A 56,431-nucleotide genomic window follows, 5' to 3' on the forward strand; every position below is an offset into this window, starting at 1 on the left:
GCACTTCCCATCATACCTTGCCGCCACCAGTTGTTGATGACGCCCTGTGAAACCTGCGCGCCAGAGCGGTTGAAGCCATAGAACGGGCCTGCCGCCACGTCGAGATAGAATTGCGCACGATTAGCGGCAAGAGCTTCACGAAATCCATTGAACACGTCGATCGGCGTTCCCTCCGGATTGCTAGGCGTCTTAAGCATGAGAGGTGGAACGGCGCTTACCAGGATCGCCTTTGCCACCCGCCCTTGCGGCTGTCCATGCTTTGCCACATAACGGGCAACTTCGCCGCCCCCCGTCGAGTGACCAATGTGGATCGCATTCTTGAGGTCCAGATGCTCAACTACAGCCGAGGCATCTGAAGCATAGTGATCCATATCGTTGCCATAAACGACCTGCGTCGAGCGACCGTGACCACGGCGGTCGTGAGCAACGACGCGATAACCCTTGCTAAGGAAGTACAGCATTTGGTTATCCCAATCATCCGCCGAAAGCGGCCAGCCGTGATGGAAGTGGATAGGTTGGGCGTCCTTTGGGCCCCAATCCTTGTAGAAGATTTCGACGCCATCTTTGGTTCTGACGAATTCACCGCCTAAGAAGGGGGCCTCAGAAGGTTTGCTGTGCTGACGCGTCTTTTCGCCAGCTAAGGCAGGAGCCGCTACCGCGGCGATCGAAGCAGTGGCCCCAGCAAATAGCGCTTGGCGGCGAGAAAGAGGCAGTTCGGTTTCGGTATGCATCCATATAACTCCATTTCCAAGTTTGGAGCTGTTACGATATGGTCGTTGCCGAAACCGGTATTGTTCATTTCTTGGATTTACGAGCGAGACAAGTCGCTTCGACAGGCAGGAGTGCCAACCTCAAAGACATCCACGCTCAGTTTCATTCCGATCGGCCAGGATATCGAGCGCCGCCCTTGGGGGGTATATTGGCTGGGGATTGATAGGGTTTGTCGCACCACGTCCAACGAACCCAAAACTGACCTACCGACAAGTCATCGTTGGGCCGAGGCAAATTGCCATCCTTGTCGAAAACGCTGACTGCAGCTCAGTGCGCCTCGAATGGCGCTTCGCCAAAGAGCTATAAACACCAACTCAAATGTCGCTCGTTGTACCGGAAAATCAGATCCGAGAGGTCGACCTTCGAGCCGCGTTGGAATATTTCGCTTGCTGGCCTGCCAAACGCTTGCGGTAGCGTTCCTGTGCCGACTGCAGGTGTGCGCGCATCGCCTCTCGCGCCGCCAACGGATCCCCCGCCGAAATGGCCTGTAGAATCTTTAGATGCTCGCTCTGCAAGCCACGGAGGTACTCATCGGACAGCACTTCCACCGAATACCAGGGCGAATTTGTGTCACATGGGATGGTGCGGTCCCCGAGCGCGTCGAGAATCTCAACGTAGAACGGATTGTTGGTGGCTGCTGCGATTTCCCGATGAAACTGGAAATCGGCCTTCCCCGTTGGTTCACCAAGCTCCAGAAGACGCTCAAACTCGAAGAACGCCTCCTGGATCCGCGCCTCCTGGGCCACGTTCCTACGCTGCGCGGCCAGACCTGCGCTTTCGATTTCAATCCCTGTGCGCACCTCGAGCATGTTGATGGCTTGGCTGATCTTGTTGCCAATGTCTGCGCTGATGGCGCTGATCTTGCCGGTAGGGTGATCGAGCACAAAGACCCCAGCGCCATGACGCGATTCGACGAGCCCGTCAGCGGCCAGCGCGGCAATCGCCTCGCGAACGACGGTACGGCTGACACCGAACATCTCCGTCATTCGGCTTTCAGTCGGCAGCTTTTCGCCGACGGTGAAGTCGCCGGAAATGATCTGGCTTCGCAGCGTATGGACGACGTTCTCGGAGAGCTTTGGCCGCCTCTCCACCCTCACATCTGTCCGAACAGCGCTCATCTTGGTCGACCTATCTAAATACCGAAGGGAGCCAGAGCGACAGCGCCGGAATGTAGGTGACGAGCAAGAGGACGACCACACCGGCCCCATAGAAGGGCCAAATGGAACGCATCGCCTCCCAAACGGTGATTTTGCCGACAGCACAGGCCACAAACTGGACGCCACCGACCGGCGGAGTGTTGAGGCCAATACCATAGTTGAGGATCATGATCACTCCAAAATGAACCGGATCAATACCATACGCCTGTACGATTGGCAGGAAGATCGGTGTGGTGATGATGATCGTCGGCCCCATATCCATAAATGTGCCGAGCAAGAGCATAATCACGTTCAGCAAGAGCAGGATAATGATCGGATTGTCCGAAATGGTCTGCATCCATGCAACCAGCGTAGCCGGCACGCGCAGGAACGCCATCAGCCACGAGAATGCTGCGGCCGTTCCAATGATCAACAGTACCATAGCGGTTGTGCGTACCGCACCCATCGTGGCATGGACGAAATCAGCCCAGGACATCTGGCGATAGACGAGAACGGTGACCAGCAATGCGTAGACAACGGCGATACAAGAGCTCTCCGTCGCTGTGAAAACGCCGGAGCGAACGCCGCCGAAGATAATCGCGATGAGCAGAAGGCCGGGAATGGCGATTGCAAACAGTTGTCCAACCATCGCAAAGCCCGGGAACCGCTCCGTGGGGTAGCCGCGTTTGCGCGCCACCAGGTAGGCGGTAACCATTAAGGCCCCAGCCAGCAGCAGGCCGGGAACGACGCCTGCGGTAAACAGGTCGGCTATCGAGATCTTTCCGCCCGCAGAAATCGAGTAGATGATCATATTGTGCGACGGCGGAAGCAGCAGCGCAATAAGGGCGGCCATCGACGTGACGTTAACGGCATAGTCTGCTCCGTAGCCACGAGCTTTCATCTGCGGGATCATCAACCCACCCACGGCAGCAGCCTCCGCCACTGCGGAGCCTGAAATTCCGCCGAAAAGTGTCGCGGTCACGATGTTGACCTGACCAAGTCCACCGCGCACATGACCGACGAGCGAAGCAGCAAATGCGACGATTCTTTGGGCGATGCCGCCCCGCACCATAAGGTCTCCCGAATAAATGAAAAACGGAATGGCCAATAGCGAGAAGACGCTCATTCCCGAGTTGAGCCGCTGAAACACAACCATCGGCGGCAGACCCATATAGAGCACGGTCGCAAAACTGGCGACGCCGAGACAGAAGGCAATCGGAGTACCAATCAACATCAGCAGGGTAAAGGCAGCGAAGAGTATCCAAAGTTCCATTGCTCAACCCTTTGCTGCGCCAGTCTTGGCGCCTTCACTCATTTCGGCATTTCCGAGTTCGATCGCGATTTCGGCCGGGGCGAGTTCATCGAGTTCCATATCGATTGGCGCACCCGAAAGGCGCAGCACGATCCGCTCAAGTGAGAAAAGAATGACCAGTATTCCGCCAGCGACGATCGGCATGTAGTCCCAACCGCCAGAAATGCCGAGCGATGGCAGGACTGTATTCCACGTCAGGCTGACGAGACTGCCTCCATAGACAACCATGCCCAGCCCAAAGGCAAAGATGACGCAATCGGAGATCATGCGAAGCCACTTTTTCGCTGAGGGCGGCAGCACATAGAGCAAGACATCGAAACCCATGTGATTGTTTTCGCGCACGCCAACAGCAGCGCCGAGGAAGATAAACCAGCTCATGATCATGACCGCGCCCGGTTCGGTCCAGCTGGGAGAATCATTCAATACGTATCGGCAGAAGACCTGCCAGGCGACGATGACGGTCATCAACACGAGACCGATGCCAGCCAACCACAAGGCCGCAGTATTGATCCGCGACAGGATCGACAACCCACTTTTCAATTCAACGTGCATGCCTTGTTCTCCGGGACCATGTGAGCGCCCATGCAAGGACGCCCACATCCATTGGTCTGCAGTTCAGGAATCACTGTACCGCCTGGACGTCCGCCACCATCTTCTTCAGCACGTCGTCGGTGACGTGCTTGTCGTAGACCGGCTTCATTGCATCCATGAAGCCCTGCTTCTCGACCTCGTTGACCTCAGAACCGACCTTCGCCACGTTTGCACGCGACTCCTCGGATTTCGCAGCCCAGAGCTCACGCTGCTTTGCCACGCTGTCCTTGGCGGCCTGCTTGAAGATTGCCTGATCCTCTGGCGTCAGCTTGTCGAAGGCGACCTTGTTCATAACGAACACCTCCGGAAGGATCGTATGTTGATCGAGCGAGTAGAATTTGGCGACTTCGGCGTGCTTGGCCGTATCGTAGCTCGGGAAATTGTTTTCCGCGCCGTCGATGACGCCGGTCTCTATCGATGAATAGACCTCACCGTAAGGCATTGGCGTGGCGTTGGCGCCGAGTGCCGCGACCATGTCGACGAAGATGTCAGACTGGATAACGCGGAACTTCATGCCTTTCATGTCCGCCACGGACTTGATCGCCTTCTGCTTGTTGTAGAACGAGCGGCTACCGGCGTCGTAAAAGGCCAGCGCCACCAGACCAGCTGGTTCAAATGCGGCCTTGATCTGGTCTCCGATCGGTCCGTCCATGACCTTGTGCATATGCTCCTCTGAACGGAAGATATATGGCAGTGCAGGCACGATTGTTTCCTTCACAGTGCCATTGAATGGCGCCATGGAAACCCGGTTCAATTCGATCACGCCGGATCGAACCTGCTCGATCGTGTCCTTCTCTTCGCCGAGTTGAGCGGAGTGATACACTTCGACGGCATAGCGGCCTCCCGTCCGCTCCTTTACCAGCTCACCGAAATACTTCACGCCCTCCACTGTCGGATAACCATCGGGATGCGTATCCGATGACTTCAAAACGGTCTGCGCATTCGCCACGCCAAGCGTCAGCAGCGACACTACGACAACACTGCCAAAGAGCTTTGAAACATTCCTCATTTGCTTCCTCCCAGTTGTGGGCTCCTCGCCCCTCTTGCCTAAAATCGACGAGCCTCCTCCGCGAGCGTGTAGGCCGGTTCGCATGCAAGCTCGTAAACCTCGCCCTCAGTCAGCGAGTCTTCGGCGACAACGCTGGCGAAACGCGCGCAGCCGATGCGGCGCCCCATGTTCTGATGTGGGCGCCCAAGGCAAAGGCAGCGATCCAAACTGATTGCAGTGAAGCCTCCAACCTGACTGATCTCGCGCGTTCGATCGGCTCAACGGATACGAGCGGAGATCGGCACGATGGCTGAGCAGTGCTACCGTCGCTTCATCAAGAGCGCGCGCAACCAAGCGCTTGTCCGTATCGGACGACAACGAGTCATCGAAGAAGATAAGTGCAGTCATCTCCAGTCGCTCCCCCAAACGACATCAATATCGCTAGAAGTGAAATCAGATTATGTCAACATACAAAAATTCCAATGTTGTATGATGACTATATTGCTGCCCATCGACGCTTGGTGTAGCCATTAATCACCAGCCAAGGAGGAGTGGCAGGATCATGACTGTTGAAAAGCAGCTCCCACCAGCGCCGCACGAGACCGGTGTCGCCGCCCGATTGCCATGTTGTGGTCCGGTCAGGAGAAGGTTGCTTTCAGGCGGTTTTGCTCGGGCGCCTGCTTGGTGCGCCAGCTCTGGAGCTGCGCCCCGCAGCCGATCATCTGTCAACCATTCCAACCAAGAGCCCACACGCCGGCTGTTGACCCAAGAAAGAAAAAGCCCATGAAACAGACCTGGCGATGGTTTGGTCCTGACGACCCCGTCCCGCTTGCACATGTCCGCCAGGCCGGAGCAAGTGGGGTGGTAACCGCACTCCATCATCTCAATGACGGACGAGCATGGCCGGCCGCCGAGGTGGCGCGCCGCAAGGCCGAGATCGAGGCCGCCGGCCTTGAATGGAGCGTTGTCGAAAGCATAATCGTGCATGAGGACGTGAAGACCCGGTCCGGGCGCTTCCGCGAGCTTATCGATAACTACAAAAGCTCCATTCGCGCTGTTGCCGCTGCGGGCGTGCGCACAGTTTGTTACAATTTCATGGCGATTACGGACTGGACGCGGACCGATCTAGAGTATCGCATGCCGCATGGTGGCACTGCGTTGCGCTTCGACGTTGTCGAATTCTGTGCCTATGACGTCCTAGTCCTGCAACGACCGGGTGCTGAAGCAGACCATCCGCCTGAGAGGATCAAAGCCGCGCGCGAGCGACTGGCGGGCATGGGTGAAGGAGACCTTGCCCGGCTGGAAAGAAATCTGATTGCGTGGGTGCCGGCTCGCGAATTCGTCTATGATCGCGCCAGCTTCCGCAACATGCTCGATCGCTACCGCGAGATTACTGCTGACGCGTTGCGCGCAAATCTTATCGAGTTCCTTCGAGAGATCGTCCCCGTTGCAGAAGAAGTGGGCGTGAAGCTTGCCATCCATCCCGACGATCCTCCCTTCCCCATTTTTGGCCTGCCACGCGTAGTCTCCAACGCCAGCGATGCGCGCGCGATCATCGATGGCGTCAAGTCTCCGTCAAATGGGATCACACTTTGTACCGGTTCCTATGGGGCAAATCGAAACAATGATCTCGTTGAGATGGCGCGCGAGTTCGGACCGGATATTCATTTTGCCCACCTTCGAAATGTCGCCCATGAGCCTGACGGTTCGTTTCATGAATCGGAGCATCTTGATGGGTATGTCGATATGGTCGGCGTGGTGAGAGCCTTGCTAACAGAAGAAAAACGTCGCGCTGACAGTGGACGCGCCGATGCGGTGATACCCATGCGGCCAGACCATGGCCATCAGATCCTCGACGACATTGGCAAGACGGTAAACCCCGGTTACTCGGCGATCGGCCGGCTTAAGGGGCTCGCTGAACTGCGCGGCATAATGCGCACTCTCGAATACAGCGCATGAGATAAGTAAGTTGCGACTTGGCGTAATCGGTCTTGGCCTGGCTTCTGCACTGCAACCTTGGCAGACCTTGCAGCACAGACACCAGGCAATTCCTTAGGAGGACGGTCGGTCAAAAAGCCCTTAGTGTCCCAGCCACTCGTACTCGGAGATGGAAGCCTTGCCTGATTTTTTGTCGTAAAGGCAGATAAGGTTAGTCATCTTCCTCGCTTTGCCACTTTTCTCGCGAAGAAGGATCGCGATCTTTCCTGTCGCATCGTCGAAGACCACCGGCGCAGTCGCTTCGGGGGAAACCATGCGGGACTGACCGATGCATGTGCCATTGGCCTTTGCAAAAAGCGCGTTCCAAGCCCCTTCGCTGGAGGCGCTAGCCAACCGTGTCAGGGAAAGAAGGCTCGCTGCTACAACGAGAGTGGTCTTCAGCATATCTGATTCCTCATGTCATTTCGAATCGCGCACACGGGTGGCGGCGCGTTGATTGCAAGAAACGATGGCACGATCACGACGACAGTTCGTGCGCCCGGCCAAAATAAACGTTTGTTGCAGCCCATCTACGTTACGTTGCGATCGCGCTGTGGACTTTTCTCTCCAGTCTCGGACTCGCTCGTAGGCGATGCTTCAGCGGCAGCTTCGAAGCGCTCATTCCATCAAACGGGCCCTTGTCAGATAAGAGCCGCGTACTCATCCAAGCGCTCAACTGGCCTCGAACCTGTCAAGCATCCTTCGCAATTGTGCATTTTGCTCAATCAGCTTTCTCGCTAATTGACGCCGCAACTGCTCGACCTCCGCATCAAGTTCAGCCATTTCGTCGATGAACGTGCCGGGGATGGACAAGTTTGCCGTCGCGCTGGTGGTGGACAAGGCTCCCTTGGCTGCAGGCACAACGCCGTTGGCGAGTCCTCTCGAGCCTCTGTGAGCTGTTACGACAGTGGTCTTGAGTGGCACAGGCTCCTCGACGGTAGCAGCATTGTTAGATTCCGAGGGCGCTTCTTCAACCGCGGGCTCAGCCGCAACATTCGAGACGGGTTTGTTCGAATTTAATGCCGTATCTTCCCTCGTGTCGACTTCGGAAGACGGATCAAGCGCCTCAGCGACGACGTCTTGAAGTGGAGTTTCATTCGCCGGAGATTGCTCGATTGCCGTTGCCTCTGTCACATCCGAATGTAATTCGTCAGATACTTCCGCATTCGGCTTGCGCGACACCAGATCGGCAACAAATCTCCATGGTGTTCTCATCGACCCTGAACCTTGGCATGTCGGCAGCATTGTGCCCAGCAATCTAAATGGACCAGGCCCAGTTATGGGCCTGGCGAACTCGATATCCTATTGACGATGGCGCGATGTCAAAAGTTGACTGCGCCTCTTTACTCCAGGGTTAGCCCTGGCCGAGACGCTTGCGCAGATCTGCATTTTCCGCGCGCAGCTTTTCGGAAAGCTGTTTGCGCAGCTGCTTGTTCTCTTCTTCAAGCTTGATGAGATCAGGCAAATCGTCAATGGACCCAACACGAGCAACGGCCTTCGGCGAAACTCCCTTTGATCGGGGAGCGCGACCAACCGTCTTCTTCGGTTCAGCGACTGCCTTCTCATCCTTGGCTGCAGCGAGCTTTGAACCGCGCTTCGCGCGCGTCTTCTTTGCGGGCTTCTCCGAAGGCATGGCCGATACCTCAGGGGTGATTGTTTCGGCTGCAACTCTCGGCCGCCGGGGCGCACGTGTCTTCTTTACGGCCGGCGCTGCGACCTGAGCCGCGGTCGCAACATCGTTACCAGCATTTTCATTCGTCGTCTCATCAGCCATCTGTGTTCTCCTCTGTCAGGCGCATAAGCATTCGTTTCGCCTTTACTTGATGTCAATCAATAGGACCAGCATAAACACAAAACAAGGAACGCAAAACCAGCCATGTGCCATTTCCTTACATGAAACGAAGCGGATCAGCCTATCGCTGCCACGATGAACCAGGTCCGATCGGGAAAGCGGTTTGGCCCCGATCTCCCTTGTGAATTGAAAGCTCCAAATTTCTTGGGCCCAGCGCCTCCACCCTAGCACTTCTGCGACTTGCCGCCTGCCATTACATTCCTGCCTTATCAGCTGCGGTCCCATCGTCTCCGATGTTGCGATCGCCATCTAGGCCGCGATGAGCGCGGCCAACAACGGAAAGGAATAATTAAATGGCTACCATCGGCACATTCACCTCATCCGAAAACGGGTTCACCGGAACGATCCGTACTCTCGCCCTCAACGTTAAGGCCCGCATTGCACGGGTCGAAAACGGCTCTGACAAAGGCCCCCAATTCCGTATTTACAACGGGGGCCGTGGAATTCGGAGCGGCATGGCAAAAGCGCTTTCCGGAGAGCGATCGCGACTACCTCTCCGTCAAGCTCGACGATCCAAGCTTCCCGGCACCGATTTACGCAACTCTTGCCGAGGTGGAAGGCACCGAAGGCTTCCAGTTGATCTGGTCCCGTCAGAACCGAGACTAATAAATCCACCCTCTGGTCTGTAAAGACGCCCCTTCCCAATCAATACAGAAAATCCGGAACGGCATTAGGCCCTCCGGCTTTTCCTGTTGTGAAATGGAACCGCAAATTGCCGTCCTTGACTCTTTCACGAGTGGAACGTCGATACGGTCGATGAGGAAGACCGCGGGCAGCTGTCGAAAGGTTGAGCGAGTTGCCTCGAAAGCCATTATTGGGGGCGGACCGTCCGGTATCCGCGGGTGCGCTTTTGCCTGAGGATTTTTAAGAAGCGTTCCACTGCATCGCACTCCTTGGCGAAGTACTGGACCATTGTCTGGCCGCGCGCGCCGATCCGCCCCCAGCGCCGTGTGAGGCAAACCTCGCCGAACAGATTGGCTTCGATGTTCATCACGTAGAAGCGCGCCATGTTTTTCGCCGGGTCCGTGCGTTCGATGTAAAGCTGGTAGGGCTGTGTGAGCATGCAAGCATGATCGCCCGACCAGTGGTTTACGTCCAACGAGAGATATGAATCGATCGTGGCCGACCGATTCATTTCCGTGAAGTCAGGATGACGAGATAACCATGGCGAGCCGCAGCCGGTAAACAACGACGGTCGCAAGCGGCACGAAGTTCGGTTTGAGGTTCCCAACCGCGTTCATTAGTGCTGAACGCTTTCGGGTAGGCCACTTCAACCGAGTGCTTTGGAGATTGTCCCCTGCCGCCGCACCGCTCTCGAAGTCGCTCTAATGGCCAGTTAATCGTCGATCGTGCCTTGCGGGTTGCGAGGTGCATGAAACCGATTGTTGACAACGCACGATGTCATGTCGGCGCGACGAAACCAGAGCGCACGTCCGCATCTGAGCGGCGCGTTGCCCGCGGTGAACACAATCTGCTCATCCGCGCGCATGCGTAGAACCTCGTAAGGCTGTATCAGCGGTCTCGAGGCAAGTTGCTTGGACCGCGTCCGCGACGATCCACGTGACTGGAAACTGCGGCTGACCTGGTCGATCTCGACCGTCGTCGTACCGCACCGCCCTGAGATATAATCGGCTGTCTCCGGATCATTGATTGCCGCAAAAGAAATCCAGCTTGCACTCTCGAACCATTTGCTGGACGCGTCGCGCCCGCCATAGGTTTCGCGCAGCTGCCCAATGGACTGGTAAATCATTGTCAGCGTGATGCCGTATTTTCGGCCGGCGTCGCGCGCCGTTTCAAGAATACGCATGTAACCAAGCCGTGCCGCTTCATCGAGGAGGAAGAGCGACCGTCCCTCAACTGCCCCATCTCGATTATAGATCGCATTGAGGAATGAGCCGATAATAACCCGTGCGAGGCCGGAATGGATTTCCAGCGTCTTCAGGTCGATGTTGATGAAGATGTCCGTTTGCCCGGTCGCGACGACATCGGTCTTGAAGGTCGAACCAGACACCAGCGCCGCATAGTTAGGATAGGACAGCCAGTGCGTTTCCTTGATGGCATTTGCATAGACGCCACTAAATGTTTCCGGCGTCATGTTCACGAACGCCGCGACATTCTTCTTCACAAAGTCCGACCCGGAATTTTCGTAGATTTCTTGTAGCCGCTTACGCAGCACCTTTTCAGGCTCTGACAGATTGGCGCGAACCTGTCGAAGCGTCTGGTTCTCCTCCGTAGTGTGGCCAGACAGGCAAACATCATCGATCATCACCGTTAGAAGCTGGAGCCCCGAGGCGCGGAAGAAGTCGTCACGCAAGCCGTCTGCCCTGCCGCTGTCGCTCATGATCCAGGATGCCACGGATGCACTGTCCTCCTCCTTCGTTGTGCCGTGCTTGCCAATCAGTCGAGGACATTGACCCCGATCTCCGACCGTTTCGGATCGAGCATCCACGCGTCGCGCCCGGCGCTTTTTCGATGCTCAATGACCATCGGTGCAATTTCGTGGACGCATCGAGCACAACCAGCGATCCGCCCCACTTTAGTGCTGTCGGGATCGACACAGAGGTCGGCTGAAACCTCCGGAACCGGGAAAGACAATTCCGTGCGAGGAACCAAAGTCGCAGTTGAAGCATAGGAGCGGAGACTTGCCGCCAGCACCTCACGTCGTCCGATCATCAGCGCGAAAGGATTTCATCGCACAGTTATCACGATCAACCCGTAGCGCTCGCCGATAACAATCCCGCCAGTTGCTGGGAAAAGCGCCTCAGCCTCGGTCAGGCTCATCCAGTCGGCCGCGCCGTGCAACGCGCGCTTACCCCTGACCCGCTTTGGTTCAGATCGGGCAAGCGCGGCATTGCCCATCAGCGCGACCCGAAGGGCAAAGCCAGTCGCAACAAGCACTGCTGCCGCCTCGGCAATTGTCGATGGATCAACATAGGATAGGGCTGTCTTGCCCGCGGGCACATAAGTGGACAGGGCAGAAAGTCTATGTGCTTCACGGGAGAACGCTATCCCGATTATCGTCATCCCGCCAACCATTGTGCCGCGCCCTGCCACCTTGATGTTTGCCGAACCGGCATTGGCAAACAGGAAAAGGATTCCGCTGATGGCGGCCAGCACGTAGGGCGCGGCGATGCCCACGTGACCGAGGATCACCCTTGCCTTGTCCGATGACGAAAGCCAGTGTTCTACGCCCGACAATCCATTCACCAACGCAATCATAAAGGCGGTCGGTGCCAGGAAGAGGGGAAGCCTACTCAAGGTCATCACTGAAGGCCTGAGCTCCGATGGACGTAAGCCGCGCACGTTCGGTATCGTCGCCGGTAATGCGTTGTCTTATGTCAACCAATGCGCCCAGAAGGAGCGCCCGTTTCTCATATCGAAGGCCAGCCTTCACCATGAGGCCACCGAGTTCGATTTTCTCGCGGGTGTCCTTCTTCCGCGCTTCCGATATTGCTGATCTCGCCATCCGCTCAACCCTCGACAACGCCGCCCGCAACCGCACCAGGGTCCCCCGTCTGGGGACTTGGTGCCTTCTTGTCCCCCGCGCCCTCCCCTTTTCCACCGCGAAAGCGTTTCGCCACAGTCTCGAAGGCCGCTTGAAGCTCTGCCTCGTTGATCTCCATGTCACCAAGGCCAGCTTTGAGCGCAATCCGCCCAATGCGCTCGGCCTCTCTCGCTTCGGCATGACGTAGCTGGTCCTGGAGTCTGGCAATCTCGTCGCGGATCTTCGAAGATGGCTTCTTCATCACTTCTCGTCCTTGTCTGGTTTTCGAGTTTGAGCGTGGTCAGATTCCAACAGATCGTGGTGTCGATCTACTAGCAAAAATGCGAGTTGGCGCAGCCAACGCTTTTAAGCATCATCCCGGCCGTTCGACAGGACGGCATCCAAGGGCGCAATTATACGTCGCTGCCGCGACGTGTTGCTAACCTCCTGGCGGGGCCGCCGCTCCTGACGCGCACATCGGATCTGTTCAACTTCAGGAGCGCATTGCCGCCGTGGCCGTCCCCCATTTCTCCGTCACCATCCTCGCGCGCGGCGCCGGCCGCAGCGCTGTCATGTCGGCGGCCTACAGGCATTGCGCCAGGATGGAATTCGAGCGCGAGGCCCGGACGGCCGACTATACGCGTAAGCAGGGACTTCTTCATGAGGAATTCCTTATTCCTGAGGATGCGCCGGAATGGCTTCGGGTGATGACCGCGAACCAATCGGCTTCTTCTGCCTCCGAAGCATTCTGGAATGCGGTCGAAACCTTCGAGAAGCGGGCCGATGCTCAGCTCGCCAAGGACATGACCCTGGCCCTGCCGATCGAGCTGTCGGCCGAGCAGAACATTGCCTTGGTTCGGGACTTTGTCGAACGGCATATCACCGTCAACGGCATGGTGGCTGACTGGGTTTATCACGATGCTCCGGGCAATCCGCATATTCATTTGATGACGACGCTGCGTCCGCTTGCGGAGAATGGCTTCGGGGCTAAAAAGGTCGCCTTGACTGGTCCGGACGGTAACCCGCTGCGCAACGACGCTGGTAAAATCGTCTACGAGCTTTGGGCAGGTGACGTCGATCAATTTAATGCCCTACGGGATGGATGGTTTGCCTGTCAAAACCGGCAGCTTGCACTTGCAGGGTTCGCCATTCACGTCGACGGCCGCTCTTATGAGAAACAGGGCATCGAGCTGACACCGACTATTCATCTTGGTGTCGGCACAAAGGCAATCGAGCGGAAAGCGGCCGGATCAGACCACGAGGTAGCGCTTGAAAGGCTCAAGCTGCAGGAAGTGCTTCGTGCCGATAATGCCAGACGTATCCAGAACAATCCAGATATCGTTCTCGATCAGATTGCGCGCGAGAAGAGCGTCTTCGACGAGCGTGATATCGCCAGGATCTTGCATCGCTATATCGATGACGACTGCCTGTTCCAAAGCCTGATGGCGCGGATCCTTCAACGCCCGCAAACTGTGCGGCTCGACCGCGAACGGATCGAGTTTGCGACAGGGCTCAGGTCGCCGGCCAAATACACAACGCGGGAATTGATCCGGCTGGAGGCGGAGATGGCCAGTCGGGCAATCTGGTTATCACGACGGTCATCGCATGGTGTCCACACCCGTATTCTCGCGGCGACTTTCAGAAGCCATTTGCGCTTGTCGGAAGAGCAAAAGACGGCAATTGAGCACGTTGCTGGATCAAAGAGGATCGCGGCTGTCATTGGCCGTGCCGGCGCCGGTAAGACGACGATGATGAAGGCGGCACACGAAGCCTGGGAAAAGGCGGGCTACCGCGTTGTCGGTGGAGCGCTTGCCGGCAAGGCCGCTGAGGGTCTGGAAAAGGAAGCGGGTATCCTCTCCCGCACGCTGTCATCGTGGGAACTACGCTGGAGAAAAGGTCGCAACCAGCTCGACGAGAAGACTGTTTTTGTTCTTGATGAAGCCGGAATGGTTTCGTCAAGGCAGATGGCTCTTCTTACCGAAGCGGTGACGAAGTGTGGTTCGAAGCTGGTCCTGGTCGGAGATCCCGAACAACTGCAACCGATCGAGGCGGGGGCTGCCTTTCGCGCCATTACCGATCGTATTGGCTATGCCGAACTCGAAACAATTTACCGTCAGAAAGAGCAATGGATGCGGGACGCATCGCTTGACCTCGCACGTGGCAAAGTCGCGGACGCGCTCGCTGCCTACCGGGCAAAGGGCAGAATGATAAGCTCGGAGTTGAAAGCGGAGGCTGCCGACAGACTGATCGCAGATTGGAGCCGTGACTACGATCCGGCGAAGTCTTCTCTTATCCTGACCCATCTGCGTCGCGACGTTCGGATGCTGAACGAGCTTTCTCGCTCAAAGTTGTTTGAGCGAGGGATTATCGACGGGGGAGCAGCCTTCAGGACCGATGACGGCAAGCGCATGTTCGCCGCCGGCGAACAGATCATTTTCCTCAGGAACGAGAGCTCGCTCGGCGTCAAGAATGGCATGCTTGCCAAGGTCGTCGAGGCTACTACAGGGCGGATGATCGTGGCGGTCGGCGAGGGTAACGATCGCCGTCAGATTACAATCGAGCAACGCTTCTACGACAATGTGGATCACGGTTACGCGACGACGATCCACAAGAGCCAGGGTGCGACCGTCGATCGCGTCAAAGTACTCGCTTCACTGTCGCTCGACAGGCACCTCACATATGTCGCGATGACCCGTCATCGCGAGGATCTCGAGGTCTACTACGGCCGCCGTTCCTTTGCCAAAGCTGGAGGCATGGTTACGCTCCTTTCGCGCCAAAACGCGAAGGAGACGACCCTCGACTACGCCGGCGGCCCCTTCTACCGGCAGGCGCTCCGCTTCGCCGAGGCCCGTGGTCTGCATCTCGTCAACGTCGCCCGCACCTTGCTCCGCGACCAGCTCGAATGGACCGTAAGGCAGCGCGCGAGGGTGGCTGACTTCGGTGCGCGGCTGGCGGCGATCAGCGTCAGAATCGGCCTTCTTTCATCAAATGCACAACCATCGCCACACAATGTTGCCAAGGAGCTAAAGCCCATGGTCTCTGGTATCACGACGTTCCCGAATTCGATCGATCAGGCGGTGGAGGAAAAGCTCGCTGCCGACCCCAGTCTAAAGAAGCGGTGGGACGATGTCGCGACCCGCTTCGCCCTCGTCTATAACAAGCCTCAGACGGCATTTAGGGCCGTTGATGTCGATAGATTCTTTGCCGACAAGGCTTCGGCGACGACAACGCTTTTTAAAATAGCCAATGAGCCGGAGAGCTTCGGTACGCTGAAGGGCAAGACTGGTCTCCTTGCCAGCAAGGGCGACAGGCAGGATCGCTCTACAGCCCTCCTTAATGCTCCAGCACTTGCGCGGAACCTCGAGCACTACATGACAGCTCGCGGGAACGCAGAGCACAGGCATAGAGTCGAAGAGCTCAGCGTTCGCGCCAGAGCGTCAATCGACATCCCCGCCCTGTCACCTGACGCGAAACTGGTTCTTGAGCGAGCTCGCGATGCGTTCGATCGGAACGACCTCCAGTCGGGTCTGGAGTTTGCCCTTGTCGACAAACAAGTAAAGGCGGAGCTGGACAGTTTTGCAAACGCCGTTTGCGTGCGTTTCGGCGAGCGCACTTTTCTCGGAATCGCATCAAAGAGCCCGGACGGCGCGACGTATCGGTTGGTCACGTCGGGCATGACACCCTCACAGAAGTCCGAGATCAGGAGCGCCTGGGAGTGCATGCGAGCGGTTCAGCAACTCTCCGCTCACGAACGGACCGTGACTGCGATCAAAGAGGTGGAAGCGCTTAGGCAGACAAAGAGTAACGGACTTTCCCTCAAATGATTTCCGTGCGCGCCAGCTCAGCTATCTGGGCCCCGCTTCGTCGGCCTCTCCTCCTTCTACCGACCGTTATTATCTTGACGGTTCCGGTGGGCCTGCTAGCGGGTGGTCTCGTCGGCTTCAGGGTCAATCTGACGCCGAGCGAACCGCTAGGTCTATGGTATGTCCAGCCGCTCAAGCGCCCCGTGGCGGTAGGAGATCGTGTGTTTGTCTGCCCTCCGCAGAGCAAGGCAATGCACCTTGCCCGGGAACGCGGATACCTGCGTGGAGGTCTTTGCCCGAGCGGCTATGCCCCGCTCATTAAAACAATCGTTGCAACCGCAGGACATCGGGTTGACGTCGACCGTGTGGTCGCGATCGACGGAGTGACACTGGCCCATTCTACGCTATTGCGGCGGGACGGGAAGGGTCGAACGCTGACTGCATATACCGGAGGAATGATCTCGGCGGGCGAGGTCTTTGTGCATTCGAGCTTCGCGGGTTCCTACGATTCTCGCTATTTCGGTCCGGTGCCGGCCCCCGGCATTCTCGGTCTTGCTGAGGAAGTCCTTACCTATGCGCCGTGAATACGCTTGTGATGGAGTGCTTGCTGTCGCAGCCTTGGCGACCGGGTGTCTTGCGTGGAGCGGTCATGTGCTCCTGCTTCCCGCTTCAATGTTGTTTCCGTTCCTGTGGTCGATGACGTCACATAGGAGCGCCGCCGCGGTCGTTTCGGCCGTTTATTTTCTTGCCGCATCGCGTGGCTTGCCACAAGGCGTTGTCACCTACTACGGGTCGGACCTGTGGCCTGGCCTGCAACTATGCCTTCTTGCCTCTAGTTCGTTCGTTGTCGTCCATACCGTTTTATGGGAGAGGCAACGCGGACTGCGAAAGGGCTGGCGCTACCTCGTCGTCTGTATCTTGATGGCAACTCCGCCATTTGGCATCCTGGGATGGGCTCATCCCATCACGTCTGCCGGCGTCCTTTTTCCGGGTTGGGGATGGATGGGACTTGCCGCGACCCTCGCAGCACTCGCGTTCATGACGACGCTGGCATCTCCAGTCGTCGCTATCGTCCTTTCAGGTTTCTGGATCTGGTCTGCAACTCACTGGACCTCGCCTCCTGTCCCGCCGCACTGGAAAGGTGCAGATTTGACTCTAGGCGCCAGCCTGGGGCGAGACGCCAGTCTGATACGACAGCAACAACTGGCTACAAGGCTTAAAGGCGAGATCGAAGGTGCGGCTGTCGTGGTCCTACCAGAGAGTGCGCTCGGTCTCTGGACCCCAACCGTTGAACGGTTCTGGACGCGGCAGCTCAAAGGCTCGGATCTGACCATGATCGCCGGCGCAGCGATTGTGAATGGCTTCGGCTACGACAACGTTCTTGTTGACGTCGATCGGAAGGGAGCCCGCATCGCTTATCGCGAACGGATGCCCGTTCCCGGATCGATGTGGCAACCGTGGTTGGCATGGTTCCACGGCAGCGGTGGAGCCCGCGCGCATTTCTTTGCCAACCCCGTCATCGACATCGGTGCAGCAAGGGCTGCACCGTTGATCTGCTACGAACAGCTCATCATTTGGCCCGTGCTCCAATCGATGCTCTACGAGCCGCACGTCATTGTCGCGGTCGCAAACAGCTGGTGGACCGTCGGAACTTCAATCGGCGACGTCCAGCGCGCGAGTGCCCAAGCGTGGGCGCGCCTCTTTGGCACATACCTCGTTGTTTCCTTCAACACGTGAGTGGACAGACGTTATGCTTGATGTTGCATTTATCAAAGAATGTGCCGACCCGTCACTGAAGCCTGCTGTCGTGGAACAGTTCGTCTCCGCAGTCGGCTCACCGAACCCGCTGGCAATCACCGTGCGATCGGGAGGGCGACTGGTCCTCATTCCGGTTGCGAAAACACCCACAGAGGCGATGAAACTCATTCGGGAAAATGTCGGGCGGGCCGTAGTTCGTGTTGGGCTGACACAGCTTCCAGCCGGCGTCAGCGTAAACGACCCTTCGGATCTGAACGAGGATCTTGTCGATCCCTGCAAGAACCTGCGTTTGGGCACAAAGTTGTTTGGCAAGGTCGTGCGCATTGTCGCAAAATGGTATGGCAATCCGAAAGGCCAGGACGCTTTCCCACAAATATTCGAGGACGCCGTCTATGCCTGGAAAACCGGTGAGTTCGATGGCCAGGATGTATTTCGGGAGGCGGACCCAGGTGAGGCAGCCGAGCAAAACCAATCAGTCGATTGGCGTGACGAGAAACCTCTGCAATCGGAAGCGCAACCGGAAATCGCGAGCGATGCGGCCAACCAAGCGGCAATTGACTCGGCCGGGATGCGGATCGACCTATCAAGGATTGGCGGCAAGTAGTGCCTCAGGTCAGACCAAGGAAGGACAAGCGCGCTTGAAGACCCCCTGTGCACCCGTCGAGGCCAAAAATTGGTGTTATAGGAGAGCGCCTTTTCCGTACATAGGGGGCTCGATCGCAACTAGGCCAAATAATGTGTCGCCCTAGGGAAATAGAATACCGCGGTAAGTACGAGTTTGATGGATGTCAAAGACATGCTTTTGGATCACGTTACGCTTCCCTTATCCAAAAGGGAGATCGTGACATGAGCATCAAAACCGTAATGTGCGTCCTGAGCGTCGATCGCTGGGACCAAGATATCAAGTCAGGCATCGAGTTCTGCGAAACCCAGGGTGCACATATGACCGCGCTCGTCATCTGTATGGGCGGTGTCCCTGCCATCGCCACTTACGAGGCGATATCCACAGCCTGGCTCGATGAACAGCGAAGGGAAATCGATCGGCTCAGAGAAGAGACCAAGGCGGTCAAGGAGGTGCTGGACAGAACGGAGCTCTCCTTTGACGTTCAGGAAATCTACACTGAGTTTGCATGGGCGGAAGAGGACATCGCCAAGCACGCGCTCTACGCCGACCTTGTGCTGGTCGGCGCACAAGCCGCTGGAAATGACGATCTTCAACGTCGGATCGTAGACGGAGCGCTTTTTGAATCCCCAACGCCGATCCTTCTAAATCCTCGCATGCAGGCAGTGACATCCTTTCCGAAGTCCATCCTGCTTGCCTGGGACTCCAGCGACGAGGCGGCTAGGGCCGCTCGACAATCGATAGAATTCCTCAAAAGCTGCGATGCCGTTCATGTCACGCTTGTTGACCCAGTAGCACGGAGCTACGAAAACGGTGAAGAGCCGGGAGCAGATATCGCCTTGTTCCTCAGCCGCCACGGCATCAGAGCGGAGGTAGACTGCGTTTCCAGCGGCGGGCGCCGCGTGGACGAGACCTTGCGCCAGCATGCCACTGACGTCGCAGCCGACTTGGTTGTCATGGGCGCTTACAATCATCCGCGGATACAGCAGCGCCTGTTCGGCGGCGTCACCCGCTCAATGCTGAAAGATAGCCGCGTCCCCCTGTTCCTATCGCGCTAACCCACATTCTTGGCCGGGCGAATGCTCGGCTGAGTTGTGCACCACTTTTCGTGAAGAGGGTACGATGAGGTTGCAGTTTCACCTACCGTTGACGACGCATCCGGAAGCGAGCTCATTCGCTATCATCGAGAACGCCATCCAATTCGCGTTGCACCAAGACGCCGATCTCGTTGCAAGCTTGTCGGCGGTGCGCCACCGTGGTCATGAAGGGATCCGGACGCATTCAGATGACGACGAGTTCCAGGCGGACCGCTTCGACCGTGACGTGGCAGCTCAACTCGTCCGACATTTGAAGGAGCGCGCCGCCCGCGTCTCGCTCAACATACGACTTGCTTCGCTGGAGGCAGAGGAAATGTCGGGGATCGTAAGACTGTCAGAATTCGCGCGAGCGTACGATGTCACGATTCTTGAAAATACGGAGCTGGCGAGACCGATCATCGAGGACCTCTTTTTCGACAGCGGCCGCCCATTGCTCCTATTGCCTCAAGAAGACTACTATGGCCGGATTGACAACGTTGCAATCTGCTGGGACGGGAGTGCCACTGCCGCAAGAGCCGTCGCTAACGCCTATCCAATGTTGCAATCTGCTACCAGGGCGACCGTTATCCACGTTCGCGACGCAGACCTGCGGAACGACGATCTTCTCAACCGTTATATCGAAACGCTGCGACATGCCGGCCTTAACGCCGCATTGAATGAGGTGCGTTGCGATGGCGACGGAACGCCGAGTGTCATCCAGGATGCCGCTCTGGAAGCTCACGCCGACCTTTTGATCGCTGGAGCGTACGGCCATTCGAGGTTTCGCGAAGCTCTCTTCGGAGGCGTGACTCGCGGCCTGCTAGCGAACCTGCGCGTTCCCACGTTGCTGTCGCACTAGCGCAAGGCACGAAGGGCATTTAGCACGACCGCTATATCTATCGCCTCCTGCAGCAAGGCGCCTTGGACCGGCGGCAGCAGGCCGGCTCCCGCGAATGCCATTGCTACCAGGGAAAGTCCGATACCTACAACGACACTCTGGATGGCAATCTCCATTGATCGGCGGCTGACTTCGACAGCCTTCACGAGGCCGATCAGACCACCTCGAAGCAGTACTACGTCGGCGGCTTCCGCCGCAGCGGCGAGGTTTCCTCGCACGACGGCCAGTCCGACATCCGCGGCAGCGAGCGCAGGCGCGTCATTTACACCGTCACCGACCATTAACACTTGGCCACCTCTCGCCTTTTCCTTTTGAACGACGTTGACCTTGTCTGCAGCGCCTAAGTCCGCCTCGACGTCATCGATACGAAGGCGACTGGCGATCGTCTTGGCGACGGCCATGCGGTCGCCGCTAGCAAGCAAAATGCGTTTGACGCCAAGATCGCGGAGCCCCTCTACGGCAGCGGCAGCTTCTTCTCTCAGACTGTCCTCAAAGCGGATCGCCCCAAAGACTTGATCATCGACACACACTAGCGCAGTGGCGGAAGCGTCCACTGTAGGCAGCCCTGAAGACACACCTTGCAACCGTAAAAACGCAGGGCTCCCAACCAACACACGCCGCCGATCGACAGTTGCCACCACTCCCTCTCCAGCCACTTCGGCCGCCTGCTCTGGTCCGCTTAGTGGAAGGCAACGCTCTCGCGCTTCGCGCACTATTGCTCGACCTAAGGGATGAGCCGATGCAAGTTCTGCGGATGCGGCCAACCGGAGCAGTTCGTTGGGAGCGCCCGTGCCCGACACCGCCGCGACAGTGGGTTCGCCGATGGTCAGCGTTCCTGTCTTGTCGAAGATGACAGTATCGCATTTCGATAGCGCTTCGAGCACACCTGCCCCTTTCACGAGAACGCCCTTACGCGCTGCATTCGACATGCCCGCCACGAGCGCAACCGGGACCGCCAGAATAAGAGGACAGGGCGTCGCTACGACCAGAACCGCAAGCAGCCTTACAGGATCTCCCGATGCGGCGACGGATATCGATGCGATCGCGAGTGTCAGCACCAAAAACCAGATCCCAATTTTGTCTGCGAGCCGGTAGATCGGCGCCTTGGCGTTCCGTGCCCTTTGCACAAGCCGCAGAATGTGCGCGTACGTGCTGTCCCCGGCCGTATTTGAGACGACGAGCTCGAAGGCTTCTCCTGCGTTTGACGCACCACTCGCAATGGAGTGTCCATGCTCGAGGCGGACTGGGAGCGGCTCGCCAGTCAACGCAGACTGATCGACAAGCGCTGAACGTCCATCCACGGTTCCATCCACGGGGACGACATCGCCCCGCCGAATGAGTAGTCGGTCTCCTGGTTCGATAACCTGGATCGGTACCTCGATAAAGCCGCCGACCGACAAGCGCATTGCACTTCGGGGCACGCGCGAAAGTAGCTCAGTCATTCCGCTCTCGGCACGATGGTGCGCATAAAACTCAAGAAAATGCCCCCCGGCGTACATCACCGAAACGATCGCCCCGGCGAGATACTCTTCGAACCAAAGCGCGCTGCACATGGCAAGACCGGCAATTAGGTCAAGCCCGAAATCTCCTTTGCGAACCTTCCACGCTATCTCAGCGACCAGACCACCGAGCACCAGTACAATACTGGAGATGAAGAACGTGCTTGCAACGTTGTATCCCCCCAATACCGCCAGGAACAAACCGATCAAAAGGAAACCAAGGGCAGAGCCAAAAAGGACGACGGGCCAATGCCGCTTTACGGCATCGACCAGCGAAAGTCTGGCCTCGGATCGGGCCGATACTGCATCTATAGATTGCATACCTGACCTCCACTACCCGCTTTCTTGAGGGATGACATTGACAGAAGCGTCCCAGGTTTCATTGATCTATGACAATGACAGGGCACTCTCGTAGCGCGACAAAGGCGCCCCTGGCAGTCAAACCGAGGAAGAGGCCATGCATTGCGATTATGTTGTCGGCGAATTGGCAAGCAATCAACGACAAGCCGCCTATGCGTTGGTCTGTAGCGTCGCACCCACCTTTGCGGAAAGCGACTGGGATGCCCTCTTCGACAGCGCACGAAAGTGGAATTGCACAGGCGCGAGCGATCTTGCGGGTCGCGTCAGGGGGTTAGCGGTGTTCAGGTTCCTTATGCACCCGGATGCAGGTTTCCTGATGGACGTTCCGATCTTTATCGCCCTGAGCTCTGCCAATCATCAGGCGGTGGCCGAAGCGTTGTTTTCCCGGCTGTCGGGATACGCGGCCGCTTGCCGTTTTATGCGCGTCTGGAGCAACCTGCCAGGCAGCCTTGAACAACTGGAGGATATCCATCTATTCCGGCGGTGGGATCATGGGCTCATCTACCCGATACTTCCTGGGATTGCAGGTTCGGCTTTGCAGTGAAAACGTAGCCCACCGAGCGCACCGACTTTATAAGTATCGGATGGGTGGGATCGACCTCCATCTTGCGCCTCAGGCGCGAGATCTGGGTATCTATCGACCTATCGAATACATCTCGTCCACGGTGTCGAGTGAGATCCATCAACATATCCCGCGTCAACACACGGCCCGCGTTTCTAACCAGCGCATCAAGCATGTCGAACTCGCCAGTCGAGAGCTCGACCTCCTCGTTATGTGGATTCACAAGCTTGCGTTTTCCTCGATCAAATCTCCAGCCGTCGAAGACGACTACGTCGTCCATCTCAGGCGGCCGCACTTTACCGCTCTGGTAGCGGCGGAGGATCGACTTGAGTCGCGCATGGACCTCGCGAAGGTGGAATGGTTTGACGACGTAGTCGTCGGCACCGACTTCCAGGCCCACAACGCAGTCCACGACGTCCTCCCGCCCTGTAAGGATCATTATCGGTATGTTCGAGGTAGTTCGTATCTCCCGTGCCAGATCTATGCCGTCCTGGTCGGGGAGCACCAGGTCAAGCAATATGATATCGAAAGCCCTTCCGCTAAGCGATATTTTCATTTCCTTGCCATTTGCGACGCACGTGACGTTATAGCCTTCCTGTTCAAAGTAGCGCTGCAGCATCTGGCGGACGCGCGGGTCATCGTCGACGACAAGAATTCGCGTTGCTGCGGGGGAGCCCAAGCTCATGTCGGCACCACTCGTGAGAAATACGATAGAGAAACCTGAAAGTCTGAACCAAACGCAGAATACGTCCCGGACCACGGCGGTCAACCGGGCTCGTGGGCCTCTATCGGCACAACGTGCCACTCGCACCCTACTTTATCACGGGCAATCGAGCGATGCTTATCTTTGCTCCGAGATATCATGTTGACGCTTCAATCAAGAAGCTGCCGCAGCCGGATTTCGAGCTCGTGAGCTGTATATGGCTTTCTCAACCAATTGACAGTTGGAATTGCACGGTTTGCTATGCTTGGTTCGGTATAACCCGACGTGTACAGCACCTTGAGGCCGGGCCTCAACAGCAAGGAACTCCTTGCCAATTCGTCGCCGGTCATGCCACCGGGCATTATGATATCCGTGAACAGGAGATCTATCGGTTCTCCGCTCGATAACATTTCCAGCGCCCCTGCCGCGTCTGAGGCCTCGAACACACAATAGCCCGCGTTGGTCAGCCTCGCTACCACCACTCGCCTCACACGATCGTCATCCTCCACGACTAGGATGCGTTCGGTGCCACGACTAAGCGCCTTGATCGCCCCCCGACGGCTCTCGCTGCCCACCTCGGCCACGGAGGGAAGATAGATCCGGATCGTCGTTCCCTTGCCCTCCTCGCTATATAACTGAATGTGGCCGCCGATCTGCTTGACGAAACCATACACCATACTGAGACCAAGGCCCGTACCCGCTCCGACACCCTTGGTCGTAAAGAACGGCTCGAAGGCCCGCGCCTTCACCTCTTCTGACATCCCCTTACCCGTGTCAGTCACCGAGATGAGCACATAGTCGCCCGGAAGCAACTCTGGATACATCTGGGCATAGTCTCTGTCGAGAGACACACGCGAGATGTCGAGCGTCAAGCTTCCGCCCGCCGGCATGGCGTCGCGAGCATTCAAAGCAAGATTAAGCAGCGCATTCTGAAGCAGGGTCTTGTCTACGAGCGCGATGTGATTGCTGCCCTTAATGGTCGTCCGAAGTTCGACGGCCTCACCCAACGACCGACGCAGTAGTTCGGAGAAGCCTGACACCAGGGAGCCGACGTCGATGCTCTCGGGCTTTAGAGGTTGGCGCCTTCCAAACGCGAGAAGCTGTCCTGTGAGCTTGGCTCCGTCATCCGTCGCCTCCATGGCTTCGTGGAGGAGCTCGAGCTGGCGGCTATCGTGGAGTAGGCCCTCTAGCATCTCGAGATTTCCGCTTATGACTGTCAGCAGGTTGTTGAAGTCGTGGGCGAGACCTCCCGTTAACTGACCGACAGCCTCCATCTTCTGTGCCTGCCGCAGCTCGTCTTCAATGCGCTGTCGGCTCGTTAGGTCGCGGATAAATCCGGTGAATATTCGGCTATCATCCCACTGGGTCTCTCCGACCGATAATTCTATCGGAAAAATCGCACCATCCTTCTTACGACCCTTCACGACGCGTCCAAAGCCGATGATTTTTGCCTTGCCCGTGCGCACGTACTCGGCAAGGTATCTGTCGTGCTCCTCGCGATACGGTGACGGCATCAGCATTCGGACATTGCGGCCTATCACCTCCCGCGACGAATATCCGAACAACTTTTCAGCAGCGGAGCTGAAAGAGATGACGTTGCCCGTTTCATCGATCACCACCATCGAATCCGGAACGGTGGCGAGAATTGACGTGAGGTGTGCTTCGCGTCCAGCGAGGTCTTCCTGAACCTTCCGCGTTTCCGTCACATCGGTGTTCGTCTGTATGACCACCGGTGTTGCAGAGGCCGCATCGAAAATGACCCAACGCGTCGCGATCGTCATCGGACGACCACTCTTGTGATGGTGAACTATGTCGCCTTCCCAAGTACGCCCGGCATATACTTCCTTACGAATATCGTCGATTGCACGCGGAAACTTTGTGCGGAGGAGTTTGTGGACCACCTTGCCCACGGCTTCGGCACGGTTCCAACCATACAAGCGCTCAGAACCATGGGTCCAATGGCTTATGATACCATCCACACTGTGAATGATGACGCTTGCGTCATCGAAAACACGGGCGATGACGTCGAGGTCCTGCGAGGGAACAGAAGGTTTCGTGACATCATCAGGCATCGCCATTACTCTCTAAAGACGAACGTGTCGCACCGTCCCATCTAGACTGTCGTCGGCCTCAGCACTTCCCTCCCCGGCTCGTTGTTGAAGCGCCGCCTTCCGGAGCACGAGTATTTCATGACGACGATCGGCCGACAGGATACCCTGTCCGGCAAGTTTTGTAATCGTGCGAGATACCGTTTCAATAGTTAGGCCCAGGTAGTGCGCTATGTCGAGGCGCGTCATCGGAAGCCAGATGACATTGGGTTCGCCGCCTTGGGAGACACTGGACTGAAGACGGGCCAAAAGGAATGCGCACAGCCGTTCCTCTGCACTCTTGCACGACAGCAGGACCATTTGATCCTGGGCTACAGCGACCTCGTCGCAAAGCTTCGATAAGAGCGCATGTCGCAAATCGGGACGAGCTATGAGCTCCTTGTCGAAAGAGACCTTCGTCAACCGTTGGAAGGCAACATTATCCAAGGCTTCAACGCTATGCAGATAGCGGTTTTGAAACGAGACGCCGACGATATCGCCACTGGACAGAAACCCTGTAATCACGCGCCGTCCGTCGTGCAATTGTCGACAGATTCGCAAATTGCCCTCGCGGACCGCGAATACATGCTCGGCTCGATCTCCCTCGAAAAAAATGTTCCTGCCCGCGCTTAAGTGCTCTATCGGGCTGCGGTCGAAAAGCCCAAGCAAGCCGCTGCAATCGCTAAGCGCGGGCGCCTCTTCAAACAGGGGCCGGACATTGGTAGCCAACATGATGCATCCCTCCTTCGATGAGGGAGATAGTAGACGATGGCAACGTCACATACCGATGCCGCTTTGGTACCGTTTGGTCGAGTTTTGTGACACTTTGTGACCGTCATTCCCGCAGGAGATCTGGAAACTTGCTAACGCGCACCCGGCCTTGTTAGCGGCGATTGCTCAACGCCCCGCGGGCGCCGGCCTTCGCATCTTCCGCTCGCGCATTTTCGACCCCTCGAGCGGCAAGCCCCATCAGCGGGAAGCCTCTGGAAGTATCGCAGTGGTTTGTGGCGCCCCCAAGGACCCTCCTCGCCCTCGAATTGCACGTCGAACAGGTAACCATTCGAGCGCATCAAACCTTGGAGAGCGGCCTCCGCGACAAACTGCCAAACAGAGTGACACCCGCAGTCATCCTTTGATTTTGTCAATGTATTAAACACCGGCACCGGAGATGTTGAAACAAACGATCTCTCGAAGTGAGGACAGCGGGATGCAACCGTCGTCGCTAACCCCATCGGATTTGAGGACACTGTCTGTCGCAGTACAAATCTGGTACCGACACTATGGAATCCCCTTGAACGCCAACGTATCCTGCCTAAATTAGTTTGCGCAGCCGCCATGGACATTTTTCGACATGGTGTTGTCTCTGTAGACCAGATCGCTCAAATGCTGATCGATCGCTTCCCACCGGAGCAACCGTCCAACAGAAAATTCGCTCACACAATTCACTAGGCATTCGTCTGAACCTTGGGGTCGCTTCACCGATCGGTGCCACATCCGCCATTGCTACGAGGTGACTAATCAGTCTGTGTAGCCTTCCGACCCGATATGTCGCTCACGTAGATTCCATAAAAGAGGTGGTTCGACGTGGGCGCAGGTGGGAGGGGATCAGGCGTGAGTGAACCTATCTCCCACCAGTTCAGCTGCTTTTCGAGCAACGACCACGCGTGGATCCGTTCCTCGTGCCAAACCTGGTCATCGGGGAATTCCTGGAATTTTCCTGTGAGCACGACACTGCGCCAACTCGATTTAGATGGGGTCTCCTCGATCTGAAGACAGACTTTCGGATTTCGACGCATCCACTCGACCTTTTTTCCCTGCATCGAAAAGCTGTATGCCACTCGTGCTTGGAACGCAAAGTAGATGGGAACGACATAAGGCTGTCCCTCGTTGCTGCATGCCAGGTGACCGTAGTGTGCGCCTCCAAGCATCTCCAAACATTCGTCCAGCTTCATAGTTCTGAGTGCCATTGACATGTCTACCCCCTCGCAGTCTTCAAAGGTGGTCCTCGACGGACCGTTGCAGATGCAAATTTCTTTGTGTGACATCGTTGCCCGCTCGGTACAGCAGGACACTAATAATGGTCATAACCAAAACAATGAGGATCAGTAACAGCGCATGATCGAGCACGAACCAGCGCAGCCATTTGTAACCGGCTTGAGCAAGCATTGTCGTCTCCCACATCAGTCCTGAACCCGTAAGAGCACGGTCGCGCGTCAAAGAGCCGATCTGCTCAACCATTGATCAAGATATTGTTGGTGACACTGACCACACCAGGGATCGACCAGGCCGCCTGTTCCGCCACGGCACGCTCACGCCAACCCGTTACTCCACCTTGCAGTGTCACGTTGCCACCTGAAACAGCGACCTCGATGTTTTCGGCTTCGACCTCTGCATTTCGTTTCAACGCAACTTCAATGCGGTTCTTGACGTCGGGTATGGATGACATCGGTTTAATGGACAGAACGTTGGTAACGCCCACGACGCCACCAAGCTTCATGACCGCCTTCTCGGCGGCCAAGCGTTGGAAATGCCACGGCACCTCTCCCGAAAGTGTTACCCAGCCTCTCTGAACCTTCACATCGATCGCTCCGTTTGGGAGGAGAGCGTCCCACTCGATGATATCCAAGGCGCGGGCGGCGATCTCGTCGTCCGCATGTCTCTTGCGGCCTGCAAAGCGGACCTCCAGCGTCTCGGCAAGCGCGCGCACGCCCTTGACACGCTTCACCGCCATCTCGGCGGCGATCTTCTCAGCATAGCTGCCGACGTGACCCGAAAGAGTAACAACCCCGTTCTCTACGGCGACACCGATATTGGCGGCGTCTACACTCGGATCAAAACCGAGTTCGTCGACGATGTTCTGACGTAGCATGAGATCGTTCATCACATTCCTCCGTTGTGGAACCTTTCAAGCAAGGGCGCTCCCGATGATCGGCCCCTTTACCCAGGGGTGCATTGCGCTTGATCAAACGAGCCCAAAAACGGTATCCTGTTGGGGCAAACAATGTGCGCGCACCCATTTTTCCAAAGGCTTCGGATGTCGCGGAGGGGCTGACGGCACTAGAAGCCCGCCAGCGCATTTGCCGGCGCTCGGAGGGGTCGACATCACCTGGGTAATATCGCCCCTCCAATCTTAAGCTATCGCCCAACCTCGCTAGGCAAAGAGCCGCTCCTTGCGCCGAGTAATGTAAGTTTGTATCCCAACATTCCTGCCAGCATTGCCGTTGCAAAAAGGACAACCTCCCACCGACCAGTCGCAAGACCTGCCAGAGCCGGCCCAGGACAAAGCCCGACAAGTCCCCAGCCCGTTCCAAACATCGCCGCCCCTAAGACAAGCCTTGCGTCGACAGAAGCGCTGGTTGGAATGTGAAATCGATCGTCGAAAACGGGTCGTGATTGGTGTCGCCTGAACCTGTAGGCCAGGGCGGACGGTACCAGAGCGGCTAACATGACAAAGGCAAGCGATGCATCCCAGCTACCGGTGACATCGAGAAACGCAAGTACCCGCTCGGGATTGACCATGTCCGATACGACCAATCCAATACCGAACAGTATCCCGCAGATTATCGAGACAATCAGTCGGGCAATCATCATAGACCTCCGACTAGATGCCGACCGACATAGACGGTCACTGCCGCGACCGTCATAAAGGTCAATGTTGCAGCGATGGAGCGCCGCGCCCCGCGAGCGAGGCCGCACACGCCGTGGCCGCTGGTACACTCAGATCCAAGCCGGGTCCCAAAGCCCACCATTAGACCGCCCGCTACAAGCAACATCGGCTGCGAAGAGATGGTTACGTCTGCCTGCCGGACAAGGACAAAGGCTGACGCTGCGCCACAGAAAATTCCTGCGAGAAATCCGACAGCCGGCAAGCTGACTTTTTCCCCTGTCAATCCGAAGGTCGATGCAGTCATTCCGGAGATCCCGGCAATTCGCCCGTTAAGAAGCAGGTAGAGCGCTGCCGAGAGTCCAATCAGAAGTCCGCCGGAAATCGGCCATATGACATTAAGGTGAGACATGCCGTTGCCTTTCGTCGCGCGTGGCTGTTGCTTTTGCCTTCAGGCACAAAGCCGGATGAAGCAGACCGATAATGACCCACTTGCAAGGGCATACTTTGATGGGGATCAAAGTACGATGTCCATAGGCATGCTTTCATGGCCTCACTCGATTTGGAACGAGCGATGTAAGTGTTCCGGCATCCGGAACCAATTGATAGAGGAGATGAGCAGTGCCAGACACATTCCCCGTCAAGACGGAGCAGAAAGCCACGCCGCCTGCAACAGGAGACTTCTGGTCGCCGTTTGATTCACTCAGGACAGAAATCGATCGGCTCTTCGATGACTTCGGCCCCGCTTCCTGGCGCCCCTTGTCCCGCCCACTTTTCGGGCGCGCCATGAGTAGAGCGAGCGGCTGGTTGGTATCTCCTGCGGTTGACATCATCGAGAAAGATGATGCTTTCGAAATCACCGCTGAGGTTCCGGGCCTAGACGAGAAGAACATTGACGTGAAGCTTGCGAACGACCTTCTGACCATAAGCGGCGAAAAATCCGAGGAGCGGGAGGAAAAGGACAAGTCCTATCACGTATCTGAACGTCACTACGGCGCCTTCCAGAGAGCTTTCCAGCTTCCGGAATACGTCGATGTGGAAAACGTGAGCGCATCCTTTGCCAAGGGCGTGTTGAAAGTCACGCTACCGAAGACTCACAATGCCAAGAGAAGTGATCGAAAGATCGAAATTACTGCCGGTTGATTGTCAGCCTCGTTATGCACAGTGCCACCGGCCAGTTGAGTACGCCTGCCCTTAGAGGGCTCGAGGGCGGGCGAATATGGAGACGGGATCGTTGGCCAGCCTAATGGTCCTCGGGATTAAAGTTTGCCCATCAGTCTCGGACACGTCTAACAGGGCGATTTGCAGGATTAAGCACCGGCTCAAAAGAGCGGCCATAGTCGCAACTTTATGGCCGCTCCCTTTACGTCCAGGAATTGCCAAGGTGGATGCAACGTGATGAGGCAAGCCGAAGCTCCGGTCGACCTCACGCCGGGCGGTTAGCTCATGGACAGCTTAATGAGCACAGCCCTCGCCTAACTGGCGTTGCCAGCACCAGTCCCCGAAGAACCCAGGAGTGGCCAATGACGCATCGTGCATCGTGAACGACAGAAGCCCTACTTCCGCAGCAGGTTGCTGCTTTGATCCGCCATTGCGAGCAAACGGTCGAATGAGTGTCAAAATCATCGCGAAGTCCGACTGGGCTAGCTACTTTTCCCGGCTCCACAAGGAGGTCGCAGGAAAGGAAATCAAGATTGAAGTCATTGGAGTAACACTTGGCGATCAAGTGCTCGTCAAATCAGCACCGTTGCTCGGCGCCGCCTATGAAGCAAAGCACGACACGCTCGAGTTTTTGGTGAAGGGGATGACGCATGTCGTTGAAAAGCCACAGAAGGTCTCGGTGCAGGAAGACAATGGAAAGATGTTCGCAATCGAAGTGGTCGATTGCGACGAAAGACACCAACTTCTGACATTTGCCTAAAGCTGCCGACGGGCCAGGAGCGATCCATATGGAGTGTTTCGAAGGGACCAGGGGACCATAACAGTTGCGTTCCCTAGGCTTGAATGCGGAGTCACCGGACTTGATTAGCGTGATCTCGAAAGAGATGTCCGAACGTCGGCGCAAGCGCGATGCTCCACTAAATCCAATTCGGGATCTTTCCGACTCCGTTGCTCAATAACCCACGCCCACTTGGCTAGACCTGGTCTATTCAGTGGAGGAGTTCGTAGCTCCTCCCCACTCATTGCGCCAACAGCCGATGGATTGCGATGTGTCAATGAACGTGACGCTTTGGTCGCGTTGAATGTCCACAGAGTGGAGGACATTTGCATGAAACGGGAAAGCACAAGGCACCAGTTACCCGTCGAAAAGACGTCGGATCTTTACCTGCGCAAGGCAGACAGCATGCCGCAGCGGCTTTCCGGCTTCATCGCTATGATGGGTCGGGGCCATCAGGCAGCGCTTGTTGTTCTCTCGGTCTTTTTATTTGCCGTCGGGATTCTTCCGCTGGAGGTGCAAAGGCGCATCGTCAACGGCGCGACGTATGGCGCCAACCTTAACACGATCCTCGGCCTGGTACTGACCTACCTGACTCTTGTTCTCAGCGAAGGAGTTATCAAGCTCATTCTAAACATCTACCGCGGCTGGATCGGGGAGCGAGCGATCCGCTGGCTTCGCATGACAGTCATCGATGCCGGAGAACGTCACTCGGAAGAGCGTGCGACCCTGGCCGAAGGCGTCGAAATGTCCATCGTTCTTGCGGAGGCCGAACCGGTGGGTGGGTTTGTCGGCACTAGCATCTCAGAGCCTATACTTCAGGCGGGCATACTCCTGGCAGTGGGCGGTTACATGATTTACCTCCAGCCGCTACTCGCCTTCGCTGTCCTTGCAGTGTTTATTCCTCAATCGATTCTGGTACCCATTCTTCAAGGTCTAATTAACCAGCGTGTGAAAACGAAGATCACGGTGATAAGACACCTTAGTGAGGAGATGGTCGACCATACTTCAGCAAATTCGCCTCGACACCAGGCCGCACGTGTCCAGCGCCTGTTTTCGACGAACATGAGTATCTACAAGCTGAAATATGCGCTCAATTTTCTGATGAACCTCATGTTTCAACTCGGCTATGCAGGAATTTTCGCACTCGGCGGCTACTATGTCATAACTGGAAGAATAGAAATCGGTACGGTGGTTGCGTTCATCGCCGGACTCAGCAAGGTCTCGGATCCGTGGGGTGCGCTTGTGGATTGGTATCGCGACCTGAGAGTAACGCAGGTCAAATACGAGCTCATCTGCGACGCGAGTACCCTCGACCTGCCCCGGTTGCCTGAAGGATCAGAGTAGGCGAGCGCTACGCGACAGTCCGAGCCGCCATGCCATTAAATACCGCGTTGGCCTCCTCACGTGCGCGATAGGCAACCTGGGAGGCTAGTTCCGAACCAATGGTCAGTAACTTGCTCGTCTCATTGGCGTAGTCGATTTTGGCGGTTCGCACGAAGTCCCCGACGACATCAAGGGCGTCGTTGCTTCCCACACTGCCAACGAGATCACCCATCAGAGCAACTTGTTGCTGCCAGCGTCGGATGACAAAGTCGATGGCTTCAGTCTGAATGCGTGCAGCCACACTAAGCGTTTGAACGTGGATGTCGATGCTCGCCTCAATGACATTCTCCACAGCGTCGAAGGTCGGCAAAGTCGCCACGTGGCGATAAACTCGATAAGCGTTCCGTGTCATACGCTTTCCCCTGAACAAAGGCGCCTGCCATCATCGAAAGACTAGCACTGGTATACGCGAGTTGCTGAGAATCTTGTTCGTGACGCTGCCAATGATCAGCCCCGCCACACCTGTGCGCCCATGTGATCCAATCGCGATCAGATCGCATCCGTTCAAAACGGCCGTTTCAATGATGGCTTCGTGGATTTGGTCACTCCTAAGCCTCACGCTATCGCTAGCAACCATTTGGTGGCGCGCCCGCAATTCAACATCGGCGAGGAACTGAACGGCCTGCGCCTCGGATAGCCGCTCGTAGTCCTCCCGGCAAGCCGTGAGCTTGTCGCTATCCATTGTAAAGATACGGAACGGCTCCAGCACATGCACGAACACAACGCAAGCGTTTACTTCACGGGCAAACGCGATCGCATTTTCTGCAGCCGAAACCGCACGTCTGGATCCGTCGGTTGGTATGAGAACCTTCGCAAACATGACACTCTCCTCATTCGACACTACGACAGGTTCTTCGGATGTCTTTGATCCTGGTCAATGTCGTAGAGCAGTTCCTGATAAAGACTAAGCCGAAGCAAACGCCCGCCAGATCGACGTCGCGCTTGGCAAATGCTCGAAGTGGGCTTGAGGATGCGCACTCGGTGCCGTCTTTGTCGAGCACGAGCAATCTCACTTCCAAGGTCAACCCGGCTCGCGGGCTGGTCGACGATATCGTCGGGTCAAAGGAGAATGAAGATGCTGTCCACTGACCGGGATTGTAAGCCTGGTGGCGAACACTTTGCCGTTCCCACGCTAGGAGAAGTTGAAGGTAAACTTATGCTCTCGGAGTTGGTCGCCGTCGCCTGCCTTCAAGAACTGCTTACGAAAGAACATGCGCCGATCGTGGAAAAGGTGAGGCGCCGCATCCTTCGGGATCTCAAGCATCGTTGCCGGTTGCTAAAGCTGTGTGCAGCCGACGAGAAAGCGACTACGGACTATGCGTTCCAGGTTTTAGAAGCCGCGGTAAGAGAGGCCGGCTCAAAAACTGGCCACGGGCTGGCGAGGTCACCATGAGTAGGGAGATTGGAATTGCCTTCAATGCCGGTTCGGCGAGTGTCAAAATCGGCATCTTCGACATAGGATCCGGCGTCGCTAGGCGCATCAGCCGGGCTATCGTTTCTTTAGGTGAGCACCCGACCCTCAGATATGACGGCGTTGAAGGTATGCAGGTGGTCGATCTGCCGATTGCTACAGATGGCATTCCAATCAATGTAATCTCAACCGTCCTAGAACGGCTGTTGCAGGGTGATTGCCATATTGGCGTTGTTGGCCACAGAGTCGTCCACGGGGGAATGTTGTTCAAGGGACCGACGCTTGTTGACGATGCAGTGATTTCGGAAATTGAAAGCCTAATGCCGATGGTCCTGCATCATAAGCCTCAGGCGATAAGCTTGATCGATGCGGTCTCCTCCCTCTATCCCAATGCCCTGCAGACGGTATCCTTTGATACTGCTTTCCATAGCTCTCAGTGCACTCTCGCGACGAGGCTCGCAATTCCTGTCGCAATGCACGACGCGGGCATACGCCGATATGGTTTCCACGGACTCTCATACAAGTATATAGCTAACTACCTTCAAAAATTTGCACCCTATATCGGCGGTGCTAGGGTCATTTGCGCTCACCTCGGATGCAGCGCAAGTCTCTGTGGTATGGTCGACGGCGTCAGTATCGACACTAGCATGGGATTTAGCGCCCTCGATGGTGTTCCAATGGCAACGCGGCCTGGTTCGTTGGATCCGGGTGTGCTGCTATATTTGCTCCGAACGGTATTCGCAGATGCCGGGGAATTGGAGAGCTTCCTTTATCACCGGTGTGGCCTTCTGGGAGTTTCGGGAATAAGTGGCGACACCCAAGCACTGCTTGAAGACTTCCGCCCGGCAGCGAAGGAAGCGCTCGATCTTTTCTGTTTCCGGATTGCCGGCGAGGTCGGGCGTCTCGCCGTTTCAACAGGCGGGATTGACGCGCTCGTCTTCACAGGAGGCATTGGCGAACACCAACCAGAGATTCGAAAAGGCATCGAACGGCACCTTTCCTGGATGGGCCTATCCCTGAACGAAGCAGCCAACAAGACGAATGCCACCGTGCTGAATGCAAAGGGAAGTGCCATCGAAGCGTTCGTCATTCCCACAGACGAAGAACAGGTGATTGCCGATGAGGCACTCGCCGTCATCCACTGGCATGGACGCCATCAAGGGGAGCGACGGCAGGCAAGTTGACCGGGCCGAACTACGAATTCAGGTTGATCGACCACTATTGGCGAGCGGCCAACGATGCGTCCGGGAGAGCCCAGAGCCTCGCCACGAAGGGTCTGGAGCGGATTGACTGCTCAACAAGAACTGACTCAATGTATATGGCAAGGACTACCAAATTATGAACCGGAGGCCCGTTCGCGACCTGGAAGTTGAAGATTTTCGCCTGAGGTCTTTCGCGATAGAGTAGCCTGAACGTCGACCATCGGGGGTATCGCAGTGGTGGCCTCGTGAAATATTGGGTTGCTTATTGTCTCCGCGCCAAGCTGCTTGCCGCGCAGGTGGTTGCCTGGGGCAGTATTCCGCTCGCTTCTGCGTCCTCTCAGTGAAGCAATCAGACGCAGTGCCTCGCGGCGCGTAAGCAGGATCGCCGTGACACCCACGTCAGCTGGCCGTCCGGTTGTCCTATCCACAACGTTAAAGAGGCCGTATTGGGTGGGGATACAGATGTACTGTGCGTTGCTCGGCGGCGTCATAAGTGGGATCTCCAAACTACTTCATAGAAAGACCAGGGCGTTCATTGGTCCCTGCCCGTTGCTCTAGATGCGCAACATCATGCAGGTTAAACGCTGGTCAACACTGGGCATTGAGTTAGATCAAAGAGGCCTAGGGGGCATGGCTCGATTAGCGTCGATGCTCTCACAAGGACGCGATTTCGCTCGGAGGGCGCTGACATTTTGCGACCTCCCGGGCTACCCGCTAGTCAGATTACTTTCGGCAACCGGACCATGGATCCCGGTATGAATGGCCTTGCCCGCATCGGGAATAGTGATGTGCTTTTCAATTGCCTTCGTGTCGTGGACTGCTGGCGAGGCGTTGTGTCCGGACTGCGCCCTAGTAATAGCGCCGCTGCCATTCAGTCACGTCGGCTTTGCTGATCCGGATTGATTGACCAGCACTAGTAGGGCGAAGAAGCTTCACCTCCGCTATCGCGCAAAGTGTCTGCACGTTTTCCTGGAGACGGGTTTCATCCGCACGTGGTGGGGATCCAAGCGCCATCAAAGCCTCCCGATCAATCAGTACCGTTCTTTGTTCGCCGCTGCTTTCGAGCATCATGACGCCGCTTTCACCGGCAGACTTGAGAAACGCGGTGAGAAATCTGACGGACATGTAACAAAACTCCTCCCTGCGAGCCCTGGCCCGCCTGACGTGGGCGAGCCAAACGCTCTTGTGAAATCCGACAACGGGGCTGGTGCCGAACGGTTCTAGTCTAAAGCGCGAATGACAGACTTCTTTGATCAGGATCAAAGCCGCGGATCGACAGCATCTGATCGTGCGGGAGGGTCATATGGTACAGACCATCTATCGGGCTATCGGTTGGCCTGATTGTCGCCCATGCTTGCCTCAGATGGTGCTAACCTTTTGATCCCATCGGTCTTTCAAAGCCGCATTCGATGCTACTGCAGCGATCCGTGTCGCCGCTTCTGCCGATAAATGCTGATGGTCGATGAAGGCTGGCGTATCGTCACGGCTACGCAGGGGTCAGCCAAGGTTTCGCTCTCCTTCTCGACACTCGATGCTGTGCTCCATGAAATTCCTCACTGCCCAAGAGTTGCGGTCCAGAACGTTTGGTTGTAAACATAGGACATTAGGAATGTTTAACCTGTGTTTGAGGGACCATGGGATCTACAGACCTACCTTGCGCTGGATGCGACCAACCAACCGAGACTGAAATTTATCAACAGTTGGAGCGGATGTTTGGGAGTCCTGAGTTTCACTCAACTCCGCGAAGCCGAGCCTTCTTGCAGTTCATTGTGGACGAAGCGCTGGCAGGGCGCTCGGATTTCCTGAAGGCGTTCACGATCGCAAACAGTGTTTTCGACCGAAGTACCTCACTTGATGCGCAAAATGACCCGGTTGTGCGCATTGAGGCTGGGCGTTTGCGCCGAGCACTGGAACTCTACTACCTTGTCATCGCGGGCGCCGACCGTGTGGTTGTCACGATCCCAAAGGGCGGCTATGTGCCGTCATTCAACTATGCTGACAAAATAGCGCCCACAAGCCAGGGATCGACGGTCGAACCAACTTCGAAAACCGAATTTGGCCCGCACGTTCCGACTTCACCGGCACACACTGTGCTCAACCCGTCCAGGCTGTCCTGGATCAGATACGTATTGCTGTCGGGTATTGTGTTGCTTGCGATAGCAGCTTTCGTCCAAACCCCGCACGAGTTCGCCCTCGCCCCACCAGCTATCCCTCACGCTGCCCCTGCAAGTATCCTCGTCGAGCAGTTCCGGGATGGTGCGGGATTGCAGAGTCGTTCGAAGGTCGCGGATGGCCTGAGAGACGAGATCATCGTGCAACTCGTAAAGTTCAGGGACATCGCGGTCATTGCGAGCCTGGCAACGACAGGGGAAGCCTCAACCGAAGCGCCCCGATATGCGTTGCAAGGAAGCGTCACAAGAGTGGGAGACAGGCTCCGCTCTCGTTTACGTCTGATCCAGAGGACGGATGGAGCAGCGATCTGGGCGAGCACCTATGATGGTGATTTACGATCACGGGGGCTGTTTCAAATCCAAGACCAAGCCGCACGGTGCATAGCAAATTCACTCGCCTCGCCTTACGGCGCAACGTTTCATACAAACGCGGGGAGCCTGACCAAAGAACGCATCAACGTCACCACTGATGGTAATGCTTGCGTGCTCGAAGATAGCAGCACCCCCCTGACAGTGAGATCGATGGGTCGAGATGGTGCCAAGAGCTACTCTGAAACGACAGTGAGGAAGTGCCGATTGATCCGGCAACAGTCCTGTATGTTACCGCCCTGTTCGCCTGCAAAAGCAGAGTTGGGTGGGTTCTTGACTTAGAGATATGGTTTGTATTGGGGGACAATGATGCAACGACCATTTAAAGCTGCGCATGCGCCGTTCTGCTTTCTTCTTGTATCGTTGGCACAGGTTGGGTCTTTGTTTGCGCAAGAGGTGCCGAAATCGGTTGAAAAGCCGGCCGGGGCCAGCAAGCCGAGGAACGCTGGATTCCGAAACTAAGGCGCGGAGACGATACCGCTTATCTGGAATTCTACGGCCAGATCAACAAAGGTCTCCTGACTTTCGATGACGGCGGTTCAACCGAGAACTACTTCCCCGTCGACAACGCCAGCTCCTCATCGCGCATTGGCCTCCGCTTTTATGCCCTGAGAGAGGATAACTGGGGAGTGGGAGGGAATCTCGAATGGGAGTGGACAGCCTATTCGACGACAAACGTAAATCAGCTCAACAAGGATGATTTCGACTGGGAGAGCAACCTTCTGCGAAAAGCAGAAGTCTACATGGACTCGAAGGAGTACGGGAAGTTCTGGTTCGGCCAAGGTAGCATGGCCTCTGATAGCAGCGCCGAAGTCGATTTGTCCGGTACCAGCGTCGTGGGCTATTCCCTTATTTCAGACATGGCCGGCGGCCCATTTCTGAGACTGGACGATGGGTCGCTTTCCAACGTGCGCGTCAAGGACGCTTTTACCAACTACGATGGGCTCGGTCGTAAACTGCGCATCCGTTATGACACGCCCTCCTACAGTGGATTCAGCCTGACTTCGTCCTTTGGGACGCAGGTAGTGCCCGATCCGACCCACATCGCCGTCTGGGACCTCGCCTTGCGATACGATGAAACGATCAACGACGTTAAGGTCAGCGGGGCATTGGCTTTTTCACGACCGGGAGAAGGCGACTCAATTTACGATGCTTCGATCTCACTGTTGCATCAGCCGACAGGCTTGAGCCTCACGCTTGCCGCAGGCTATTCCGACAAGGATGCCATCGATGGGCGGTACGGCTATGCCAAGCTTGGCTACCAGACGGATATCTTCGACGTCGGCAAGACGGCATTTTCGATCGATGCCTATTTTGGGCGGGACATCAAAGGCAAAGGTACGGATAGCGAGTCATTCGGCGTACAGGCTGTCCAAAATCTCGACTACTATCAGGCCGAGCTTTATGTTGGCGCACGTTCCTATTCCTATGACGACGACGTTGCCAGTGTCCAAGACAGCTATGCAGTGTTGGCAGGCGCAAGGCTGAAATTTTAGGGAAGGTATGTCTGGCCCGGGTATTCGAAACGGTGGGCCACTGGCGATAGGCGCGCGCAACTCACTCGCCTGCAAAGGCAGACGATATCCGGGCCGCAGCCGCTCTATCAAGCCATGAAAACGACGACTGCGTTTCCCCAAGTGGTGAGCAAGCCGATTGGGACTGTCGGTGTGTAGCCAGGAACTGCAACCTTGCTTCCTCAACGGCCCTGCACTGCTGTCATTCCCGCGGTCATGGTCTGCGCACCGGCAAGCGCCCTGGCGGCAAGCCGAGCGCGGTCATCAGAGACACAGCTGCGTCCGGTATTTGGCCAAAAAAGGGGAAAGGCCATGCGCAGCAGCCCAGCAAGCAGCGTGCCCCCGTTTAGAGGCCGCTCCCAGCCCGCCATGGGAGATACCTATGGAAAATGGCTTGGCACTGGGCGCCGTCACATCCGGAAACGGTCAAAGGCTGTCAGGAGCCTGATGGGCGGGTCAGCTTCAGGATATCGATAGATTTCGTTGCGAAGAAAATGACGTTCGCTCTCCAGGTCCTGTTCATCCACTTCGATCCACCAGGACTTCGGTCGACCCTCGCTCCCGTCCGACCAGCGATAGCCGCGCGCTTTCAGGTGGTCCTTCAGGTCGAAGGGGCTGTTCTCAGCGAAGATCCGAACACGGGATCTCTGGCTCGCCTTATAGAGTTCGGCAAAGGGTGTGGAGGCGTCCCCGTCCGGCCGCCGATCGAGCACCTCCAACAGTGCGAAGCAGTCGTCAACCGCCCTATGACCTTCGTGGAAGAAGCCAGCCTGGCCGATCAGATAGCCAAGTTTGGTACCCTCGAAACCGCGCGCAGGCCAATCTATCTCGGAATTCGAGCAGGCCCAGGCTTTCCCCGAAAAGACCGGCGAGAACGCCTCACAGAAAGGGCGGTCAAAACTTGCATTGTGGGCGATGATCAGGTCGGCGGGTTCGATAAGGGATCGTACCGCCCCGATATCGATGACCTGCGCCGCCACCATCTCGTCCGTGATGCCGGTCAGTCTGGTGATCTCGGCGGGTATTGAAGCACTCGGCTGCTGCAGACCACCGTAGACCCCGATGACGTCACCTATAGCTCCTTGCTCATCAAAGGTAAACGCGATGATGCCGACCTCGATGATCTCGTCCCTGCGAGGACTGAGACCAGTCGTCTCTGTGTCGAGGATTACACCCCTGAGCGGGAAATGAGAGCGAATGCTCTGAGCAATCTCGCGGCGTTCGAGCTTCTTGAGGATGCGGTAGCGACCGGTTGCGACCAGGTGGGAGACCATCTCGGCCTCATCCATGCCATCTGCGGGCGCTGAACGCCTTTGGCGTCCTTCCACGTCAGGTTTTTTGTTTGCGGCTGGCACTTCTTCGGAAAACATTTCGAACTGGGTGGGCATGCCTAGTATTCCTGTCGCATCTTGGACAAGGCTGTAGCACGCCGAAGGCCGGCCGTCATTTCCATCGATGGATATGGAAAGATCGATCAATCGAAGCGTGACCGCGCCGGAATTGGAACGTTTATTGCTCACATCCTAATATTCATATGCATTGAGGGGCGAAATGTCATGACCTTGAACACATCGCATGCATTCCCGACGCTGGGCCTCATTATCAATGGTGCAGAACGAAGCAGGTTGGTTCGAAGTGTGGCAGATGTTGCCGAGGTGCTTGTGAGGGACTGGCCATGCGACGATGGGGAGGAATACATCAATGCTTTGGTGGCCTGCCTGGAGGCGCACAAGAATAATATCCCGCCAAGCGCAGCGCGGGAAGCTCTGATACGCGCGGCGGACGAAGTGAGTATGCCTTACCTAACCCTCGTGAGCTAAGGGCGACTTCCTTCTCAAACGAGAAGCGATAGCGGGCAACGCTCAGATCAAATGTGACCTAAAGGCTTGCCACCGTGTCCGGCCAAAAAACATCCTGCTGGAGGCAACAATCTCCGCTGGCAGCGAAACGATTTCTCGCTAGCGTTCGCGCAGCACCATTCAACGTGACATTGCCACGGGTCACCAGGTGCCTCGCTCAAATAGTGCCCTTTGCTCCTTATACATTTCGCCTCACCTGTCGCAAAAGGTTCATATGAATACCGTATGCGGCACATCCGCACGACGAACCACCTAATCATCGCCGTTTAAGGAGTGGTCGGAGAGTAATTCGTCGTGCGATTCACTGGGTGATGTTCATTTGAACATTTGCTCTTGCAAAATGAACATTGACTGATACGGTCCCCGCAAGTTTGGAGCGGGAGGCTCTGAACCGAACAAGGGAGTGAGCATGAAAAAGACGGCTTTGTTCCTGTCCGCGGGTATGGCGGCAGTACTTATGGCATCCCATGCAGCATCAGCAGCGACCAAGATTCAATGGTGGCACGCTATGGGCGGTGAAAACGGCGCCAAGCTCGAAGAGATTGCCAAAAAGTTCAACGCGTCACAGAGCGACTACGAGATCGTTCCGGTTTTCAAGGGCACTTATGACGAGACGTTGACGGGTGCCATCGCGGCCTTTCGAGCAAATCAGCAGCCCGCTATTGTCCAGGTATATGAGGTCGGGACAGGTACGATGATGGCCGCCCAGGGAGCCATCTATCCGGTTTATGAACTGATGAAGGACCAAGGTGAAGCCTGGGACCAGAGCAAGTTCATCACTCCGGTCGTTGGCTATTATTCCGATACGGATGGGAACGTGCTGTCGTTGCCGTTCAACTCTTCAACCCCGATCATGTATTACAACAAGGATGTCTTCAAAAAGGCCGGTCTTGATCCAGAAACCCCGCCAAAGACCTGGGCCGATGTTGAATCATTCTCTCGCAAGATCGTCACGTCGGGCGCCGCCAAATGCGGATTCACCAGCGCATGGATCTCATGGATCCAGACAGAAAATCTGAACGCGCTCCACGACAAGCCGTACTCGACCAGCGCCAACGGATTTGGTGGCCTAGATGCGGAATTCACCTTCAACAACGACCTGACGGAACGCCATTGGGGCAATCTCAAGAAGTGGCAGGATGAAGGGCTGTTCAAATATGGTGGCCCGGGCGGTGGCGATAACGCCCCTCCAATGTTTTACTCGCAGGAATGCGCCATGTACATGAACTCTTCGGCCGGGCGCGCCGGAGTTGTCAACAACGCCAAGGACTTCAATGTCGGCTTCGCGCCTCTGCCCTACTATGACGACGTCATCAAGCAACCGATGAATTCAATCATCGGCGGGGCGACCCTGTGGACTCTGCAGGGCAGACCGGCAGAAGAGTACAAAGGCGTGGCGAAGTTCTTTACCTATCTCCAAAAGCCTGACGTCCAGGCCGACTGGCACCAGTTCTCGGGCTATCTTCCAATCACCGAAGAAGCCTACAAGCTTGGCCAAGAGCAAGGATATTACGAGAAGAACCCAGGCACGGATGTTGCTATCAAGCAATTGACCCGAGTTGCACCGACGGAAAACTCCAAGGGTATTCGCTTCGGCAACTATGTACAGGTGCGCGGTATTATCGATGACGAGTTCGCAGCTTTGCTAGGCGGCAAGAAATCCGCCAAGGAGGCGCTCGATTCCGTCGTTAGCCGTGGCAACGAGCAACTTCGCGACTTCCAATCAGCCAACCAATAGTCCCTAACGCGAGGAGGCCGGCCCAAGCCGGCTTCCTTCTTGCCATCCGTTCATGCGTGAGGGGCACATGCAGACCAAGCGAACCGTATTCCCAAACAAACTGCTGCCTTATCTGCTGCTGGCGCCGCAGATGCTGGTGACAATCATATTCTTTCTCTGGCCCGCCGGAACGGCGCTCTGGCAGTCGTTCCTGCGCAACGATGCTTTCGGGTTCAAGACAACTTTCATCTGGTTCGCGAACTACCGGCGGCTGTTTGCGGATCCGATCTACGTTAGTGCCTTTGGCAATACGATTGTGTTTGCCGTGCTCGTCACGTTCCTGTCGCTGTCCATCTCGCTTTTGTTGGCTGTCGCGGCTATGCGGGTTTTGCGGGGATCGCGGATCTATTCCACCTTGCTGGTCTGGCCCTATGCAGTTGCACCTGCGATCGCCGGCATCCTCTGGTGGTTCATGTTCAACCCTTCTATCGGCATCGTGGCGTACATGCTGCGCGCCCTCGGGATCAACTGGAACCATCTCGTCAATGCGAACGATGCCATGACGCTGATTGTCATTGCGGCAACATGGAAGCAGATTTCCTACAACTTCCTGTTTTTTCTGGCAGGCCTGCAGTCGGTGCCGCGATCGCTTCAGGAAGCGGGCGCCATTGATGGAGCCGGTCCCGTCAAGCGCTTCTGGACAATCGTCTTCCCGCTAATATCGCCGACGACCTTCTATCTCATGGTCATCAACATCGTCTACGCGATGTTTGACACCTTCGGCATCATTCACGCAACGACACAGGGCGGGCCTGCGCGCGCAACGGAGATCCTCGTCTACAAGGTCTATTTCGACGGGTTCATCGGCCTCAATCTGGGATCGTCAGCTGCACAGTCCGTCATCCTGATGCTGATTGTCATCGGCCTCACAGCTATCCAGTTCCGCTTCGTTGAGCGGCGTGTCCAATACTGAGAGAGTTTCGCCGTGGTTGAAAATCGCCCATTTTTGAATTTCCTGGCGCACCTTGTCTTGATTGTCGGTGCCGCCGTCGTAGTCTTTCCCGTCTATGTCGCCTTCATTGCGTCCACGCATGGCGGCAATGACTTTCTCTCTGGCGTGGTGCCGCTTCTTCCAGGCCCACATATCATTGAGAACTATGCAGCGATGCTGTCGTCCGGCATGACAAGCGCCGGCGCTCCACCAATCGGGCCGATGATGATCAATTCTCTCATCATGGCCGTTGGCGTAGCGGTAGGAAAGATCGTCATTTCCATCCTTTCTGCCTTTGCAATCGTCTACTTCCGGTTTCCGTTTCGAACGCTGGCCTTCTGGATGATTTTCATCACACTGATGCTGCCAGTCGAAGTTCGCATCGTTCCAACGTTCAAGGTTGTCGCAGACCTTGGACTCCTGAATAATTATGGCGGCCTTATCATCCCACTGATCGCTTCGGCGACGGCAACTTTCCTCTTCCGCCAGTTCTTCCTAACCGTACCGGAAGAACTGATGGAGGCCGCCCGCGTCGATGGCGCCGGTCCGATGAAATTCTTTCGTGATATTCTCTTGCCGTTGTCGACCACGAATATCGCGGCGCTTTTCATCATCCTGTTTGTTCTGGGGTGGAATCAGTACCTCTGGCCGCTGCTGATCACCACCGACCAGAGCCTCTACACCGTCGTCATGGGCATTCAGCGCATGGCCGCCGTTGCGGACGCGGAGCCTCGCTGGAACCTCGTGATGGCTGCAGTGATCCTCGCAGCCCTGCCACCCGTCCTCGTCATCCTCGCCATGCAACGCCTTTTCGTCAAAGGCCTGGTCGAAACGGAGAAATAACAAATGGCTACGATTGATATCGTCGACCTGAAAAAGAACTATGGCTCTGTTCCTGCCGTCAAGGGCGTTACCCTGTCTGTTGCTGATGGTGAACTCATCGTCCTCGTGGGACCTTCAGGCTGTGGCAAATCAACATTGCTGCGCATGATTGCCGGATTGGAAACCGTTAGCGAAGGAAAGATCGAAATTGCCGGGCGCAACGTAAACAACGCCGAGCCCGCACAGCGCGACATCGCCATGGTCTTCCAGAACTATGCGCTCTATCCGCACATGACAGTACGCGGCAATCTGGAGTATGGGCTGAAAAACCGCGGAACCCCACGGTCGGAAATCGATCGGCGTGTACAGGAAGCGGCCGACATTCTGGAAATCGGATCAATGCTGGGGCGCAAGCCGCGTGAGCTGTCGGGCGGGCAGCGCCAACGCGTTGCGATGGGCCGGGCCATCGTGAGAGAGCCAGCAGCGTTTCTATTCGACGAACCGCTCTCAAACCTTGATGCCAAGCTGCGCGTGCAGATGCGTGTGGAGATCCGACGGCTGCAGCGGCGACTAAAGACGACGAGTATCTACGTCACCCATGATCAACTCGAGGCCATGACGCTGGCCGACCGGCTTGTGGTCATGAACGGAGGGCTTGTTGAACAGATGGGTTCACCGGTGGAAGTCTATGACAGACCTGCCAGCCTATTCGTCGCCGGCTTCATCGGATCGCCACCCATGAACCTGATGCCAACTGACGTGCTAGGCTCGAGGATGGATGCGCTCGGATTACCCGCTGGTACCGATATAATTGGTGTTCGGCCCGATGAACTCTCCCTGGTCGAGCCGCTGGAGCCGTCAATCCGGCTGGAGGCGACGGCCGAACTGCTTGAGCCAATTGGTGGAGAAAGCCATCTTCATGTGCGCGTGGGGGACAACGGTCACTCGGCGATCCTCAGCGTGCCCGGTCGGCCTGACGTCGCAGAGTCGGCGAAATTTCCAATCTATGCGCGCATCAGCGCGTTGCATCCGTTCAGCCGCAAAACCGGCAAGCGAACAGATGTCGGGTCTACCCTCCAACGATGACGCTGGCCCTGCTGTCCGGCCATAATATGAAAGACACAATGGAAATGACTGTTTCGCAACCGCGCAAAGGCCCAACACGCGAAGAAGTCCAGGCGCATCGTGGCGCTTCGGCAGTTGCACCTGAGAATACGATCGCGGCCTTTAAGGCCGCGGCGGAGCAAGGCTGCAAATGGGTCGAGCTCGATGTCGCCCTGCTCAAGGACGGCACGGCCGTGGTCATCCACGACGGAAGCGTTGACCGATGCTCTTCCTCGCACGGTCAACTCGCCGACATGGTGGCAGCGGATCTTTCAGGCATTGACGCCGGATCCTGGTTTTCAAAGGAATTCAGCGGCGAGGCTCTGCCGACGCTATCCTATGCGATCGAAAGACTGGGAGAGCTTCACCTCAACATCAATGTCGAAATCAAGCAGCATGCCCACCACAAGTCACTCGCCCAACTGACTGGGACCGTCCACGCTCACCTCAGGCAACGCGCACCGCATACCCAGGTCATGATCTCGAGTTTTGATTCCAATGCATTGAAAGCGATGCATGAACTTGACCCCACTTATGAGCTTGCCATGCTATGGAGTGACCTGCCCAGGGACTGGGCCGACGTCCTGGCTTCCATACCCGCAGGGACGATCCACTTGAACTACAAGGCACTGAGCATTGCTTTTCTAGAGGAAGCGAGCCGCCGTGGAATCAAGGTGAGGGCCTGGACATGTAACGCACCCCAGCTTCTTGTGCCTTTCTGGGACTTCGGCTTGACAGGTGTCATAACTGACGACCCAAGTCATTTCCTGACCTGAGGGCGTGCAGGGGGCCGGAATGATATCGAGCAGACAACGCGACATCCTCGCGCTGATTGAGAACGAGGGAACTCAATTCATCGAAGACCTTGCTCGACGCTTTGGTCTGACGACGCAGACGATCAGACGCGATATCAACGCACTGTGTGACCTAGGCTACGCCAGACGGTTTCACGGCGGCGTCGATGTGCCTGTTGAGGGCAGGAACATTTCCCTCAATGCGCGCGCGCAGCTTAACAGTGCCGCAAAGCGACGCATCGCCAAGCGCATCGCAGCCGATATCGGACCGGACTCAACGGTCTTCCTGGGGATTGGCAGCAGCGTCCAGTTCGTCGCCGAGGCGTTGCGTGATCACCAAAACCTCACCATTGTCACCAACAATATCCATGTCGCGTTGATCCTTTGCGGCGCGACCCGTATCGAGGTGCATCTGACTGGCGGGTTATTGCGCCACGACGACCGGGACGTCGTCGGTGCCGACGTGATCCGTTTCTTCGAGAAGTTTTATGCCACGCATGCCGTTGTCGGTGCCGGTGCGCTAAGTCCCGTTCACGGCTTGATGGACTTCAGCTATAGCGAGGCGCAGATCACAAACGCTATCATCGAGAACTCCAAGAGCTGCTTCCTGGCCGCCGATGCCAGCAAGTGGACACGCAATGCGTCGGTGCGTGTTGCGCCCTTTAACAAACTCACCCGGTTCTATACAGACCGACTGCCTGATGACCCAGATGTCGCGACAGCATGCGCGGCAAGCAGCATGGACGTCATGGTATGCGGCGAGGAGCATTCATGACATTCATGGGACCTGCGCCCACGTGCGCAGATCTGCGCAACGTGCGTTACCTGTTCACTGATATCGACGACACGCTGACGACCGAGGGTCGGTTGTTGCCCCAGACATACCAGGCGCTTTGGGATCTCTTCAACGCTGGCATATCGATTATACCCGTGACGGGCGGATCGGCTGGGTGGTGCGAGCACATTGTACGGGCATGGCCGGTCGCTGCCGTCATCGGGGAAAGTGGTGCCTTTTCCGTTTTTCGCCGAGACGGTCAGGTCGTCTTCGACTACTGGGAAGACGGAATTCTACAAGCAAAGCGCCAACGGCAACATCTGGAAGCAGTCAAGGCGCTTTTGGATCAGAGCCCGTCGGCGTTCCGCATTGCCCATGACCAGCCATTTCGCGTAGCCGACGTTGCAGTAGACATTGGCGGGGTACCGAGCAAAGACGTCGAGATCCTGGCCGATCAAATTCGTGAATGGGGCGCAACCGTCGCCATCAGTTCCATCCATATCAACACCTGGATCGGGAGTTATGACAAGCGGGCGATGAGCGAGCGAATGCTTGCTCAAGCCTTCGGTGTTGATCCCGTCACCATACCTTCCCTAACAGCCTTCGTCGGTGATTCACGCAATGACGCCCCAATGTTCGGCTATGTCCGCAACTCGTTCGGCGTGCGGAATATTGTCCCTATCCTTGGCGACCTTCCCCACAGACCCCAGTGGGTTTCATCGGAACCAGCAGGTCTTGGGTTTGTCGATATTGCCGCCGTGCTTCTTCAGGCAAGGGCAGAAACACCCACTGCCAACCGACTGGTCGATCCCTGAACCAACGGAATGGCTTCTATTTGGAAGGTGCACGACCAACGAAGTCACGCCGAGCCATCAGCCCATCTCGGCTATCTTTTGATCGAGCTCCTTGATCCAGGAGATGTATCGTTCACGCAAAGGATCGTCGCTTTCCAGCGCAGCAAGCTTCTGTTGAGCCAGGCGCCGTTGATCCCTCAAAAGTTTGAGCTTCTGCATTAAAATTCCAAGATTTCTTAGATTCGATGGATACCGGCAAGAGCTACCAAACACAAGGCCTTTGTTCGTGTTCCGTTCCGTTGCCGCGCACTCTGGATTGGTTGCCACCGTTGGATCAAGGTACCAAGGATCAGCCCACACGGTCATGTTGCCGCAACATGCTATCTGATGCAGTTCGAGCATTTTCGCCGGTATCTGGTGCGCCCAAACCATCGCCTTGTACTTCGTGCATCTAGTGCAGCGTAGTGTTTTTCGACCGCTGTGAGATGACCTGCCGCATAACGCCAATCAAACGCGCAGCTGACTGCATTACTTCGTTCGCAACGTCGATATCGCCGTGGCCAATCTCCCTGGCCAGGTTCCTGACTGTGTGCGCGACATCTTCCAGCATGGAGCCAAGCTGTCGTTCTTCGATCGGAAGCTGATGGGCGAATGCACCAAGCGTATCGGCAAAATTCAGAAGGACTGAGGTGGTTTGCTCGGCATTCAGTTTGGGTAGTGTATCGGAACGGGAATTATGAGGCATCACGCCCGAAAATGGGACCTTCGCACGCAATTTCAAGGATACCGACGATTTACCCTTCACCGGGGAAGGCACAACCTGTCGGCCCTGTTCGCAACGAAATTTGTCACGGCATTGAAGCTGCGCGTTGCTTCTGCCGTGTGCTCGCGCAGGGCCCGGGCCTGGTCCGCTCAAGAGCAAGCACTCCGAAGACATTTTTCACCAGTTTTCCACATGTCACACGCTCCGATGCAGCGCCAAAACCGGCACGACACCTCAAGTTGGTGCTGAGATGACGAATATTGTCCGGTCGACGCAGATAATCCGAACATGTTGATTATCCGTGTTGATTAGACATTCCTTGTGGTGAATGATCTGCGCGATTCGCGAGGGCGACAAGATCAGTCAAAAGATCGAGAGGCAGTGTGCGACCGACAGAAACGAATGATGAGTTCCTGACCGACAACCCTGCTGAACCGGCAGGCAGCATTGTAGCGAGAGATCATCGGATCATCAAAGGCGATGATATCAACCAGGAACTATCGGGAAGGCAGTCGTCCTCCGAAAGGCCCATTACAGACTTCTCCTTCGCCAAGAATGCGTTGAAGACGCTTTGCCGAGAACACGAAGTAACCCGGGACAGAAAGGCGAAGTTGGAGCTGGCGACCCTTGTGTTGGCGCTCATCAAGGAAGGCGTGCGTGACGAAGAGCAGCTAACAGTCCGCGCGCGTGCCAAATGGCTGGAATCTGAGCGCTCCTCCGAAAGTCAGTAACCCTTCGAGGACATGGAACGTCGGCAGTTCAACAGGGTGCGGGTCGCCTGTAGTTTTATAGATGGTCATCCCGGCTTGGATGGTCGCCCGAAAAATGGAGTCGATCCTAAATCCCGCCGCCGTTTCGCTAAGACAATAGGACCCGAAGTCCGCCTATCAGCTCACTTTCAGCGGGGGTTGACTCTCCGAAAACTTGAGAACAAAATGAGAACATCTTACGGAGGTTCTCATGACCCAGACCGAGCAGGTTATTGCAAATGCCCTGGCAACTGTCGCCGCCAGCCGTGCGGAACGAGAACGCGACGCCGAACGCCGAAAGCGCGTATTCGGCAAGATCGAAATCGGTCGCCCTCTTCCCCCCATCAAAGGCCACCAGCTTAGTCTGGACTTGCACTGATGTTGCCGCTCACGAAAGAAGATATTGACTTCGAGGTGCGGGCGGCCCTTGCGTGGCACGGCGATGACGCGCACGAAACTGTCGCGACACTGCTCGAGGACATCCGCCACTTGCGTCAACAGCTGGCTCGGGCTGGCACCGCCATAAGCCGCGGTATCGGGCGCGGTTCGGTGCGTCAGTTTGAACGAAGTATTGAGACAGCGCGTAACGCCGCCACCAGCTGCTGACTTCGCAACGTTGATCGCTACAAGCGGACCATCGATGCATGTGTCTTTGCTACGACAATGCGAAACCCATTCCCACGCCAGAACCCATCGGGCTCAAGACTACCACGATAAGTACAGCAAGCCTTTATCCTGTTGCTCGAGAAACAACCGCCGCGCAACACCCTGCGGATAGCTGACGGCGCGTCTGTCTCCTCGCGCCCATCGTCATGATACGGGTATCTGAAGCTTGGGCTTGCCATATCCTCCCCCCACAAGGTCGTGCCCCACTCCCAGACCTGCCCTGTCATGTCGTAGCATCCGTAGACAGACCGTCCCTTGGGAAAGAGTCCGACCGTGCACGTGTTGTTGAAGCCCGCCTCCTCCGAATTGGCTGCGTCGGCTATCCAAGCGCTACCCCAGGGATAGATGATCGCTTCATCACCGCAATCAGGTTGATCGCCGCGCGCGGCTCGCTCCCATTCGGGTTCTGTCGGGAGACGCACGACTTCGTCTTCACCGATCCGGCCTTCTCGGCGCCAGCGCTCCGTCAGCCAATCGCAATAGGCGCGCGCGTCGTGCCAGGTGAGATCGGTTGCAGGCGCGTTGCGACGATCAGCATCGCCACCTTCGGCACTAGGCCAATGCCGGCCAGTCTCCGTTGCAAACGCACCATAGGCAGCGTTCGTCACAGGATAAACGCCGATGCGAAAGGCTTCCACCTCGACGACGTGAGGTGGTGCGGAATTCGGATGCGTGTTTGAACCGAACGTGAAGCGACCTGCAGGGACGCGAGCCAACGCATGAAGATCGCGCGGATCGCCCCAGACTGACAGGATCCGACCAGCTTTCTCACGCTCTGGCGCCGAAAGCATTCCTTCATTCACGATTGCCAGGATTTGTGCTGCAACTCGGTCTCTCAGAGGTCCAGGTTCCGTCTGCAAATCGGCGGCCAATAGTGCCCCGCGAAGCGCGTCATCACCACTACCTGAGCCAAGTGTTTCGATCAGTGCGGTTGCGGCGTCGGAACCAGAAAGGCGCGCAGCGAGGCTTCTTATCACCGGCGCCCATAGATCCGGGCGCGAACGAAATGCGGCAACAGCATCAGCGGCCGGCACTGATGCCAAATGCCGAGCCGCAAGCAACTGCCGGACGCGCCGCACCGGGAAGAGATCTGGATCCTCCAGCTTTTCCGACAGGGCATCAAAAGCCAGTCCACATAAATAATTGGCCGTCTGTGTGTCGCCGGCCAACTTGATCAGCCACCGGTCGACAACGTCCTCAGCGGAGTGACCATAGTCGCCGCTGGCGAGCGCCATAACGAACTGCGAAGGATTGGCGGCCGCCTCGCCGAGCGCGATGCGTCGCTCCTCGAGATCGATGCCCGCAAGCCGACCGGCGGCGTCCCGCCTTTGCGCTTTGAGAAGCGGCAGAAGATCGTAGCGCGTAAAGGAGGACGGCAAATTCCAGCCTTTAACGACTGAGTGCTCGCCAAGCACGAGAAAACGAATACGCGGATATCGAGCCTGGAACGCGAACGCCTCGTTCAGGAGTTCGGGTCCATTGGCCCCTGCTGCCTCGACATCGTCGATCATGATAAGAACGGTCGTTTCCGACGTTGCCCATGCATCGCTGGCGATCAGGCCTTCCAACTCCGGCAGCGTTTCGTTCACCAGCTCGACAAGACTCGCGCCCGCCCTTGCGGACAGGTAGAGCGGCAGGACATTTTCCAGGTCCCACACCTCTTCGCGCACCACGCCCAGATCGTTGCGTGGCACCTGCAAAGGCACAGCACGCCCGCCTGCAATCGCTAACGCCAAATGTCGGGCGAAACTCGTCTTGCCGCTCCCCGTCTCGCCAACCAAGACGAGTGACGCGTGCTCACGGACCATTTCCATCGCCGAGAAATAGACTGCGGGTTCCGGCTCAGCCTGATCCTTCAGCTTTCGCAACCCCTTGGCGGCCTTGTCCTCAACCGTGAAGTTGACGAGAAGTGGAATGTAACCATCCCTGAGGTTGGCAACTGAGCCTTCCGGGAGTGACAGCAGTGTAGCCTGCCCATATTCCTGGGCTTTCGAAACGAGCCTCTCGCTCAAATCCGCGAGTGTCATGGTCCGGTCGGTGCTCATTAGAACAGCTTTGCCACGTCAGGATTGTGGAAGCGCTGGATTTCTATGGCATAGCCGGCTGGATCCTCGAAGAAGAAGTGTTCGCAGTAAGTGCCACGCAAAATATCAGACAGTCCCTTGACGCCCGCCTCCTTCAACTTCTTGTGCCAACCCTCAACATCCTGAGCGACAATGGTCAGCAGCACAGCACTTCTCTCCTGATGCTTGAGATGGCCGCGATTGCCATCGACAATCCCGAAATAGCACTTTCCAGCTATTCGATAGATGCGCGCAAGCCCCTGATCGAGCACCAGTTCGAGACCAAGCACGCTCTCATAGAAGGGTGCAACAGCATGGATATCTTCGTAGTAGAAGAAGGTGATCGAGTAGTCCTTTTCCATCATCGTATCCTGATCTAGTAGATGTTGAGGGTGCCCTTGTGGTCGATCGAGAGGCCGCCGATGTCCTTGCGCGCAGCAAAGACATCGACGGGGTGCACCAGATAAAGCCAGGGCGGGTTCTGATGAAGGCGCGAGAGGCAGCGTGCATAGGCCCGGTCCCGTGCGTCGTCATCGATGGCACGATTGGCCGCCTCAATCAGCCTCTCGATCTGCGGATCGTCATAGCCCTGCCACCACACGGCTTTTGTCTTGCTGGAAATCTTGTCGTTCAGGATTCGGTAGGTGCTATGTGGCGACGAATCGAAGATCGCCATGTCGCCCATTTCCTTGCGGCCGATCTGGCGGGCGTACTCGGGTCGATCGAGTTCCGTCTCTATTTCGACCTTCAAGCCGACTGCCTCGAGCGCGGCAGCCACAAAGCGGCTCACCTCAGGTGCCCGCTCCGGCATGAAGGTCGGGGTGCGTAGCCGCACAGTCTCGCTTGCATCCACTTGGTCCAGCAGCTGTCGCGCCCTTGCCGGATCATACGCAATCGGTGCCAGGTTTGCCCGTGCGGCACCAAGGTGAAATGGGCTAACGATGGTCGATGATGGAACGGCCAGGCCGTGGAAGATTTCTTCTGCGACCAACGCTGTGTCGACGGCGTGATTGACAGCGAGCCTTGCTTCCGGCGAACGAAATATACCCTGTTGGCAGTTGAGGTAATACATGACCGACAGGGTGTTGACGGCCTTACCCCAGGCGAAGTTTTCATCGAAGATTATCCGCTCGTCGGTACGCTCGAGGTTGAGTACGGCATCTGCCGTGCCCAGTCTCAGCGCCTCGTAGCGTGCATCAGCGTGGCGTTGCGCAAAAGCGACAATCCGGCGCGGCCCAGACCATTCACCTGCTTTTTCCAGTACGGCACGCTTGCCTGCTTCGAACTCCACAACGCGGTAGCGTCCAGTGCCGAGAACAGGCAACCCCTGTTGGTCGAGGCGGCAAATGTAGAACTCCGAGAAGATGTCGAGAATGTCTGCAATCGGTTCAGGATTTTCAACACGAACCACGCGGTCGCCTTCGGCTGTGATACGGGCGTTGGCCAGGTAGCGCGCATATGACCACTTCATTCCGAACGTATCGACGGCACCAAGGATGTCTCTGACAAACCCGACGATGTCGTCGGCAACGGCGGGTTTCCCGTCGTGAAATATCGCGTCGTCGCGAATGACGAAATGCCAGTCGCGGCCGTCGGCGGAATGGCCCCAACTCTCAAATAGAGCCGGGCGCGCAAACCCGCTCTCCCATTTCAAGAGTGGCTCAAACACGAGGTTTTTCAGCGTCAGAACACTGGTATCGTCCGTTACGCGGTTCGGTGGGAGGAAATCCACCTTTTCGAGGCTAATCGTCAGTGTTTCCAAGATGCCCTCAGTCGAGTTCGTTGCGCCGGCGCGGATTAAACCAGTCGGCAAGGGAATCGCCGATCAGATTGAACGATAGAACGGCAAACAGGATCGCTGCGCCGGGTGCCAGCGCAACCCAAGGAGCGCTTCGCACATATTGCAAATTCGCAGAAACATCCGCCCCCCACTCGGCCATCGGTGGCTGCGCACCGAGACCGAGGAAGCCGAGGCTTGCCGTCTGAAGGATCGCGCTTCCAAGCGCCAAGGTTGATTGCACAAGAAGCGGCCCCAGCCCGTTGACGAAGATGTAACGGGAAAGAATCCGACGATTGGGCAACCCAAGCGAAATCGCTGCCTCGACATAAGGCTTTACAGCGATGCTAAGGGCTTGGCTGCGCGCCACACGAGCAAATTGGGGGGCGAGCGTGATGGCAACGGCAAGCATTGCATTCTGCAGGCTGGGGCCGAAGGCGGCGGCCAGCGCAATGGCCAATACCAATGCCGGGAAGGCCAGGATCGCGTCAACGATGCGCATGATGATGCTGTCGGTCCAACCCCCGACGAAGCCTGCGAGCGTTCCAAAGAAGACGCCGACGACAAAGGCGATCGCCACGACGCCAACGCCGATGGTCAGCGTTGCCCGCCCGCCATACATGATGCGCGTCAGAATATCTCGGCCGAATGCATCAGTTCCAAGCCAATGGGCGAGGCTTGGAGGAGCTAGCTTGTGCAAGACATCTAGCCTGGTTGGCGAATAGCCGGTGACCAACGGCCCGATGGCGATAAGAAGCACAAGTGCAAGCAGGATCACGAGCCCGACGACGGCGAGCGTGTTGCGTCTCAGAAATGTGATGAATTCGCCCATAATCCTACTTCATCTTCTTACGCACGCGCGGGTCGAGTACGCCGTAGAGTACGTCCACGATGATCGAGGTGATCACGAAAAGCAGAGCGAACACCAAGGTAGTGCCCTGGATGACCGGATAGTCGCGGTTCTTGATTGCCTCGAACATGTAGCGCCCGATCCCCGGCCACGCAAAGATCGTCTCGGTCAGGATTGCACCACCGAGCATCTCGGCAAACTTCAGGCCAATCACGGTAATTGCAGGCAAGAGCGAATTGCGCAGTCCGTGGTTCAGGATAACGTCCGCGCGCCGCAGCCCCTTGGCTCTGGCAGTCCGGATGAAATCTTCCCCCATGACGTCAAGCATCGTATTGCGGACAAAACGCCCAAGCGTCGCTGCCAGAAAGGCTGCCAATACTGTCGTTGGGAGGATCAAGTGCTGGATAGCATTCCATGCAGCCGCAAAATTGCCGGTGATGATGCCATCGAAAACTGCAAACCCGGTTACTGGCTCGGAAGTGATGAACGGACTTGTGCGGCCTGATACTGGCAGCCAGCCGAGATAGGTGCCGAAGATTAGCTGGAGGATGAGCGCGAGCAGGAATGCCGGCATCGACACCCCCACCAGAGACATGACGCGCGTTACATGATCGAAGAAGGAGTTTGGGCGGATTGCCGAGAGGACGCCGATTGGAATGCCGCAGATCACCGCGACGATCACGGCAAGGACAGAGAGTTCGATTGTTGCAGGCAGGCGCAAGAGGATCTCCTGCGCAACCGGCAAACCGGTCTTGAGCGAGATACCGAAATCGCCCTGCAAAAGTCCGGCGACATAGTGGAGGAATTGCAGCACAACAGGTTTGTCGAGATCGAGCTGGACGCGCAGTGCATCGATCTGCGCCTGTGTCGCGCCGGGACCTAGCAACGTAACGGCAGGATCACCGGGGATCAGCCGAACCAGCGAAAAGACGATCACCAGAACAATGCACATGACGGGTATCAGCGCGACCAGTCGGCGTATGATGAAACTCGCCATGCCTTCCTACTCATCTATCGGGAACTACCCTTTGCGACAGGCGACCCTCTCAGATCGCCTGTGCTTTTGCCCGGTTACGTCATTTCTTGTAGACGGACCAGTATTCGTTGAGCGGCGGCGCGCTGTTGATGACCAGGCCTTCGACGTTGGCGCGGGTGAAAACAATCAGCTTCGGGCTGAAAAGATAGGCTCCAGGCACCCGCTTGGCGACCTCTTCCTGTACCTGGAAGTAGAGCGCTTTGCGCGCCTCGATGTCCGACGTCTGTTGCGCCTTGACGATCAGGTCATCAAGGTCCTTGTCCTGCGGCATGCGGAACGTCATTGCAGTGTCGGCCAGCGATGAGAGGTAGCCAATGGTGATGTGCGCGTCCGGATCGTTGTACCAGGGCTGGCGACCGTCGAGTGCGACATCAAACTGACCGGACGTCTGTAAAGCGCGCAATGCTGGGAATTCCGTCTGCTCGATTGTGGCGTTGATGCCAATGTCGGCAAGGTTTGCCTGGACGAACGTGGCCACAGCCCCCCAAAGCGGACCCTGGAAGCTATAGAGCTTCAGGTCGATGGCAGATGGATCGACACCGGCTTCCGAAAGAAGCTTCTTGGCGAGTTCGGGGTCGTATGTCGGGGCAAGCTCCTTC

General features: G+C 56.7%; 58 protein-coding genes and 2 pseudogenes (2 of these 60 running past the window's edge). 28 read left to right on the forward strand and 32 right to left on the reverse strand.

The annotated features are described in order from the left end of the window. From JNB88_RS13790 to JNB88_RS13810, 5 genes are all read right to left on the reverse strand, one after another. Positions 1-731, reverse strand: the 5' portion of a protein-coding gene (locus JNB88_RS13790; RefSeq protein ID WP_220355936.1) for an alpha/beta fold hydrolase. It extends 253 nt beyond the left edge of the window; the window shows 731 of its 984 coding nt (coding positions 1-731); its start codon is at positions 729-731; its stop codon lies off the left edge, out of view. A 381-nt stretch (positions 732-1,112) separates the two neighbouring features. Beyond that, entirely contained in the window at positions 1,113-1,889 is a 777-nt protein-coding gene (locus tag JNB88_RS13795; protein WP_220355937.1) for a FadR/GntR family transcriptional regulator, read from the reverse strand. Positions 1,890-1,899: 10 nt separating this feature from the next. Further along, on the reverse strand, positions 1,900-3,180 hold the full coding sequence (locus JNB88_RS13800) for a TRAP transporter large permease (protein WP_220355938.1): 1,281 nt from the start codon (positions 3,178-3,180) through the stop codon (positions 1,900-1,902). A 3-nt stretch (positions 3,181-3,183) separates the two neighbouring features. Further along, positions 3,184-3,771: a TRAP transporter small permease gene (locus JNB88_RS13805; RefSeq protein ID WP_220355939.1), complete on the reverse strand. Its 588-nt coding sequence runs from the start codon at positions 3,769-3,771 to the stop codon at positions 3,184-3,186. A gap of 70 nt (positions 3,772-3,841) precedes the next feature. Beyond that, positions 3,842-4,819 (reverse strand): TRAP transporter substrate-binding protein, encoded by a 978-nt coding sequence (locus tag JNB88_RS13810; protein WP_220355940.1) that lies wholly within the window; start codon positions 4,817-4,819, stop codon positions 3,842-3,844. Positions 4,820-5,581: 762 nt separating this feature from the next. Here JNB88_RS13810 and uxuA point away from each other — a divergent pair. Continuing rightward, positions 5,582-6,757, forward strand: coding sequence for a mannonate dehydratase (gene uxuA, locus JNB88_RS13815; protein ID WP_220355941.1), 1,176 nt, complete (start codon positions 5,582-5,584; stop codon positions 6,755-6,757). Between the two features lie 120 nt (positions 6,758-6,877). On the opposite strand, the gene JNB88_RS13820 is transcribed toward uxuA, so the two are convergent. From JNB88_RS13820 to JNB88_RS13830, 3 genes are all read right to left on the reverse strand, one after another. Continuing rightward, a complete protein-coding gene (locus tag JNB88_RS13820; RefSeq protein WP_220355942.1) occupies positions 6,878-7,180 on the reverse strand; it encodes a hypothetical protein in 303 nt (100 codons plus the stop codon). A gap of 267 nt (positions 7,181-7,447) precedes the next feature. Beyond that, positions 7,448-7,990 (reverse strand): hypothetical protein, encoded by a 543-nt coding sequence (locus tag JNB88_RS13825; RefSeq protein WP_220355943.1) that lies wholly within the window; start codon positions 7,988-7,990, stop codon positions 7,448-7,450. 139 nt (positions 7,991-8,129) lie between these two features. After that, positions 8,130-8,549, reverse strand: a complete 420-nt coding sequence (locus JNB88_RS13830) for a hypothetical protein (protein ID WP_037136235.1) — start codon at positions 8,547-8,549, stop codon at positions 8,130-8,132. Positions 8,550-8,920: 371 nt separating this feature from the next. On the opposite strand from JNB88_RS13830, the pseudogene JNB88_RS13835 reads away from it, so the two are divergent. Continuing rightward, positions 8,921-9,233 (forward strand): annotated as a pseudogene (locus JNB88_RS13835) (DUF736 domain-containing protein). Positions 9,234-9,438: 205 nt separating this feature from the next. Here the strand turns inward: JNB88_RS13835 and JNB88_RS13840 are convergent. From JNB88_RS13840 to traC, 4 genes and pseudogenes are all read right to left on the reverse strand, one after another. Next, entirely contained in the window at positions 9,439-9,690 is a 252-nt protein-coding gene (locus JNB88_RS13840; RefSeq protein WP_338110993.1) for a WGR domain-containing protein, read from the reverse strand. Between the two features lie 273 nt (positions 9,691-9,963). Further along, positions 9,964-11,891: pseudogene (traG, locus tag JNB88_RS13845) on the reverse strand (Ti-type conjugative transfer system protein TraG). Then, the gene (traD, locus tag JNB88_RS13850) at positions 11,878-12,093 is read right to left on the reverse strand and encodes a type IV conjugative transfer system coupling protein TraD (protein ID WP_220355944.1); all 216 of its coding nucleotides are present in this window, start codon (positions 12,091-12,093) and stop codon (positions 11,878-11,880) included. Before traD ends, traG begins: the two are co-directional and overlap by 14 nt. A 4-nt stretch (positions 12,094-12,097) precedes the next feature. Next, a complete protein-coding gene (gene traC, locus JNB88_RS13855; RefSeq protein WP_220355945.1) occupies positions 12,098-12,373 on the reverse strand; it encodes a conjugal transfer protein TraC in 276 nt (91 codons plus the stop codon). Between the two features lie 250 nt (positions 12,374-12,623). On the opposite strand from traC, the gene traA reads away from it, so the two are divergent. The 6 genes from traA to JNB88_RS13885 all read left to right on the forward strand — a co-directional run bounded on the left by traA (position 12,624) and on the right by JNB88_RS13885 (position 20,229). After that, entirely contained in the window at positions 12,624-15,935 is a 3,312-nt protein-coding gene (gene traA / locus JNB88_RS13860; protein ID WP_220355946.1) for a Ti-type conjugative transfer relaxase TraA, read from the forward strand. Next, on the forward strand, positions 15,932-16,498 hold the full coding sequence (gene traF / locus JNB88_RS13865; RefSeq protein ID WP_220355947.1) for a conjugative transfer signal peptidase TraF: 567 nt from the start codon (positions 15,932-15,934) through the stop codon (positions 16,496-16,498). Before traA ends, traF begins: the two co-directional genes overlap by 4 nt. Next, entirely contained in the window at positions 16,488-17,651 is a 1,164-nt protein-coding gene (locus JNB88_RS13870; RefSeq protein ID WP_220355948.1) for a conjugal transfer protein TraB, read from the forward strand. Before traF ends, JNB88_RS13870 begins: the two co-directional genes overlap by 11 nt. Before the next feature lie 13 nt (positions 17,652-17,664). Beyond that, positions 17,665-18,276, forward strand: coding sequence for a TraH family protein (locus tag JNB88_RS13875; protein ID WP_220355949.1), 612 nt, complete (start codon positions 17,665-17,667; stop codon positions 18,274-18,276). Positions 18,277-18,518: 242 nt separating this feature from the next. After that, positions 18,519-19,352, forward strand: a complete 834-nt coding sequence (locus tag JNB88_RS13880; protein WP_220355950.1) for a universal stress protein — start codon at positions 18,519-18,521, stop codon at positions 19,350-19,352. Between the two features lie 64 nt (positions 19,353-19,416). Continuing rightward, complete coding sequence (locus tag JNB88_RS13885; protein WP_220355951.1) at positions 19,417-20,229, forward strand: universal stress protein; 813 nt, start codon at positions 19,417-19,419, stop codon at positions 20,227-20,229. On the opposite strand, the gene JNB88_RS13890 is transcribed toward JNB88_RS13885, so the two are convergent. Then, on the reverse strand, positions 20,226-22,088 hold the full coding sequence (locus JNB88_RS13890) for a heavy metal translocating P-type ATPase (protein ID WP_220355952.1): 1,863 nt from the start codon (positions 22,086-22,088) through the stop codon (positions 20,226-20,228). The two genes, JNB88_RS13885 and JNB88_RS13890, sit on opposite strands and share 4 nt — an antisense overlap. A 136-nt stretch (positions 22,089-22,224) precedes the next feature. Between JNB88_RS13890 and JNB88_RS13895 the strand changes: the two genes are divergently transcribed. Beyond that, on the forward strand, positions 22,225-22,671 hold the full coding sequence (locus JNB88_RS13895) for a hypothetical protein (protein WP_220355953.1): 447 nt from the start codon (positions 22,225-22,227) through the stop codon (positions 22,669-22,671). Here the strand turns inward: JNB88_RS13895 and JNB88_RS13900 are convergent. The 8 genes from JNB88_RS13900 to JNB88_RS13930 form a co-directional block, all read right to left on the reverse strand. Continuing rightward, entirely contained in the window at positions 22,625-23,374 is a 750-nt protein-coding gene (locus tag JNB88_RS13900) for a response regulator (protein WP_220356085.1), read from the reverse strand. The two genes, JNB88_RS13895 and JNB88_RS13900, sit on opposite strands and share 47 nt — an antisense overlap. Positions 23,375-23,562: 188 nt before the next feature. Next, positions 23,563-25,464, reverse strand: coding sequence for a hybrid sensor histidine kinase/response regulator (locus JNB88_RS13905; RefSeq protein ID WP_220355954.1), 1,902 nt, complete (start codon positions 25,462-25,464; stop codon positions 23,563-23,565). A 12-nt stretch (positions 25,465-25,476) separates the two neighbouring features. Then, complete coding sequence (locus JNB88_RS13910; RefSeq protein WP_220355955.1) at positions 25,477-26,211, reverse strand: Crp/Fnr family transcriptional regulator; 735 nt, start codon at positions 26,209-26,211, stop codon at positions 25,477-25,479. 782 nt (positions 26,212-26,993) lie between these two features. Next, the gene (locus JNB88_RS13915) at positions 26,994-27,452 is read right to left on the reverse strand and encodes a pyridoxamine 5'-phosphate oxidase family protein (protein ID WP_220355956.1); all 459 of its coding nucleotides are present in this window, start codon (positions 27,450-27,452) and stop codon (positions 26,994-26,996) included. A gap of 19 nt (positions 27,453-27,471) precedes the next feature. Further along, positions 27,472-27,717: a hypothetical protein gene (locus JNB88_RS13920; protein WP_220355957.1), complete on the reverse strand. Its 246-nt coding sequence runs from the start codon at positions 27,715-27,717 to the stop codon at positions 27,472-27,474. Continuing rightward, positions 27,710-28,360: a BON domain-containing protein gene (locus tag JNB88_RS13925; RefSeq protein WP_220355958.1), complete on the reverse strand. Its 651-nt coding sequence runs from the start codon at positions 28,358-28,360 to the stop codon at positions 27,710-27,712. The genes JNB88_RS13920 and JNB88_RS13925 overlap by 8 nt, the downstream gene beginning before the upstream one ends. Before the next feature lie 254 nt (positions 28,361-28,614). Beyond that, positions 28,615-29,067 (reverse strand): DUF6691 family protein, encoded by a 453-nt coding sequence (locus tag JNB88_RS33600; RefSeq protein ID WP_223217189.1) that lies wholly within the window; start codon positions 29,065-29,067, stop codon positions 28,615-28,617. Beyond that, positions 29,067-29,495, reverse strand: a complete 429-nt coding sequence (locus JNB88_RS13930) for a YeeE/YedE family protein (RefSeq protein ID WP_220355959.1) — start codon at positions 29,493-29,495, stop codon at positions 29,067-29,069. Before JNB88_RS13930 ends, JNB88_RS33600 begins: the two co-directional genes overlap by 1 nt. A 209-nt stretch (positions 29,496-29,704) precedes the next feature. Here JNB88_RS13930 and JNB88_RS13935 point away from each other — a divergent pair, with 209 nt between their 5' ends. The 3 genes from JNB88_RS13935 (at position 29,705) to JNB88_RS13945 (ending at position 32,366) form a co-directional block, all read left to right on the forward strand. Beyond that, on the forward strand, positions 29,705-30,226 hold the full coding sequence (locus JNB88_RS13935) for an Hsp20/alpha crystallin family protein (RefSeq protein WP_220355960.1): 522 nt from the start codon (positions 29,705-29,707) through the stop codon (positions 30,224-30,226). A gap of 466 nt (positions 30,227-30,692) precedes the next feature. Next, on the forward strand, positions 30,693-31,004 hold the full coding sequence (locus tag JNB88_RS13940; protein WP_220355961.1) for a DUF5335 family protein: 312 nt from the start codon (positions 30,693-30,695) through the stop codon (positions 31,002-31,004). Between the two features lie 423 nt (positions 31,005-31,427). Further along, complete coding sequence (locus tag JNB88_RS13945; protein ID WP_220356086.1) at positions 31,428-32,366, forward strand: ABC transporter ATP-binding protein; 939 nt, start codon at positions 31,428-31,430, stop codon at positions 32,364-32,366. Between the two features lie 7 nt (positions 32,367-32,373). On the opposite strand, the gene JNB88_RS13950 is transcribed toward JNB88_RS13945, so the two are convergent. Beyond that, on the reverse strand, positions 32,374-32,757 hold the full coding sequence (locus JNB88_RS13950; RefSeq protein ID WP_220355962.1) for a hypothetical protein: 384 nt from the start codon (positions 32,755-32,757) through the stop codon (positions 32,374-32,376). A 30-nt stretch (positions 32,758-32,787) separates the two neighbouring features. Next, positions 32,788-33,225 (reverse strand): universal stress protein, encoded by a 438-nt coding sequence (locus JNB88_RS13955; RefSeq protein WP_220355963.1) that lies wholly within the window; start codon positions 33,223-33,225, stop codon positions 32,788-32,790. Between the two features lie 255 nt (positions 33,226-33,480). Here JNB88_RS13955 and JNB88_RS13960 point away from each other — a divergent pair, with 255 nt between their 5' ends. Beyond that, on the forward strand, positions 33,481-33,798 hold the full coding sequence (locus tag JNB88_RS13960; protein WP_220355964.1) for a hypothetical protein: 318 nt from the start codon (positions 33,481-33,483) through the stop codon (positions 33,796-33,798). Beyond that, positions 33,795-35,000 carry an acetate and sugar kinases/Hsc70/actin family protein gene (locus JNB88_RS13965; protein WP_220355965.1) on the forward strand — a complete coding sequence of 402 codons (1,206 nt, stop codon included), beginning with the start codon at positions 33,795-33,797 and terminating at the stop codon, positions 34,998-35,000. Before JNB88_RS13960 ends, JNB88_RS13965 begins: the two co-directional genes overlap by 4 nt. An 867-nt stretch (positions 35,001-35,867) precedes the next feature. Here the strand turns inward: JNB88_RS13965 and JNB88_RS13970 are convergent. Next, a complete protein-coding gene (locus JNB88_RS13970) occupies positions 35,868-36,143 on the reverse strand; it encodes a hypothetical protein (protein ID WP_220355966.1) in 276 nt (91 codons plus the stop codon). Between the two features lie 632 nt (positions 36,144-36,775). On the opposite strand from JNB88_RS13970, the gene JNB88_RS13975 reads away from it, so the two are divergent. Both JNB88_RS13975 and JNB88_RS13980 read left to right on the forward strand, forming a co-directional pair. Next, positions 36,776-37,840 carry a hypothetical protein gene (locus JNB88_RS13975; protein ID WP_220355967.1) on the forward strand — a complete coding sequence of 355 codons (1,065 nt, stop codon included), beginning with the start codon at positions 36,776-36,778 and terminating at the stop codon, positions 37,838-37,840. A gap of 347 nt (positions 37,841-38,187) precedes the next feature. Beyond that, positions 38,188-39,054 carry a hypothetical protein gene (locus JNB88_RS13980; protein WP_223217190.1) on the forward strand — a complete coding sequence of 289 codons (867 nt, stop codon included), beginning with the start codon at positions 38,188-38,190 and terminating at the stop codon, positions 39,052-39,054. Positions 39,055-39,482: 428 nt separating this feature from the next. On the opposite strand, the gene JNB88_RS13985 is transcribed toward JNB88_RS13980, so the two are convergent. Then, entirely contained in the window at positions 39,483-40,460 is a 978-nt protein-coding gene (locus tag JNB88_RS13985; RefSeq protein ID WP_220355968.1) for a 3'-5' exonuclease, read from the reverse strand. A gap of 168 nt (positions 40,461-40,628) precedes the next feature. Between JNB88_RS13985 and JNB88_RS13990 the strand changes: the two genes are divergently transcribed. The 8 genes from JNB88_RS13990 to JNB88_RS14025 all read left to right on the forward strand — a co-directional run bounded on the left by JNB88_RS13990 (position 40,629) and on the right by JNB88_RS14025 (position 47,949). After that, positions 40,629-40,892: a DUF982 domain-containing protein gene (locus JNB88_RS13990; RefSeq protein ID WP_220355969.1), complete on the forward strand. Its 264-nt coding sequence runs from the start codon at positions 40,629-40,631 to the stop codon at positions 40,890-40,892. A 448-nt stretch (positions 40,893-41,340) separates the two neighbouring features. Continuing rightward, positions 41,341-42,669, forward strand: a complete 1,329-nt coding sequence (gene ugpB / locus JNB88_RS13995; protein ID WP_220355970.1) for a sn-glycerol-3-phosphate ABC transporter substrate-binding protein UgpB — start codon at positions 41,341-41,343, stop codon at positions 42,667-42,669. Positions 42,670-42,736: 67 nt separating this feature from the next. Next, positions 42,737-43,621, forward strand: a complete 885-nt coding sequence (gene ugpA, locus JNB88_RS14000; RefSeq protein ID WP_220355971.1) for a sn-glycerol-3-phosphate ABC transporter permease UgpA — start codon at positions 42,737-42,739, stop codon at positions 43,619-43,621. Positions 43,622-43,633: 12 nt separating this feature from the next. Further along, the gene (ugpE, locus tag JNB88_RS14005; RefSeq protein ID WP_220355972.1) at positions 43,634-44,482 is read left to right on the forward strand and encodes a sn-glycerol-3-phosphate ABC transporter permease UgpE; all 849 of its coding nucleotides are present in this window, start codon (positions 43,634-43,636) and stop codon (positions 44,480-44,482) included. 3 nt (positions 44,483-44,485) lie between these two features. Then, on the forward strand, positions 44,486-45,547 hold the full coding sequence (gene ugpC / locus JNB88_RS14010; protein WP_220355973.1) for a sn-glycerol-3-phosphate ABC transporter ATP-binding protein UgpC: 1,062 nt from the start codon (positions 44,486-44,488) through the stop codon (positions 45,545-45,547). 44 nt (positions 45,548-45,591) lie between these two features. After that, positions 45,592-46,341 (forward strand): glycerophosphodiester phosphodiesterase family protein, encoded by a 750-nt coding sequence (locus JNB88_RS14015; protein ID WP_220356087.1) that lies wholly within the window; start codon positions 45,592-45,594, stop codon positions 46,339-46,341. Positions 46,342-46,360: 19 nt separating this feature from the next. Then, positions 46,361-47,134 carry a DeoR/GlpR family DNA-binding transcription regulator gene (locus JNB88_RS14020; RefSeq protein WP_220355974.1) on the forward strand — a complete coding sequence of 258 codons (774 nt, stop codon included), beginning with the start codon at positions 46,361-46,363 and terminating at the stop codon, positions 47,132-47,134. Then, entirely contained in the window at positions 47,131-47,949 is an 819-nt protein-coding gene (locus tag JNB88_RS14025) for an HAD-IIB family hydrolase (RefSeq protein WP_220355975.1), read from the forward strand. The genes JNB88_RS14020 and JNB88_RS14025 overlap by 4 nt, the downstream gene beginning before the upstream one ends. A gap of 57 nt (positions 47,950-48,006) precedes the next feature. Here JNB88_RS14025 and JNB88_RS14030 read toward each other — a convergent pair whose 3' ends face one another. Next, complete coding sequence (locus tag JNB88_RS14030; RefSeq protein ID WP_220355976.1) at positions 48,007-48,330, reverse strand: hypothetical protein; 324 nt, start codon at positions 48,328-48,330, stop codon at positions 48,007-48,009. A 154-nt stretch (positions 48,331-48,484) separates the two neighbouring features. Between JNB88_RS14030 and JNB88_RS34145 the strand changes: the two genes are divergently transcribed. The 4 genes from JNB88_RS34145 (at position 48,485) to JNB88_RS14045 (ending at position 50,046) form a co-directional block, all read left to right on the forward strand. Further along, positions 48,485-48,616, forward strand: coding sequence for a hypothetical protein (locus JNB88_RS34145; RefSeq protein WP_262928072.1), 132 nt, complete (start codon positions 48,485-48,487; stop codon positions 48,614-48,616). A 458-nt stretch (positions 48,617-49,074) separates the two neighbouring features. Beyond that, positions 49,075-49,422: a hypothetical protein gene (locus JNB88_RS14035; protein ID WP_220355977.1), complete on the forward strand. Its 348-nt coding sequence runs from the start codon at positions 49,075-49,077 to the stop codon at positions 49,420-49,422. 229 nt (positions 49,423-49,651) lie between these two features. After that, positions 49,652-49,819 (forward strand): hypothetical protein, encoded by a 168-nt coding sequence (locus tag JNB88_RS14040; RefSeq protein ID WP_220355978.1) that lies wholly within the window; start codon positions 49,652-49,654, stop codon positions 49,817-49,819. Next, complete coding sequence (locus tag JNB88_RS14045; RefSeq protein WP_220355979.1) at positions 49,819-50,046, forward strand: hypothetical protein; 228 nt, start codon at positions 49,819-49,821, stop codon at positions 50,044-50,046. Before JNB88_RS14040 ends, JNB88_RS14045 begins: the two co-directional genes overlap by 1 nt. A gap of 17 nt (positions 50,047-50,063) precedes the next feature. Here JNB88_RS14045 and JNB88_RS14050 read toward each other — a convergent pair whose 3' ends face one another. The 6 genes from JNB88_RS14050 to JNB88_RS14075 form a co-directional block, all read right to left on the reverse strand. After that, positions 50,064-52,151 (reverse strand): formylglycine-generating enzyme family protein, encoded by a 2,088-nt coding sequence (locus JNB88_RS14050; RefSeq protein ID WP_220355980.1) that lies wholly within the window; start codon positions 52,149-52,151, stop codon positions 50,064-50,066. Continuing rightward, the gene (locus tag JNB88_RS14055) at positions 52,151-52,531 is read right to left on the reverse strand and encodes a VOC family protein (RefSeq protein WP_037137058.1); all 381 of its coding nucleotides are present in this window, start codon (positions 52,529-52,531) and stop codon (positions 52,151-52,153) included. Before JNB88_RS14055 ends, JNB88_RS14050 begins: the two co-directional genes overlap by 1 nt. Before the next feature lie 14 nt (positions 52,532-52,545). Beyond that, positions 52,546-53,931, reverse strand: a complete 1,386-nt coding sequence (locus JNB88_RS14060; RefSeq protein WP_220355981.1) for an ABC transporter substrate-binding protein — start codon at positions 53,929-53,931, stop codon at positions 52,546-52,548. Positions 53,932-53,938: 7 nt separating this feature from the next. Next, positions 53,939-54,778: an ABC transporter permease gene (locus tag JNB88_RS14065; protein WP_037137057.1), complete on the reverse strand. Its 840-nt coding sequence runs from the start codon at positions 54,776-54,778 to the stop codon at positions 53,939-53,941. A gap of 4 nt (positions 54,779-54,782) precedes the next feature. Further along, positions 54,783-55,793: an ABC transporter permease gene (locus tag JNB88_RS14070; RefSeq protein ID WP_037137056.1), complete on the reverse strand. Its 1,011-nt coding sequence runs from the start codon at positions 55,791-55,793 to the stop codon at positions 54,783-54,785. A gap of 79 nt (positions 55,794-55,872) precedes the next feature. Next, positions 55,873-56,431, reverse strand: partial view of an ABC transporter substrate-binding protein gene (locus JNB88_RS14075; RefSeq protein WP_220355982.1) — the 3' portion only. It continues 1,004 nt past the right edge of the window; the window shows 559 of its 1,563 coding nt (coding positions 1,005-1,563); the start codon falls outside the window, past its right edge; it ends in the stop codon at positions 55,873-55,875.

This window comes from Rhizobium cauense (assembly GCF_019511525.1).
Taxonomy (GTDB): Bacteria; Pseudomonadota; Alphaproteobacteria; order Rhizobiales; family Rhizobiaceae; genus Rhizobium; species Rhizobium cauense.

Excerpts from the sequence above, each read along its gene's own strand:
- JNB88_RS13940 (WP_220355961.1), top strand. The coding sequence starts at position 30,693 with ATGAGTGTCAAAATCATCGCGAAGTCCGACTGGGCTAGCTACTTTTCC.
- JNB88_RS14020 (WP_220355974.1), top strand. The coding sequence starts at position 46,361 with ATGATATCGAGCAGACAACGCGACATCCTCGCGCTGATTGAGAACGAG.
- JNB88_RS13900 (WP_220356085.1), bottom strand. The coding sequence starts at position 23,374 with ATGAGCTTGGGCTCCCCCGCAGCAACGCGAATTCTTGTCGTCGACGAT.
- JNB88_RS14040 (WP_220355978.1), top strand. The coding sequence starts at position 49,652 with ATGACCCAGACCGAGCAGGTTATTGCAAATGCCCTGGCAACTGTCGCC.
- JNB88_RS13990 (WP_220355969.1), top strand. The coding sequence starts at position 40,629 with ATGACCTTGAACACATCGCATGCATTCCCGACGCTGGGCCTCATTATC.
- JNB88_RS13915 (WP_220355956.1), bottom strand. The coding sequence starts at position 27,452 with ATGTCAATGGCACTCAGAACTATGAAGCTGGACGAATGTTTGGAGATG.
- JNB88_RS14025 (WP_220355975.1), top strand. The coding sequence starts at position 47,131 with ATGACATTCATGGGACCTGCGCCCACGTGCGCAGATCTGCGCAACGTG.
- JNB88_RS14045 (WP_220355979.1), top strand. The coding sequence starts at position 49,819 with ATGTTGCCGCTCACGAAAGAAGATATTGACTTCGAGGTGCGGGCGGCC.
- JNB88_RS13945 (WP_220356086.1), top strand. The coding sequence starts at position 31,428 with ATGCCGCAGCGGCTTTCCGGCTTCATCGCTATGATGGGTCGGGGCCAT.
- JNB88_RS13950 (WP_220355962.1), bottom strand. The coding sequence starts at position 32,757 with ATGACACGGAACGCTTATCGAGTTTATCGCCACGTGGCGACTTTGCCG.
- JNB88_RS13870 (WP_220355948.1), top strand. The coding sequence starts at position 16,488 with ATGCGCCGTGAATACGCTTGTGATGGAGTGCTTGCTGTCGCAGCCTTG.
- JNB88_RS13965 (WP_220355965.1), top strand. The coding sequence starts at position 33,795 with ATGAGTAGGGAGATTGGAATTGCCTTCAATGCCGGTTCGGCGAGTGTC.
- JNB88_RS13830 (WP_037136235.1), bottom strand. The coding sequence starts at position 8,549 with ATGGCTGATGAGACGACGAATGAAAATGCTGGTAACGATGTTGCGACC.
- JNB88_RS13800 (WP_220355938.1), bottom strand. The coding sequence starts at position 3,180 with ATGGAACTTTGGATACTCTTCGCTGCCTTTACCCTGCTGATGTTGATT.
- JNB88_RS14070 (WP_037137056.1), bottom strand. The coding sequence starts at position 55,793 with ATGGCGAGTTTCATCATACGCCGACTGGTCGCGCTGATACCCGTCATG.
- JNB88_RS13930 (WP_220355959.1), bottom strand. The coding sequence starts at position 29,495 with ATGTCTCACCTTAATGTCATATGGCCGATTTCCGGCGGACTTCTGATT.
- JNB88_RS13885 (WP_220355951.1), top strand. The coding sequence starts at position 19,417 with ATGAGGTTGCAGTTTCACCTACCGTTGACGACGCATCCGGAAGCGAGC.
- traC (WP_220355945.1), bottom strand. The coding sequence starts at position 12,373 with ATGAAGAAGCCATCTTCGAAGATCCGCGACGAGATTGCCAGACTCCAG.
- JNB88_RS13840 (WP_338110993.1), bottom strand. The coding sequence starts at position 9,690 with ATGCTCACACAGCCCTACCAGCTTTACATCGAACGCACGGACCCGGCG.
- JNB88_RS13895 (WP_220355953.1), top strand. The coding sequence starts at position 22,225 with ATGCATTGCGATTATGTTGTCGGCGAATTGGCAAGCAATCAACGACAA.
- traF (WP_220355947.1), top strand. The coding sequence starts at position 15,932 with ATGATTTCCGTGCGCGCCAGCTCAGCTATCTGGGCCCCGCTTCGTCGG.
- JNB88_RS13875 (WP_220355949.1), top strand. The coding sequence starts at position 17,665 with ATGCTTGATGTTGCATTTATCAAAGAATGTGCCGACCCGTCACTGAAG.
- JNB88_RS13955 (WP_220355963.1), bottom strand. The coding sequence starts at position 33,225 with ATGTTTGCGAAGGTTCTCATACCAACCGACGGATCCAGACGTGCGGTT.
- traD (WP_220355944.1), bottom strand. The coding sequence starts at position 12,093 with ATGGCGAGATCAGCAATATCGGAAGCGCGGAAGAAGGACACCCGCGAG.
- JNB88_RS13810 (WP_220355940.1), bottom strand. The coding sequence starts at position 4,819 with ATGAGGAATGTTTCAAAGCTCTTTGGCAGTGTTGTCGTAGTGTCGCTG.
- JNB88_RS33600 (WP_223217189.1), bottom strand. The coding sequence starts at position 29,067 with ATGATTGCCCGACTGATTGTCTCGATAATCTGCGGGATACTGTTCGGT.
- JNB88_RS13795 (WP_220355937.1), bottom strand. The coding sequence starts at position 1,889 with ATGAGCGCTGTTCGGACAGATGTGAGGGTGGAGAGGCGGCCAAAGCTC.
- JNB88_RS13905 (WP_220355954.1), bottom strand. The coding sequence starts at position 25,464 with ATGCCTGATGATGTCACGAAACCTTCTGTTCCCTCGCAGGACCTCGAC.
- JNB88_RS13805 (WP_220355939.1), bottom strand. The coding sequence starts at position 3,771 with ATGCACGTTGAATTGAAAAGTGGGTTGTCGATCCTGTCGCGGATCAAT.
- JNB88_RS13985 (WP_220355968.1), bottom strand. The coding sequence starts at position 40,460 with ATGCCCACCCAGTTCGAAATGTTTTCCGAAGAAGTGCCAGCCGCAAAC.
- JNB88_RS14050 (WP_220355980.1), bottom strand. The coding sequence starts at position 52,151 with ATGAGCACCGACCGGACCATGACACTCGCGGATTTGAGCGAGAGGCTC.
- uxuA (WP_220355941.1), top strand. The coding sequence starts at position 5,582 with ATGAAACAGACCTGGCGATGGTTTGGTCCTGACGACCCCGTCCCGCTT.
- JNB88_RS14065 (WP_037137057.1), bottom strand. The coding sequence starts at position 54,778 with ATGGGCGAATTCATCACATTTCTGAGACGCAACACGCTCGCCGTCGTC.
- ugpB (WP_220355970.1), top strand. The coding sequence starts at position 41,341 with ATGAAAAAGACGGCTTTGTTCCTGTCCGCGGGTATGGCGGCAGTACTT.
- ugpA (WP_220355971.1), top strand. The coding sequence starts at position 42,737 with ATGCAGACCAAGCGAACCGTATTCCCAAACAAACTGCTGCCTTATCTG.
- JNB88_RS13960 (WP_220355964.1), top strand. The coding sequence starts at position 33,481 with ATGCTGTCCACTGACCGGGATTGTAAGCCTGGTGGCGAACACTTTGCC.
- JNB88_RS13925 (WP_220355958.1), bottom strand. The coding sequence starts at position 28,360 with ATGAACGATCTCATGCTACGTCAGAACATCGTCGACGAACTCGGTTTT.
- JNB88_RS13910 (WP_220355955.1), bottom strand. The coding sequence starts at position 26,211 with ATGTTGGCTACCAATGTCCGGCCCCTGTTTGAAGAGGCGCCCGCGCTT.
- JNB88_RS13920 (WP_220355957.1), bottom strand. The coding sequence starts at position 27,717 with ATGGTTGAGCAGATCGGCTCTTTGACGCGCGACCGTGCTCTTACGGGT.
- JNB88_RS14055 (WP_037137058.1), bottom strand. The coding sequence starts at position 52,531 with ATGGAAAAGGACTACTCGATCACCTTCTTCTACTACGAAGATATCCAT.
- JNB88_RS14015 (WP_220356087.1), top strand. The coding sequence starts at position 45,592 with ATGACTGTTTCGCAACCGCGCAAAGGCCCAACACGCGAAGAAGTCCAG.
- JNB88_RS14030 (WP_220355976.1), bottom strand. The coding sequence starts at position 48,330 with ATGCTCGAACTGCATCAGATAGCATGTTGCGGCAACATGACCGTGTGG.
- JNB88_RS13880 (WP_220355950.1), top strand. The coding sequence starts at position 18,519 with ATGAGCATCAAAACCGTAATGTGCGTCCTGAGCGTCGATCGCTGGGAC.
- ugpC (WP_220355973.1), top strand. The coding sequence starts at position 44,486 with ATGGCTACGATTGATATCGTCGACCTGAAAAAGAACTATGGCTCTGTT.
- JNB88_RS13825 (WP_220355943.1), bottom strand. The coding sequence starts at position 7,990 with ATGAGAACACCATGGAGATTTGTTGCCGATCTGGTGTCGCGCAAGCCG.
- JNB88_RS13890 (WP_220355952.1), bottom strand. The coding sequence starts at position 22,088 with ATGCAATCTATAGATGCAGTATCGGCCCGATCCGAGGCCAGACTTTCG.
- JNB88_RS13970 (WP_220355966.1), bottom strand. The coding sequence starts at position 36,143 with ATGTCCGTCAGATTTCTCACCGCGTTTCTCAAGTCTGCCGGTGAAAGC.
- JNB88_RS13820 (WP_220355942.1), bottom strand. The coding sequence starts at position 7,180 with ATGCTGAAGACCACTCTCGTTGTAGCAGCGAGCCTTCTTTCCCTGACA.